Source organism: Streptomyces sp. NPDC018947 (genome assembly GCF_044390505.1).
GTDB lineage: Bacteria > Actinomycetota > Actinomycetes > Streptomycetales > Streptomycetaceae > Streptomyces.
Window position 1 is genome coordinate 113453 of sequence record NZ_JBIRZD010000010.1, and the last position, 46592, is coordinate 160044.

Here is a 46592-nt window from a genome sequence, read left to right on the forward strand (position 1 = left end):
GCAGGGCGCTCTTGTCGAACGGCGTCACCACGGCCATGCGCGGCTCGGGCACGGAGAACGAGGCGAGCTGGTTGATCGGCGTCAGCGCGCCGTAGTAGTCGGCCACGATCTTGTTGAACATCGCCGGGTGCGCACGGCCGGTGCGGATCGCGGCGAAGTCCTCCTTGGCGACCACGACGGCCTTCTCCATCTTCTCCTCGGCCTCGAGGAGGGTCTCTTCGATCACCACTTGCTCCTGCGTGTCTTGAGTAGGCCCGGCTGCGGATCCTGTCGGAGCTGCGGCCGGCTGCGTCGCGTCTTCTTCCTGCACGGTTCCCGACCGGCAGGACATTGTCCATCCCCCGGCCCGGCCCCGTCCCGTCCGTCCCCCGGACAGGTGGCGTCCGCGGGCAGGGGGTGTTCCGGTCAGTCCCGGCTTCCTTGGTCACCCACCAGCGTGCCGATCTTCTCACCCTTGACCGCGCGGGCGATATTGCCCTCCTTCAGCAGCTCGAAGACCACGATCGGAAGGTCGTTGTCGCGGCAGAGGGTGATGGCCGTGGCGTCGGCGACCTTCAGGTCGCGGGTGATGACCTCGCCGTAGCCGAGCGCGTCGAACTTCACGGCGTCCGGGTTGGCCTTCGGGTCGGAGTCGTAGACCCCGTCCACACCGTTCTTACCCATGAGCAGCGCCTCGGCGTCGATCTCGAGGGCGCGCTGGGCGGCGGTGGTGTCGGTGGAGAAGTACGGCATGCCCATACCGGCGCCGAAGATGACCACGCGGCCCTTCTCCAGGTGGCGCACGGCGCGCAGCGGGATGTAGGGCTCGGCGACCTGGCCCATGGTGATGGCGGTCTGCACGCGGCAGTCGACGCCCTCCTTCTCCAGGAAGTCCTGGAGGGCCAGGCAGTTCATCACGGTGCCGAGCATGCCCATGTAGTCGGAGCGGGCACGGTCCATGCCGCGCACCTGCAGCTCGGCGCCGCGGAAGAAGTTGCCGCCGCCGATGACGACGGCGATCTGCGCGCCGTCACGGACGACGGCGGCGATCTCACGGGCGATGGCGTGCACCACGTCGGGGTCGACGCCCAGGCCCCCACCGCCGGAGAAGGCCTCTCCGGACAGCTTCAGCATGAAGCGGCCGCGTACTTTGCCGTCGTCGCTCTTCTCGGCCTTGGTGGTCATGGAGATCTCGCCTCTTTTACGTGGTTCACACACACGAAGAAGGCCATTGCCGGTGGATGGTTCGCATCCCGTGCGCGGCAATGGCCTCCTCGTCAGTTCTGCTGTCGTCCGCCGCCACGCGCGTGTGCACGACGGCAGACGGCGACGGCACGGACGACTGCTGTCGACCCTACCCGGGTCGCGCGTCCGTCGCGGTACGGACTCAGATGCCGACCTTGATGCGCGTGAAGCGCTTCAGGGTGACACCGGCCTCGTCCAGCACCTTCTGGACGGACTTCTTGTTGTCGAGCGCGTAGGGCTGGCCCAGCAGCGTGGCGTCCTTGAAGAAGCCGTTGAGGCGACCCTCGACGATCTTCGGCAGGGCGGCCTCGGGCTTGCCCTCGGCGCGGGTGGTCTCCTCGGCGACGCGGCGCTCGGACTCGACGACCTCGGCCGGGACGTCCTCCTTGGAGAGGTACTTCGGCGCGAAGGCGGCGATGTGCTGGGCGACGCCCTTGGCGATCTCGGCGTTCGGCTTGTCCAGCTCGACGAGGACACCGATCTGCGGGGGCAGGTCGGGCATCGTGCGGTGCATGTACGCGGTCACGAAGCCGCCGGAGAACTGCGCGAAGCGGTCCAGGACGATCTTCTCGCCGAGGTTGGCGTTGGCCTCGTCCACGAACGCCTGGACGGTCTTGCCGGGCTCGATCTCGGAGGCGAGCAGGGCCTCGATGTCGGCCGGGGAGGCCTTGGCGACGTGCTCGGCGATGGCCTTGGCGACGTTCTGGAACTTCTCGCCCTTGGCGACGAAGTCCGTCTCGCACTTCAGCTCGACGAGGACGCCCGAGGTGTTGTCGTCGGAGATGATCGAGACGACGGCACCGTTCTCGGCCGAGCGGCCCTCGCGCTTGGCGACGCCCTTCTGGCCCTTGATGCGGAGCGCCTCGACGGCCTTCTCGACGTTGCCCTCGGCCTCGTCCAGCGCCTTCTTGCAGTCCATCATGCCGGCGCCGGTGAGCTCGCGAAGCTTCTTGACGTCGGCGGCGGTGTAGTTCGCCATGATTCCGGAATCTCTCTCGAAGTCTGAAGATCTACGGGCCGACGGCGGGGACTGTGTGGTCCCCGCCGTCCAGAACCCGAAGGGGGTGAGGGGTCAGGCCTGCTCGGCGTCCGCGGCAGGGGCCTCGGCGGCAGCCTCGGCAGCGGCCTCGGCCGGAGCCTCGGCAGCGGCCTCGGCCGGCTTCTCGGCCTCGTCGGCCTTCTTCTCGCCCTCGAGCAGGTCGCGCTCCCACGCGGCCAGCGGCTCGCCGGCGGCCTTGTCGCCCTTGCCCTCGGTGGCGGCACCGGACCGGGCGATGAGGCCCTCGGCCACGGCGTCGGCGATCACGCGGGTGAGCAGGGTGACGGAGCGGATCGCGTCGTCGTTGCCCGGGATCTTGTAGTCGACCTCGTCGGGGTCGCAGTTGGTGTCGAGGATGGCGACGACCGGGATGTTGAGCTTCCGGGCCTCGCCGACCGCGATGTGCTCCTTCTTGGTGTCCACGATCCAGACGGCGCTGGGCACCTTGGACATTTCGCGGATACCGCCGAGGGTCTTCTCCAGCTTGGCCTTCTCGCGGGAGAGGACCAGCAGCTCCTTCTTGGTGAGGCCGGAGGCGGCCACGTCCTCGAAGTCGATCTGCTCGAGCTCCTTCAGGCGCTGCAGGCGCTTGTAGACGGTCGAGAAGTTGGTGAGCATGCCGCCCAGCCAGCGCTGGTTGACGTAGGGCATGCCGACGCGGGTGGCCTGCTCGGCGATGGCCTCCTGCGCCTGCTTCTTCGTGCCGACGAACATGACCGTGCCGCCGTGGGCGACGGTCTCCTTGACGAACTCGTAGGCGCGGTCGATGTACGACAGCGACTGGAGCAGGTCGATGATGTAGATGCCGTTGCGCTCGGTGAAGATGAAGCGCTTCATCTTCGGGTTCCAGCGACGGGTCTGGTGACCGAAGTGGACGCCGCTCTCCAGCAGCTCCCGCATCGTGACGACGGCCATGGCCGTATCTCCTTGATTTCTCGGTTGTGCCGCGGAAACCGGACGGCTCCCGCGCCTGACGCCCGCGATGCGCCTGCCGCTAGGGACCGAGGGGCGCTGACAAGAGCCCGGTGAGGGCCTCGTGTCGGGGCGTGCGAAGTCGACCCGGTCACCCGGGTCGCCACCAGAAGTGTACGGGACCCACGGGGTGCCGGGTGACGCGGCTGTCCACAACCGGCGGTCGGTCCACAGGCCCGGACGGGGGCAGGGCCGGGTGCGGGACGGTTCCGTCATGCGAGCGACGCGATGTGCGAGTGCGTGTACGTGGGTGGCGGTGCTGCTGGCCGTCCTGGTCCCCGGCCCTTCGCGGCAGGAGCGGACGGCACCGGCGGCGACGGTGGGGACGGCGGACGCCGCTCGGGCGCCGGATCCGGCGGTGCCGGCCGTCGCCCGGTTCTGGCCGGTCGGTTCCGGGCCCGCCGTGCTGCGGGGCTGGGAACCCCCGGCCACCCCCTACGGCCCCGGGCACCGGGGGGTGGACCTCGCCGCCCCGGCCGGGGCCACGGTGCGGGCGGTGGCGGCCGGGCGGGTGGCCTTCGCGGGACGGGTCGCGGGGAGGGGCGTGGTCTCCCTCGAACTGGCGGGGACGGGCGAACCGCCCCTTCGGACGACGTACGAACCGGTGACCGCGGCGGTGGAGAAGGGCGAGGAGGTCGCGGCGGGCCGGGCACTGGGCACGGTCGAACCGGCGGGCTCGCACTGCGCGGGCTGCCTGCACTGGGGTCTGCTGCGCGGCGACGTCTACCTGGACCCGCTCTCCCTGCTCCCCCCGTGGCTGCTGGGTACGGGCCCCTCCAGGCTCCTGCCGGTCCTGGGCGTCCCCCTCCCCGGCTGACCGGGTGGGCCGGGGAGGCGGGATCAGCCCCGTACGCCTCGCAGGACCATGGAGACCGCCGCCCGCGTGACCACGGCCGGCTCCTCCGCGGCCCCGAGCTCGATGCGCCGCACGGCCGCGTCGACGACGCCCTGGAGCAGCATCGCGGCCAGCCGCGGCTCCTCGTGCCCCATCTCGCCGAGTGCCTCGACGATCATCGCCACGAGGCCGCCGTGCGCCGCCCGGATCTTCTCCCGCGCCCCGGCGTCCAGTTCACTCGCGGAGATGGCCACCACGGCCCGGTGCCGCCGGTCGCCGACCAGGTCGAGTTGCGTGCGCACATACGCCTCGACCTTGCCCTCGGGCGTGGTCTCGCGCTCCATCGCCGCCTCGACCTCCGCGGCCCAGACCGGGAAGTCGACGGCGCACAGTTCCTCGACGACCGCGGCGCGCGAGCGGAAGTACTCGTAGACGGAGGAACGGGCGAGGCCCGTCCGCTCGGCGAGGGCGGGGAAGGTCAGCGCCTCCGTCCCGCCGTCGGACAGCAGGGAGCGTGCCGCGTCCAGCAGGGCGGCACGCTGCATCGACCTGTGCTCGGCCACGGAGGCCGCTCGAATCCTTGGCACGGCACCACTTTACGGAGGCATCACCCCGTACGGGAGTCACCCACCCCGACCGGACGGGGGCCCGACCGGGCGCCGGCGCACTCGCCGGGCCGCCGCACGGTCGCCGTCGCCCCAGATCAGCGGCCGAATCCGGCCAGCTTCGCGCGCAGTTGCAGTACGGACTTGGTGTGAATCTGGCTGACCCGGCTCTCGGTCACACCCAGTACGTTGCCGATCTCGGCCAGGGTGAGGCCCTCGTAGTAGTACAGGGTGACGACGGTCTTCTCCCGCTCGGGCAGTGTGTTGATCGCCCGCGCCAGGAAGCGCCGCAGCTCCCGGTCCTCGGCGATCTCGACGGGGTCGTCGGCGGCGGTGTCCTCCAGGGTGTCCATGAGGCTGAGCCGGTCGCCGCCCTCGCCGCCCGCGTGCAGCAGCTCCTCCAGCGCCACCACGTTGGCCAGCGACAGCTGGCTGAAGACCGCGTGGAGGTCCTCCACCGCGATGCCCATCTCGCCGGCCACCTCGCCCTCCGACGGGGTCCGCCGCAGCCGCGCCTCCAGCGTCGCGTAGGCGCGCTCCACGCTGCGCGCCTTCTGCCGCACGGAGCGCGGGATCCAGTCCAGCGCCCGCAACTCGTCGATCATCGCGCCGCGGATCCGGGTGATCGCGTACGTCTCGAACTTGATCTCCCGGTCGACGTCGAACTTCTCGATCGCGTCGATCAGTCCGAACACCCCGGAGGAGACGAAGTCCGCCTGCTCGACGTTGGACGGGAGCCCCACGCTCACCCGGCCCGCCACGTACTTCACCAGGGGCGAGTAGTGCAGGATGAGCTGTTCCCGCAGCCGCTCGTCCCCCGTCGCCTTGTACGACCGCCACAGCTCGTCGAGCGTCGAGGGGGCGGACGGTCGCACGCTGCCACCGTCGCGGGCGGCTGGGGGGAGCGCCGCCCGGTCGGACCCGGAGGTGTGCTGGGGCATTCGTCGCCTTGTGCCGTTCTGCCGTGAAGGGGTGCCGGGGTGAGGCCGCCGGTCTGCTGTCTGGTTGCCGCCTGTCGTCGCCTGTCTGGGTGGGGGTCCTCGTGAGCGTAGCGTGACTGAGCTGTCGCGGTGCGCGAAGAACGGTGCCCGGGCGGTGCGCAGATACGTTCCGCTGAACGCTCAGCAGGGGGGACGATGATCGCGCAGCGTGATCATGGGAATACCCCAACTGCGGTAATTCCCAAGGGCGTCGGGGTTCCCCCGGACGGCCGAACACGCTCGGTCAGCATCCGCTCCGGCCCTGGCGATCCGGGATCACCGGCTGGCGTGTCAACTTCCAGCCGTCGCCGTGTCGTTCGACGTAACCGAGTGCTCGAAGCTCGTACAGTCGCGCGACGGCGTCGTCGGGCGTGGTCTGGGCGCGGCGCGCGACGTCGGCCGCCGACGCGGCACCGCGTGCCGGGAGCCCGGCGAGGACCTGCCGGGCCCGGGGTTCGAGGAGGTCGGTGGGGAGCACGGGACCACGCCGGTCGGGGGCCAGTTCGCCCATGTCGCCGACGAGTTCGACGATCTCCGCGGCGTCGGTGACGAGGACGGCGTCGCCGCGCAGCAGTTCGTGAACTCCCGCGGACAGTCCGCTGGTGGCCGGCCCCGGCACGCCCATGGTGTGCCGGCCCAGGCGCTGGGCGGCCCGTGCCGTGACCAGCGAGCCGCTGCGGAGGGCGGCCTCGACGACCACGGTGCCCCGGGTGAGCGCGGCGATCACCCGGTTGCGCAGGACGAATCTGCTCGGTGTCGGATGGTCCCCCGGCGGCAGCTCCCCGACGACCAGTCCCTGCTCCGCGATCCTGGTGATCAGCCCGGTGTGTCCGGGAGGGTAGGGACGGTCGACACCGCAGGCGAGGACGGCGGCGGTGGCCCCTCCGGCGCCGAGGGCACCCCTGTGGGCCGCGCCGTCGACGCCGTACGCTCCGCCGGACACCACGACCCAGCCGCGTTCGGCGAGGCCGGCGGCGAGGCCGGCCGCCATGTGGGCGCCGTACTCGGTGCAGGCGCGGGCGCCCACGACCGCCACCGACCGCAGCGCCCACATGCGCAGGCTCGGCCGGCCGCGCACCCACAGCCCCAGGGGCCGGGCGTCCCCCAGGTCGTCGAGCTGCCGGGGCCACTCGGTGTCCCCGGGGGCCACGAACCGCACCCCGGCGGCCCGCGCGGCGGCGAGGTCGCGGCCCGGTTGGGCCCGGTCGGCGCGGGCACGGAGCCCGGCCCACCGCTTCCCGCTCACCCCGGGCAGTCCTCGCCCGTCCCGCCGCAGTCGCCGCACCACCTCGCTCACGCCGTACTCCCTCACCCACCGCCCCGCGACCTCGTCACCGGGTTCGACGACCCGCGTGAGAAAGACCCGCCCGAGCAGTTCCGCCTCCGCGGACCCGGGGGCCACCCCGTCCCCGGCAGGGCCTTCGTCACCGGCGCTCCCGTCGGCGCACCCGCCTTCTCCCCGCTCGCCCCCGACCTGCCCGCCGTGTCCGACGACGGGGCCGCCGCCCGCGTCACGCGCCCCCTCGCCCGCCCCGCCTCCCCGGTCACCGCCGCGGCACCCCGGCCTCACCTCGTCCTCCCCGGTCACCTGAGCGCCCCCAGTTCCATCGGCACCCCGCGTGGCACCCCCGTGCGCAGTTGCAGGGCGAGGGCGACGTCCCCGGCGTCGGGGCGGTCGTGGCCGACCAGGTCGGCGACGGTCCAGGCGACGCGCAGGACGCGGTCGAGGCCCCGCGCGGTGAGCACGCCCCGTTCCAGGCTGCGCTCCGCGTCGTCCAGCGCGCCGGGCGCGGCGTGCCAGCGGCTGCGCAGCTCACGTCCGGGCACCTCGCTGTTGCAGCGCCACGGGGTGCCGGCGAGACGGAGCGCGGCCCGTTCGCGCGCCGCCCGCACCCGGTCGGCGACCGTCGCGGTGGAGTCGCCGCGGATGCCGCCGCCCGCCAGCTCCCTGCGGGTCACGCGGTCCACCTCGACGCGCAGGTCGACCCGGTCCAGCAGGGGGCCGGACAGCCTGGCCTGGTAGCGGCGGATCGACGAGGGCGGGCACTCGCACAGGTCCTCCTTCTGCGAGAAGCGCCCGCACGGACAGGGGTTGGCGGCGAGGACCATCAGGAAGCGCGCCGGGAAGCGCACCACGCCCGCGCTGCGCGCGATGACGACGTGCCCCGACTCCAGCGGCTGGCGCAGCGCGTCGAGGGCGTGGCCGCTGAACTCGGGTGTTTCGTCCAGGAACAACACGCCCCGGTGCGCGAGCGAGACGGCGCCGGGCCGCGCGATGCCCGGGCCGCCGCCGACGAGGGCCTGCATCGTCGCGGAGTGGTGCGGAGCGCAGTAGGGGGCCGTGTCGATCAGGGGTTTGCCCGGCGGCAGCAGGCCCGCCACGGAGTGCACCGCGGTGACCTCCAGCGACTCCGCCCGGTCCAGCCGGGGCATCACGGCGGGCAGCCGCTCGGCGAGCATGGTCTTGCCGGCGCCGGGCGGCCCCTCCAGGAACAGGTGGTGCCCGCCGGCCGCGGCGACCTCCACGGCGGTGCGGGCCGAGGTCTGACCGACGACGTCGGCGAGGTCGTGGCCGTGGTCGTAGGGGGCCGCGCCCATGCTGTGCATGCCCGTGGCGGCGCCGGTGCCGGGCAGGCGCAGGCCGGCCAGGAGCGGGTCGGGCCCGTCCGGGCGGTCCTGCTCCTCGTCCGGCACGGGTTCGTCGGCGAGGACGGCGATCAACTGGCGCAGGCTGCGGACCCCGAGCACCGAGACGCCCGGCACCAGGGACGCCTCGGCGGCGGCGCACTCGGGCACGACCACCTGCTCGTACCCCGCCTCGGCCGCGGCGAGCACCGCCGGGAGGATGCCGCGCACCGGGCGCACGCGTCCGTCCAGGCCCAGCTCGCCGATCATCAGGATGCCGGCCAGCACCCGCGGGTCGATCCGCTCGGAGGCGCCGAGCACGGCCGCCGCGACGGCGAGGTCGAACCCGCTGCCGCTCTTGGGCACCGACGCCGGGCTGAGCCCCACCGTCAGCTTCTTCTGCGGCCACTCCGCGCCCGAGTTCACCACCGCGGCCCGGACCCGGTCCCGGCTCTCGGTCAGGCTCTTGTCCGGCAGTCCCACCAGTGTGAACGCCGCGACGCCCGGTTCGAGGTCGGCCTGGACCTCCACGACCACGCCCTCGACGCCGACCAGCGCCACGGAGCAGGTGCGTGCGAACCCCATCACGCCACCCCCCGCGCGTGCTCGACGACGGGTGCGCCGCGCTGCGGCAGGAGCACGCCCACCAGGTCGATGCGGACGCCTCCCGGCGGGGCTCCCCCATGTGTCTGGATCCAGCGTTCGGCCAGACGCCGCAGCCGCTCGGCCTTCTCGGGCGTCACCGCGGCCATCGGGTGCTGGAACGAGCGGCCCCTGCGGGTCTTGACCTCGCAGACGACCAGGACGTCGCCGTCCCGGGCCACGATGTCGATCTCACCGCTCCGGCCGCAGCGCCAGTTGCGCTCCAGGACCGTGAGTCCGGCCTCACCCAGCCGGCGGGCGGCGAGCGTCTCGCCGTACTTGCCCAGTGCTCCTCGTGCGTTCATGTCGGCACCACCTCCGACACCCACGATCACGCAGGATTGGCGATCCCGTCACGCACGGTGAGCTACTCACCGGTTGTGGACAACTCCGTCACCCTCCGGGGAGCTCCAGGTCGCTCTTGTTCAGCTCCTCGATGTTCACGTCCTTGAACGTCAACACGCGCACCTGCTTCACGAACCGCGCCGGCCGGTACATGTCCCACACCCAGGCGTCGGCCATGGATACCTCGAAGAACACCTCGCCCTGGACCGAGTGCACCTGCATCTCGTAGTCGTTGGTGAGATAGAAGCGGCGTTCGGTCTCGATCACGTACTTGAACAGACCGACGACATCGCGGTACTCCCGGTAGAGCTTGAGCTCCATCTCGGTCTCGTACTTCTCGAGGTCCTCGGCGCTCATGGCATGTTCCCCTTCAGCCGTGCGATCCCCCCATTGTGCGCCAGTCCCGCGCGCCCCTAGACGATTTCGGTGTCCAGAGTCACCGGCCCGGCGGGGGGACCTTCGTCGAGCAGCGTGCGCAGCAGCTCGGCGAGTCTGGTCGGATACACCGTCTCACGTGCCCGGCTCAGTTCGGCACACGTCCACCAGCGCGCTCCGACGACGCTGCGCCGTTCCAGCTCGGTGAGGGCCACGGCCCCGGTCGCGGTCTGCGTGGTCCGGGCGAGGAAGTACCACTCGTCCTGGTCCCAGCGGCGTCCGGCGAAGGGGAAGGAGCACCGGCGGCGCCAGAGCACCGGGCCGAGTTCGACGTCGGTGATGCCGGTCTCCTCGGCGAGTTCCCGTCGGGCGGCCTCCTCCCGGGTCTCCTCGCCCTCCACACCGCCGCCGGGGGTGAACCACCAGTCGTCGGCCGGGTCGTCCGGTTCGTGCCCGTGCAGGAGCAGGATGCGGTCCTCGGCGTCGAGCAGGACCACGCGGGCGACCTTGCGCAGTCCGCCCGCGTAGGTGTCCGGTTCCGCCGGCTTCGGCTCAGCGGCCACCGGCGGCCTCCGTCCGGGAGCGGGCGGCACGACCGGCGACGGGCCCGTACGCGGCACCGCCGAGGATGAGCACGGCCCCGGCGATCACCAGGGCGACGACCGCGCGCAGCGGACCCGGGGAGGAGAGGCCGCCCAGCGTCTCGAAGCCGGTCGGCCGCTGGAGCATGCCGTTCATGGGCCAGACCACGGCGTCCACGCGGGCGTCCACGGCACCGCGCGACACGGTGCCGCCGGCCGCGTCGGTGAGGTGGGCGGTGGAGTCGACGGAGTTGTCGCGCTCGTCACCGAGCAGGAACAGGCGCCCCTCGGGGACGGTCACCGTCGGGAAGCCGGTGATCTCGGCAGGCGCGCCGGCGGGCAGGTAGGGCTCTTCGATCGCCTTGCCGTTGACCTTGAGCCCGCCCTCCTGGCAGCAGGCGACGGTGTCCCCGCCGACGGCGACGACGCGCTTGACCATGGGGGCGTTGGCCCAGGTCGCGTCCTTGAAGACGACGACGTCGCCACGGCGGACGTCCGTGCCGTCGATCCGCTGCGCGAGCACCCGGTCACCGGCGCCGATCGTCGGCGCCATGGAACTGGTCGGCACGGTGTACGGCCGGTAGACCACCGCTCCCCAGGCGAACCCGCCGAGGAACAGCACCAGGCCCAGCGCCACGGCGAGGTTGGACAGCCGCTGACCTGTCCTTCTGCCCGCCGGGGTCCTGCTCGCGCCGCCGCCGCGCGGGGCCGTACGTGTCGTGCTCTCGCCACCCATGGATCCGCACCTTACCCGGCAGTACCCGAAGGGGGCAGCCCTCTTCGGAGCCGGGGACCGGCCGCCCCGCCCGTGGGAACCGCGGTGGATCAGCGGGTCTCGACGGGGGCGGTCTTCCCGCGGCGCCACCACACGACCGGCAGGACACCGGCGACGGCGAGGCCCTGCGGCGCGACCGTCAGCGCCGCGGCGCCCGCGGACTGATTCTGCAGACCGTCCTGGTCGAAGGTCTCGGGGACCGGCAGGTTGTCCCAGTGGTTGATCGGCCAGGCGACCACGATGGCGCGGCCGACGACCTCCTTCACCGGCACCATGCCGCCGTGGCGGTCGGACTGGTTGTAGCGGGAGTCGGCCGAGTTCTGCCGGTGGTCTCCCATGACCCAGATCGAGCCCTCGGGGACCTTCACCTTGAACTGGCCGCCCCGGTCGTCGACGCTGCACGGCGTGTTGCCGGGGTAGACGTACGGCTCGTTCAGCGCCTTGCCGTTGACCTTGAGCGGGCCCGTGCCCCGGCACTCGACCGTGTCTCCGCCGACGCCGATGACGCGCTTGATCAGGTCCTTCTCATCCGCCGACGGCATCAGGCCGATCCAGCTCAGCACCGTCTGCACGGCGTTCGGCTCGGGCGTGGGCTCGCCCGCCAGCCACTGGTCGGGGTCGTGGAAGACGACGACCTCGCCGCGCTCGGGCTCGGAGCCGAACCACGGAGTCAGCTTGTCGACCAGGACCCGGTCGCCCTCCGTGAGGGTGTTCTGCATCGATGCGGACGGGATCGAGAACGCCTGCACCAGGAAGGTCTTGATCAGCAGAGCGAGCACCAGCGCGATCCCGATCAGGATCGGCAGTTCCTTCCAGAAGGAGCGCTGCTTCTTGGCCTCGCGCGCAGCCGCGGGCGGAGTGCCGCCCACTCCCTCGTCATCGGTCCCGTTCTGTTCCGTCACCCTGCCGCCCTCGGTCCCGGAGTCGTTCCCGGAGGCCGGGGCGCCGTCCGCGATCCGTCCGGCCCTGTCCACGGGACGTCCCCGGTGTTCCTCGCCGTCGTGACCGGACCGTGCGCCAACCGCCACATCCCCCACGCCAACTCCTTACTCTCTGCCGCCGCCTGCTGCCCCGTACACGGCGCAGGCCCACCACTCCCATAACGAGCGGGAGTTCCGCAGGGATCGGGAGTTGCATCATTGTGTTCGGATCGTAGGGGGCAACCCTATGCGACAGCGCCCCGGTGGCGGCCGACCCGGAGGCCGCGTCGGGCACGGACGCGTACGTTTCCGGCTCGTCCAGGGTGGTCCAGTGACCGAACGGCCAGGCGATCACCATGGCCCGTCCCACCACCTCGTCCTCGGAGACCGTGCCGTGGTCGGTCTCCTGGTGGGCACGGGAGTCGGCGGAGTTGGACCGGTGGTCGCCCATCACCCACAGCCGCCCCTCGGGGACGGTGACGTCGAACGGCGTGGTGGACGGGATGTCGCCGGGGTGGAGGTAGTCCTCGTTCAGGGGGACGCCGTTGACGGTGACCCGTCCCTGGGTGTCGCAGCACTTGACGTGGTCCCCGCCGACCCCGACGACCCGCTTGATGAGGTCCTTCTCGTCGTCGGACGGCAGCAGGCCGATGAAGGCGAGGCCCTCCTTGACCTGCTTGACGACGACGGGGTCGTCCTTCTTGGCGGTCTGCTCGCCCTGGAGCCAGCCGCCCGGGTCGCGGAAGACGACGACGTCCCCGCGCTGCGGCCGGGAGCCGAACCAGGGGGTGAGCTTGTCCACCAGGACGCGGTCGCCGATGCGGATCGTCTGCTCCATGGAGCCCGACGGGATGACGAAGGCCTGGACGAGGAAGGTCTTCAGGACCAGCGCGATGAGGACGGCGACGCCGAGGAGGAGCGGCACCTCCTTGACCGCCGAACGCCTCCGGCGCCGTTTGACCTTGCGCTGGAGCTTGCGCCGCTCGGCCCGGGTCCGGCCGCCGGACGGGGCGCCGGCGCGCCCGGCCCCCGCGGGCGGCAGGTCCTCGCCGGGGCTGCTCGGCGCCCCCCGCGGCTTGCCCCGGCTACCCATCGGCACCCTCGGCCGCGGGGGCCGGCACGCGCGTGTAGGCGTCGGGGCGGTCGAGGTGCGTGGCGTGGCCGAAGGGCCAGACGATCCAGTCGGCGCGGCCGATCACCGCGTCCACCGGGACCATGCCGCCGCCCGGCGAGCCCAGGTGGTCGCGGGAGTCGCTGGAGTCGGCGCGGTGGTCGCCGAGGACGAACAGGCTGCCGTCGGGCACGACGACGTCGAAGGGCACCGTCGACGGGCTGTCGCCGGGGTAGAGGAACGACGACTCGTCCACCGACCGGTCGTTCACCCGGATCCTCCCCTGCGTGTCGCAGCACACCACATGGTCGCCGCCCACACCGACAACGCGTTTGACGTAGTCGCCGTCCCCGAAGAGCTCTGTGCCGTCGAACACGACGACGTCCCCCCGCAGCGGCCGCTCGCCGAAGCTGTAGGCCAGCTTGTTCACGAGGATCCGGTCACCGATCCGCAGTCCCTGCTGCATGGATCCGCTGGGGATCTGGAACGGGCGCAGCACGAAGGTGCTGATCAGCAGGAGGAACAACAGCAGGACGAGCAGGGTGAGGGTGATCCGCCCGCCCGGCACCCAGTCGGCGATCCACGCCGAGAACGCGGAACGCGACCGTTCCTCCGGGCCCTGCGGGTCCGAGCGGTGCTCGGTGCCGGACGGGCGGGAGGAGCGGTCGCGCTCCGTGTGCTGTGCTTCGGTGTCCATCGGAGCCAGATGGTATCCGGCTCCGCCATGGACCTCGGAGTGCGCTCAGCTCTCGCGCTTCTCCTTGATCTTCGCGGCCTTGCCGCGCAGCTCGCGCAGGTAGTACAGCTTGGCGCGGCGGACGTCACCCTTGGTGACGAGCTCGATCTTCTCCACGATCGGGGTGTGCACCGGGAAGGTGCGCTCGACGCCGACGGAGAAGGAGACCTTGCGGACCGTGAAGGTCTCGCGCACGCCGGCACCCTGGCGGCGGATGACTACGCCCTTGAACTGCTGCACACGGGAGCGGTTGCCCTCGATGACGCGGACGTGGACGTTGACGGTGTCGCCGGGGCGGAAGGCCGGGACGTCGCTGCGCAGCGACGCGGCGTCGACGGAGTCGAGCAGGTGAGACATTTCGTCTGCTTTCTTCGCTGATGCCACAGGTCATCAACGGAAACTAGGTTTCTCGGAATCAGGGCCGTGCGGGTCGGGACGGGCGTCGTGTCCCCCTGTGGCAGGGGCGCGCTCCGGACGGACGCACAACAGCGCCCTATTGTTCCACGCCCGGCGTCCTGCGCCAAAATCGGCCGTACGGCTCCCCCTCGGGGTCGGGTTCCCAGCCCAGGATGGAGAGCATCTCGCGGTCCTTCTTGTCGAAGGCGGCGGGCTCGCACCGTTCGATCAGGTCGGGCCGGTTGGCCGTCGTGCGCCGCAGGGCCTCGTCGCGGCGCCAGCGGGCGATCTTCCCGTGGTGGCCGCTGAGGAGGACGTCGGGGATGCCGCGCCCGCGCCACACGGGCGGCTTGGTGTGGACGGGGCCCTCCAGGAGGGCGGCCATGGCGCCGGGGGCGAACGAGTCGTCGCGGTGGGACTCGGCGTTGCCGAGGACGCCCGGCAGCAGCCGTGCGACGGCCTCGGTGATGACGAGGACGGCCGCCTCGCCGCCGGCGAGGACGTAGTCGCCGATGGACACCTCGTAGACGGGCATCCGGGTCGCGTACTCGTCGATCACGCGGCGGTCGATGCCCTCGTAGCGGGCCGGCGTGAAGATCAGCCAGGGCCGCTCGGAGAGGTGGACGGCGAGTTCCTGGGTGAAGGGCCGGCCGCTGGGCGTGGGGACGATGAGGGCGGGCTCCCCGTGGCCCGTCTCGTAGCCGTCGGCCAGCACGGAGTCCAGCGCGTCGCCCCACGGCCCGGTCTTCATCACCATGCCGGGACCGCCGCCGTAGGGGGTGTCGTCGACGGTGTTGTGCCGGTCGTACGTCCAGTCGCGCAGGTCGTGCACCTGGACGTCGAGCTGTCCGCGCGCGCGTGCCTTGCCGACCAGGGAGACGTTCAGCGGGTCCAGGTACTCGGGGAAGATCGTGACGATGTCGAGCCTCATGCGCCGGCGTCCTCGTCGCGGGAGGAGGCGATCTCCGCGCGGTCGTCGATCAGGCCCGGCGGCGGGTCGATGACGGCCCGCTGCTCCTCCAGGTCGATCTCGGTGACGATCTCGGAGACGAACGGCACGTAGACCTCGCTGCCGTCGGGGCGCTCCACGACGAACAGGTCCTGCGTGGGCAGGTGGGAGATCTCGGTGATCCGGCCGACCTCGGTGCCGTCCTCGGTCACCACGTCCAGGTCGATGAGCTGGTGGTCGTAGTACTCGTCCTCGTCCTCCGGCCGCTCGTCGGGGTCGACGTCGGCGATCAGGAGGGTGTTGCGCAGCGCCTCGGCGCCGTTGCGGTCGTGGACGCCCTCGAAGCGCAGCAGGAGGCGCCCGCTGTGCACGCGGCCGGTCTCGATGGTGAGCGGCCCGACGCCGGCGGGGTCGGTGGCCAGGACGGCACCGGGACCCAGCCTGAGCTCCGGTTCGTCGGTGCGGACCTCCACGGTGACCTCGCCCTTGATGCCGTGGGCGCGGCCGATGCGAGCGACTACGAGCTGCACGGTGCTTGGTTCTCCTGTCGGGACTGCGACTCGGACGTACGGCGAGCCGAGGGGGCGGCTCATACGACTGCGGGCCGGGGACGGCCGTGAGGCCCTCCCCGGCCCGAGCCGGTGCTGCGTTGCGAAGCGTCAGCGGACGTGGTCCACGTCGACGAGGTCGACACGGACACCGCGGCCGCCGATGGCGCCCACGACGGTACGCAGAGCGCGCGCGGTGCGGCCGTTGCGGCCGATCACCTTGCCGAGGTCGTCCGGGTGGACCCGGACCTCGAGCACGCGCCCGCGGCGCAGGTTGCGCGAGGCGACCTGCACATCGTCAGGGTTGTCGACGATGCCCTTCACGAGGTGCTCGAGAGCCTCCTCGAGCATGCTCAGGCCTCGGTCGACTCGGACTCGGCGGGGGCCTCGTCCTTCTTCTCGGCCTTCTTCTTCTGGGTGATGGCCTCACCCTTGCCCTCGTCGTCGCCACCGAGCGCCTCGAAGGACGGACGGGCCGACTTCTCGGCCGGCTGCAGCAGCGGCGCCGGGGCGGGCTCGCCCTTGAACTTCTGCCAGTCGCCGGTCTTCTTCAGGATGGCGAGCACGGGCTCGGTCGGCTGGGCGCCGACACCGAGCCAGTACGCCACGCGCTCGGCGTCGACCTCCATCACCGACGGGTTGTACGTCGGGTGGTACTTGCCGATCTCCTCGATGGCCCGGCCGTCACGGCGGGTACGGGAGTCGGCGACGACGATGCGGTAGTGAGGCGAACGGATCTTGCCCAGACGCTTCAGCTTGATCTTGACTGCCACGGGAGTGGATTCTCCTGGATTGACGTGGTTGGGCACGGCGAGGAAGCCGCGTGGGGTTGCGGTACCCGAGTGCCCGATGGACGCGTCAGCCGGAGGAGAGAGGGGTCCTGTGCGGCTGTCGAGTACAGCTGACCATTCTGCCACACGCGGCCGGCCCTCCCGACCGAGGGTTGCGCACGTCCGGCTGCCACGAGCAGCCGGAACGTCATCTCGCTCCGGCGCCGACCACCTCCGGGATGCGGAACGGCTTCCCGCAGCCGCCGCACATGATCGGCGCCTGGGCCAGCACCGACGGGACGACGCGCACGTTGCGGCCGCAGTCGCAGACCGCCTTCACGCGCACTCCGCCGCCGGAGGAGCCGTGGCGGGCGGCCGGACCGCGGAAGCTGCGGGCCGAGTCGGTCGCGGTCGCGGCGGTGTGGGCCTTCAGCGCGCGCTGGAGTCGCTCGATCGTCGGGCGGTAGCGCCGCTTCGCCTCGGGGGTGAGCGTGACCAGCGAGAAGCCGCTGCTGGGATGCGGCTCCTCGGGGTGGTCCAGGCCCAGCTCCTCGGCGATCGCGAGGAATCGTCGGTTGTGGTAGCGGCCGGCGCGGGAGGTGTCACGCACTCCGCGCGCGGCGGCGATGCCGTGGACTGCCTCGTGAAGCAGTCGTTCGAAGGAGAGTTCGTGACCGCACGCGGACGACGACTCTCCGATCAGGGATTCGGGCGCGGCAAGATCCGGCAGCTCGGGGTGGTGCCGCTGAATGTCGGCCCACGCCTGCGCCAGCTCTGCGGCGAGAACAGGTGGTGTCGTGCTCACGTAATGACAACGAGCCGGGGTGCCGCTGTGTTCCTATTCCGGGGCATCCCAAATAATTTGCACGTACCCGTCAGTTGCCGCTGATGCGTCCCGACGAGGGCGGGTGCGCTGATCTGCGGAGAAGCCTCACAGCTCGTACCAAGCTGGTGCGTAGTCCGACGTACGCGCCGGCGCGTACGCCCTGTCCGCGCGCCGGGGCGCGGGAGGCTCGCGGGTACGCAAGAAGCGTTTCGGCCGTGTCGGGGCGGGAGGACGTCACCCGGTCGGGCGCATCGCCGGACACTCGACGCGTGTGACGTTACCGGGTCCGCCCCGGACGCCCCGCACCGCCCCGCCCCTGCCCGCTTCCGGGCGTCGCCGGGCCCGCGCGCGGCGTACCGGACCTGGCCGGAACCGCCCGCCGGGCACGCGCCGGCGCGGCCGCCACCCTGGGTCATCGCCGGCCGTCACGATCAGGCCAACCGCGGAACGGGCCGCTGTGGGGCCTCGGGGCGCACCACGGGGCGGGCGCACATTGCCGGGAAGTGAAATCTCGCCACTCGGGCGGGCACCGGGCAACCGGCTCCCCGCTACCACTGGACGCCGCGGCGAGCCCGGAGTTACCTGGCATACGGGGGGAGTGCGAGCGCACTGCACGGGGGCCACGGAATCGGGCAGATCCGCAACAGTCGGCGATTGGGGCGCTTTCCTATGACACCTACGCTCGTGCGGCAGCACTCACCCCACGCGAGCGCGACGCCCGGCGTGGACCCGGACGCACGCGCGCGTGACTGGTCCGAGATACAGGAGCGCATGCTCGTACCGCTCTACGAGGCCGTGTACGAGCGACTGGACGTGGACGGCGGCACACGGCTGCTGGGTCTGGACTGCGGTTCCGGGCTGGCCCTGCTGATGGCCGCCTCGCGGGGTGCCGCGGTGACCGGCGTCGACTCCGCGTACCCGGAGCGGGTGGCCCTCGCGCGCCGCCGGCTGCTGCCCGAGGCGCCCGGCGGGCCGGACGGGCACGCGCCCGCCGGTGCCCGGATCGTCGAGGGCGGCCCGGAGGAGGCCCGCGACCCGTCGGCGCCCGCGTTCACCCTGGTGACCGCCTTCGAGCCCATCGGGTGCCTCGCGGGCGACTCGGAGGGCCTCGGCGAGCTGCTGGCGCGGGCGACGCCGCTGGCCGTGCGGGGAGCGGCCGTGGTGCTGGCCGGCTGGGGCCCGCCGGAGCGCTGCGCCACGACGTCCGTGCTGCGGGTGGCCACCAAGCTCGCGGATCCGATGCGCAGCGCCGGCAGTTGGCGCCCGGCCGCGCGGGACGACCTGGAGGAGGTCGCCCACCGGGCCGGGCTCGCTCCGGACGGCTCGGGGCGCGTGGCGTGCCCGTTCGGGTACGCGGACGCCGACAGCGCGCGGCGGGGACTGCTGTCGACCGGTCTGTTCGACGCGGCGATCGGCGCCGCCGGCCAGGAGCAGGTGGACAAGGAACTCACCGAGGCCCTGCATCCGCACCGGCGCGCGGACGGCACGGTGTGGATGCCGAACGTGTTCCGCTACCTCGTCGCCCGCACCCGCTGACGGCGGCTCACTCCCCGGATTCCTCGGAGAGGTCCTTGGTGAGCCGGGTGACCCCGGCGATGCGGTAGGCGTCGGCCTCGTCCAGCGTCTCGTTGGCGAGCAGCGCCTCGGCCAGGGCGTCGAGCTGTGCGCGGTGGTCGCGCAGTTTGCGGACGGCCTCGTCGTAGCACTCGTCGACGACCCGGCGCATCTCGTCGTCGATGGCGTCGAGAGTGCCGGGCGCGGCGGCCAGTCCGTAGGCCTGCTGGGCGTCGCCGGGCAGGGCGGAGAGCCTGCCGACCTGCTCGCTCATGCCCCAGCGGCCGACCATGCCGCGCGCGATCCGGGTGACCTGTTCGAGGTCGCTCTCCGAGCCGGTGGTGATCACGTCGTAGACGACGTGCTCGGCCGCCATGCCGCCGAGCGCGCCGATGATGCGGCCGCGCAGGTACTCCTCCGTGTACGCGTACTTGTCCGCGTCCGGCGTCGACAGCGTCACGCCCAGTGCCCGGCCGCGCGGCACGATGGTGATCTTGCGGACGGGGTCGGCGCCCGGCTGGAGCATGCCGAGCAGGGCGTGGCCGCTCTCGTGGTAGGCGGTGCGCCGGCGCTCCTCCTCGGGCATCACCAGCGCGCGTTCGGCCCCGAGCTGGACCTTCTCCAGCGCCTCGGACAGGTTGGTCTGTGTCACCCGGTCCTGCCCCCGTTTGACGGCGATGAGGGCGGCCTCGTTGGCGAGGTTGGCCAGTTCGGCGCCGGTCATCCCCGGGGTGGTGCGGGCGACCTGGGCGAGGTCGACGTCCGGGGCGAGCGGGATGTCGCGGGTGTGGATCTCCAGGATGGCCTTCCGGCCGCCACGGTCGGGGGGCGAGACGCTGACCACCCGGTCGAAACGGCCGGGGCGGGTCAGGGCCGGGTCGAGGATGTCGGCGCGGTTGGTCGCGGCGATGACGACGACGCCCTCGGAGCCGGAGAAGCCGTCCATCTCCGTGAGGATCTGGTTCAGGGTCTGCTCGCGCTCGTCGTGGCCGCCCATCGCGGCGCCGCCGCCGCGGGCCCGGCCGATGGTGTCGATCTCGTCGATGAAGATGATCGACGGGGCGACCTTGCGCGCCTCGGCGAACAGCTCCCGCACGCGGGAGGCGCCCACTCCCACGATCATCTCGATGAACTCGGAGGCGGACGCCGAGAAGAACGGCACCCCCGCCTCCCCGGCCACCGCGCGGGCCAGCAGGGTCTTTCCGGTGCCGGGCGGGCCGGTCAGCAGGACACCGCGGGGCATCTTGGCCCCCATCCGGCGGTAGGCGTCGGGGTTCCTCAGGAAGTCGACGACGTCGCTGAGCTCGCCCGCCACCTCGTCGATGCCCGCCACGTCCGCGAACGTGGTGCGCGGCTCGCCCGCCTCCAGCTCGACGGGCCTGGGCGGCGCCTTGCGGCCGAGGATGCCGCCCGGGCCGCCCATCGCCCCGCGCATCCGCCGCGCGATGAGGACCCACAGGACCACCAGGAGCAGCATCGGCGCCAGCGCGATCAGCAGGTTGGCGAGGAAACTGCGGTGCTGGACGACCGGTTCGGCCGTGACGGTGACGTGGTGCTCGGTCAGGGCTGCCCAGAGCCGGTCGTCCGCGAAGGTCGGCCGCTCGGTCGTGAACTTGGTGTACGTCCCGCCGCCGTCGGGGTTGTCCCGGGCCTTCTTGAGCTGGCCCTGGATGGCGTCGCCCTTGGCGTAGATCTTGCTGACGTTGCCCTCGTCGACCTGCTTGCTGAACTCGGTGTACGAGATGGTCGGCCCGTCGCCCTCGTTGAAGAACGACAGCACGAGGTTGGCGATCAGATAGACGACGAGCGCGGCGAGGACCAGGCCCCACCAGCCGCCGCGCATCCTCCTGCCACCCGACGGCGGCTTGCGGGGCCCCTCGGGCGTGCCCTCGGTGCGCCAGGGCGGCTCGGGGGCCTTGCGCGGCGGGGAGGGGTTGGTCATATCCGGACATTACGACAGGAAAGCCGCGCGGGCATGTGGGTGTACGGCGCCGGGGGCGCCCCCTCCGGCAAGAGGGGGCGCCCCCGGTGACGTACGGCTCGGCGGGCGTCAGCCCATGAACTTCTTGAACTCCTCGGGCAGCTCGAAGTCCTGCCCGCCCTGCTGCGGCAGCCCCAGGGCGTTGCCGCCCTGAGCGGCGGCGGCGCGCCGGGCGGCCTCCTCCTGCTCCTGCTGCTTGCGCTTCATCGGGTTCCCGGAGCGCTGCTTGCCCTTGGCCTTCTTCTGCTGCTTCTTCTGCCGGCCGGGTCCGCCACCCATGCCGGGCATCCCCGGCATACCGGGCATCCCGCCGCCCTGGGCCATGCGGGACATCATCTTGCGAGCCTCGAAGAACCGCTCGACCAGGCCCTTCACCGCGCTGACGTCGACGCCGGAACCCTTGGCGATACGGGCGCGGCGCGAGCCGTTGATGATCGTCGGGTCCTGGCGCTCGCCCGGGGTCATCGACTTGATGATGGCGGCCGTGCGGTCGACGTCCCGCTCGTCGAGGTTGTTGATCTGGTCCTTGATCTGGCCCATGCCGGGCAGCATGCCGAGCAGCTTGGAGATGCTGCCCATCTTCCTGACCTGCTCCATCTGGGCCAGGAAGTCGTCCAGGGTGAAGTCCTGGCCCTTCTTGGACGCCAGCTTGGAGGCCATCTTCTCGGCCTCTTCCTGGCTGAACGTCTTCTCCGCCTGCTCGATCAGGGTGAGCAGGTCACCCATGTCGAGGATGCGGGAGGCCATCCGGTCCGGGTGGAAGGCGTCGAAGTCCTCGAGCTTCTCGCCGTTGGAGGCGAACATGATCGGCTTGCCGGTCACCGAGGCGATCGACAGGGCCGCACCACCGCGGGCGTCGCCGTCGAGCTTGGAGAGCACCACGCCGTCGAAGCCGACACCGTCGCGGAAGGCCTCGGCGGTGTTGACGGCGTCCTGGCCGATCATGGCGTCGACGACGAACAGGATCTCGTCGGGCGAGACGGCGTCGCGGATGTCCGCGGCCTGCTGCATCAGCTCCTGGTCGATGCCGAGGCGGCCGGCGGTGTCGACGATGACCAGGTCGTGGACCTTGGCCTTGGCGAACTCGATGGAGTCCTTGGCGACCTTGACCGGGTCGCCGACGCCGTTGCCCGGCTCGGGCGCGTAGACCGCGACGCCCGCGCGCTCGGCGACGACGCCGAGCTGGTTGACGGCGTTGGGGCGCTGGAGGTCGGCGGCGACCAGGAGGGGCGAGTGGCCCTGCTCCTTGAGCCACTTGCCGAGCTTGCCGGCGAGGGTGGTCTTACCGGCACCCTGCAGACCCGCGAGCATGATCACGGTCGGCGGCTGCTTGGCGAACCGCAGCCGGCGGGTCTCGCCGCCCAGGATCGTGACCAGCTCTTCGTTGACGATCTTGAGGACCTGCTGGGCGGGGTTCAGCGCCTTGGAGACCTCGGCGCCGAGCGAGCGCTCCTTGACGCGCTTGATGAACGCGCGCACCACGGGCAGGGCCACGTCGGCCTCGAGGAGCGCGATGCGGATCTCGCGTGCCGTGGCGTCGATGTCCGCCTCGCTCAAGCGCCCCTTGCCGCGCAGGTTCTTGAAGGTCGCTGAGAGGCGATCGGAGAGAGTGTCGAACACGGCGGCGTCGGTCCTCGGAGTCGGGGGCGGTCTGAGCGTCTTCCAGGGTATCCGGCCGCGCAAGGCATTCGTCCCCGCCCGACGCATTCGGCGCGCGGGAAGGGCGGGCGCGGCGTGCGGGAAGGGTGCGCCGGGGACCTGTGACCGCGTCACCCCCGCAGCGCGTCCTCCAGCACCCGTACCACCTCGCCCGCCTCCTCCCCGGGCAGCCGCGCCCCCTCCGCGCCGGTGACGTAGAACGCGTCGACGGCGTTCGCCCCCAGGGTCGACACATGGGCGCTGCGCACCCGTACGCCCGCGCCCTCCAGTGCCCGTCCGATGCGGTACAGCAGGCCGGGCGCGTCCTGGGCGCGGACCTCGATCACCGTGGCGTGACGGGACGCGGCCGGTTCGACGCTCACCCGGGGCGGGGGCGGCGGCACGCCGCGGCGGCGCGGGCAGGCGGCGTCCCGCTCGGCGAGGCGGCCCGCGACGTCCAGGGTGCCGTCGAGGGCACGGACCAGGTCGGAGCGCAGACGGGCGGCCTGGGGCAGGGACCCGTACTCGGCGGCGACCCGCCAGGCCAGCAGCAGGACGGAGCCCTCGACGCCGTCCGGCAGCGGAAGGGAGCGCAGCTCGGCCGTGCGGACGGTCAGGCGGTGCAGGGCCAGCACGCCGGCGACGGCGGGGAGCACGCCCGGCCGGTCGGGCACGGCGATGAGCAGCTCCACCCCGAGGGGCTCCCGCTCCGCGGCCGGCGACTCGGCCCGCGCCCGCAGGGACAGCACCGGCCCGCCCGTGCGGAACGCCTCCAGGGCGAGCCGTTCCTGCTGGGCGGTGGGCGCGGGGGCCTCGGGTTCCGCCGGCGGGTCCCCGGCGAGGACCGCCGAGACGCGTTCGACGAGGTCGGCGACGAGCGAGGCGCGCCAGGCCGACCAGGCGGCCGGGCCGGTGGCCAGCGCGTCCGCCTCGGTCAGGGCGTGCAGCAGCTCCAGGACGCCCTGGCTGCCGACCGCCTCGGCGACCGCGCGGACGGTGGCCGGGTCGTCCAGGTCACGCCGGGTGGCCGTCTCGACGAGCAGCAGGTGGTGGCGTACGAGGGTGGCGAGGACGGCGGTGTCCACGCGGTCGAAGCCGACGCGTTCGGCCACGTCCCGGGCGATGGTCTCGCCGGCCGTCGAGTGGTCGCCGGGCCAGCCCTTGCCGATGTCGTGCAGCAGCGCGGCGACCAGCAGCAGGTCGGGGCGGTGCACGCGGCGGGTGAACGCGGAGGCGCGGACGACGGTCTCGACGAGGTGCCGGTCGACGGTCCACAGGTGCACGGCGTTGCGCTGAGGGCGGCAGCGGACCCGCTCCCAGTCGGGCAGCAGCCGGGTGACCATGCCTTCGGCCTCCAGCGCCTCCCAGACCTCCACGGTGGGCCGGCCCGAGCCGAGCAGGGTCACGAGCTGTTCGCGCGCCTCGGCGGGCCAGGGCGCGGGCAGGGGGGGCGCGGTGGCCGCCAGGCGCCGTACGGCGTGCGGGGAGAGCGGGAGTCCGGCCTGTGCGGCGGCGGCCGCGGCGCGCAGCGGGAGCACGGGGTCGCGTTCGGGGCGTGCGGTGCGGGCCAGCACCACCTCGCCGTCCTGCTCGACGACGCCCTCGGCGAGCGGGGAGCGCTCGGCGACCTTCTTGGCGCCGCCCAGCATCGCGCGCAGCCTCGGCCGCACGGCGCGCGACCGCAGCACGCGCCCCACCTCGCGCCAGGTCACGTCCCCGGCGTACGCGACGACGCGTGCCGCCTCGTACACCCGCCGCAGCAGCGCGTCGGCGTCCAGGAGGCCCAGCTCGGCCGCGACCTGGTCCTGTTCCTGGAGGGCCAGGCGGTCGGTCGCCCGGCCCGTCGTCAGGTGGAGCGCGTCGCGTACGTCGAGCAGCCGGCGCCGGGCCTCGGCGAGCCCCTCGCGCGGGGCGTCGGCCAGCCAGGAGGCGGCGACGGCGCGCAGGGCGGTGGCGTCGCGCAGGCCGCCGCGGGCCTCCTTGAGGTCGGGTTCGAGCAGGTACTGCAGCTCACCCCGGCGTTCGGCGCGCTCGGCGCACAGTTCCCGGAGTTCGGGCAGGCGCCCGGGGGCCTGGTCGCGCCAGTCGGCGAGGACGGCGGTGCGAAGGGAGGCGGTCAGTCCCGGGTCGCCCGCGAGATGGCGGGCGTCCAGCAGGCCCAGGTGGACCTTCAGGTCCTCGCCGGCCGTCTTCCGCGCCTGTTGGGGCGTGCGCACGGAGTGGTCGAGGGCCAGGCCCAGGTCCCACACGGGGTACCAGAGGCGGTCGGCGAGGGCGGCGACCGCCTTGTCGTCTCCGCCGTCGTGCAGCAGGAGCAGGTCGAGGTCGCTGCGCGGGGACAGCTCGCCGCGTCCGTAGCCGCCGACGGCGACCAGCGACACTCCCCCGTGCACCTCGGTGCCGGCGCCGAACAGGCCCGCCAGCCAGTCGTCGGTCAGCCGGGCGAGGGCGGCACGGCGCGGCGGCCCGGACCGCGCCCCCTCGGTGAGGAGGCGCAGCCGGGCCGCCGCGTAGCCGCCGGGTCCCGAGTCCTCCGCTTCGTGCGTCACGTCCGTACTCGTCACGGCGGCTCCTGTTCCGTTTCCCGGCTCAGAGGGCGTCGGGGCCGCGCTCGCCGGTGCGGACGCGTACGGCCGTGTCGACGGGGACCGACCAGACCTTGCCGTCGCCGATCTTGCCGGTGCGGGCGGCCTTGACCAGGACCTCGATCAGGTCCTCGGCGTCGTCGTCCTCGGCCAGCACCTCGATGCGGATCTTGGGCACCAGGTCGACGGTGTACTCGGCACCGCGGTAGACCTCGGTGTGTCCGCGCTGGCGGCCGTAGCCGCTGGCCTCGGTGACGGTCAGGCCGTGGACCCCGAAGGCCTGCAGGGCCTCCTTGATCTCGTCGAGCCGGTGCGGCTTGACCACGGCGGTGATGAGCTTCATGCGTCCACCTTCTTGCTCGGGGCCTGCGTGGCCGCGGGGGCGGCCGGTGCGGCGGTCGTCCGGACGGCACCGCCGCCGGCGCCGCTGAAGTCGTACGCGGTCTCGGCGTGCTGGGCCTGGTCGATGCCGGCCACCTCCTCGTCCTCGGACACCCGCATGCCGATCGTCCTGTCGAGCAGGAGGGCGAGGACCGCGGAGGCGACCAGGGAGTAGGCGAGGACGCCGAAGACGCCGGCGCACTGCTTCCAGAGCTGGTCGAGGCCGCCGCCGTAGAAGAGACCGGCGACGTCGGACTGGCCCTTGCCGGTGGCGAAGAAGCCGATGAGCAGGGAGCCGAGAATGCCGCCGACCATGTGGACGCCGACGACGTCGAGGGAGTCGTCGTAGCCGAACCGGTACTTCAGGCCGATGGCCATGGCGCACAGCACGCCCGCCGTGAGACCTATGGCGATGGCGCCGAGCGGGGAGACCGCGCCGCCGGCGGGGGTGATGGCGACCAGGCCGGAGACGGCGCCGGAGGCCGCGCCCAGCGTGGTGAAGGCGCCGTGCCGGATCTTCTCGTAGGCGAGCCAGCCGAGGACGGCCGCGCCGGTGGCGACCTGGGTGTTGACGAACATCAGCGCGCCGACCCCGTCGTCGTTGCCGAGCCACGAGCCCGCGTTGAAGCCGAACCAGCCGAACCACAGCAGCCCCGCGCCGAGCATGACCAGCGGCAGGCTGTGCGGGCGCATCGGGTCCTTGCGGAAGCCGACCCGCTTGCCGGTCACGAGGATCACGCCCAGGGCGGCGGCACCGGCGTTGATGTGCACGGCCGTGCCGCCGGCGAAGTCGATCACCCCGAGTTCGAAGGCCCAGCCGCCGGCGCCCCAGACCCAGTGGGCGACCGGGAAGTAGACGACCGTGGCCCACAGGGCGATGAACAGCGCCCACGCCGTGAACTTCACGCGGTCCGCGAGGGCGCCGCTGATCAGGGCGGGGGTGAGGACGGCGAACATGAGCTGGAAGACCAGGAAGACGAAGACGGGGATGGTGTAGCCGTCCCACAGTTCGGTCAGGCCGATGTGGCTCAGGCCGAGCCAGTCGGAGTTCCAGCCGATGAGGCCGCCGGTGTCCGTGCCGAAGGCCATGGAGAAGCCGTACAGCACCCACAGGACGGTGACGATGCCGAGGCTGATGAAGCTCATCATCAGCATGTTCAGGGTGCTTTTGACCCGGACCATGCCTCCGTAGAAGAAGGCCAGGCCCGGGGTCATGAGCATCACCAGGGCGGAGCAGATGAGCATGAAGCCCGTGTTGGCGGCGGAGAGCTGTGTCTCCGCGGCGAGCGTGATGGCTGGAGCCATCGGCGTCTCCTCGTCGTTGTACGGCCCCGTGCGGGCGAAGCCTGGGCGGCCAGTGAGGGGTGTGGGCCGGTCGTGCGCCTCGAGACTCGCGCGGTGCCGTTTCGCCGGGGGCCCCTCGCTGTTTCGCCGCGGTGACGAAGGAGCGGTGCGTGTTACGCGTGGATGAACTGCCGGACACGGGCCGGGGAGGCGTTCCTCACGGCACGCGGACACGGGCCGGCCGCGGCGGCCTTCCGAGTGACCTGGCATGGGGGAGCCGAGTCGGGCAGTTCGGGAGGGCCGGCCGCGGCCGGGGTATGGGGGCGGGTCAGACCGCTTCGGCGGTCTCGGGCAGCTCGGCGGCGAGCCGTGCGGTGAGGTCGGTGACCTCGGCCAGGTCGCCGAAGTCGCGTACGGCGGTGTCGACGGTCTTGCGGATGCGGGTGTTGACGCGTTCGGAGCGGACCTTCTTCGCTATCCGCATGGCCTGGGTGGCGAGGACGCTGCCCTGTTCGGGTTCGCGGCGCAGCAGGTGCACGGTGGCCATGCCGATGAGGTTCAGCGCGTAGGAGCGCTGGTGCTCCTCGTCCCGGGCGAACAGTTCGACGGCCCGCTGCATCAGCGGCTCGGCCAGGGAGGCGTAGGCGGGGCTGCGGCCGGCGACGTAGGCGAGGTCGCGGAAGGAGTGGCTGTTCTCGCCGTACAGCTCCGCCTCGGAGAAGAAGCGGATCCAGTCGGGGTCCGGCTCGTCCCAGTCGTCGACCTCGGCGAAGGTGTCCTCGGCCATGCGCACGGCACGCTTGCAGCGGCCGGGCTGGCCCATGTTGGCGTAGGCGCGGGCCTCCATCGCGTACAGCATGGACTGGGTGCGCGGGCTCGCGCAGTCGCGGCTGCCGTACTGCGCGAGGTGGATGAGTTCCAGGGCGTCCTCGGGGCGGCCGAGGTGGATCATCTGGCGGCTCATGCTGGAGAGGATGTAGGAGCCGAGCGGCCGGTCGCCGGCCTCCTTGGCGGCGTGCAGGGCGAGGACGAAGTACTTCTGCGCGGTGGGCTGGAGCCCGACGTCGTACGACATCCAGCCGGCCAGTTCGGCGAGTTCGGCGGCGACCTTGAAGAGCTTGGCGCGGGTGGCCTCCGGCTGGGGTTCCTGGAGGAGGTCGGTCACCTCGTGGAGCTGGCCGACGACCGCCTTGCGGCGCAGGCCGCCGCCGCACTGGGCGTCCCAGCGGCGGAACATCACGGCGGTGGACTCCAGCAGGTCCAGCTCCGGCTTGGACAGACGGCCGCGGGCGCGCGAGGCGGGGACCGGCTGCTGCTCGGCCGGGGAGGGCGAGGGCGAGGGGACGAGCCAGCGCTGCATGGGCTCGATGAGGGACGGGCCCGCGGAGAGGGCCAGCGAGCTCCCGAGGAAGCCGCGCCGCGCCAGCATCAGGTCGCTGCGCGAGAACTCGCTGAGCAGGGCCACGGTCTGCGGGCCCGTCCAGGGCAGGTCGACGCCGGTGGCGGAGGGCGACGGGCGGGTGCTGCGCAGGCCGAGGTCCTCGACGGAGACGACGACGCCGAAGCGTTCGGAGAACAGCTCGGACAGGATCCTCGGGATCGGCTCGCGCGGGTTCTCGCCGTCGAGCCAGCGGCGGACGCGCGAGGTGTCCGTGGAGATGTGGTTGGCGCCGAGCCGGCGGGCCCTGCGGTTGACCTGCCGGGCCAGCTCGCCCTTGGACCAGCCGCTGCGCGCGAACCACGAGGTGAGCAGGTCGTTGGGGCGTTTCTCAGCGGGGGCCGCGCTTCCCGCGCCCGTACCGCTTCCGCCGTTGCCGCTCACTGGAACGCCCCCATCCCTGAGACCACCTGTCGCCGAGTGCGCCAAGCCTTATCAGAATGCCGCCACCCCCTGCCCTCCGTCCGGCCCACACCACCCTGCGAACGGAAAGCCGGGTTGCCTCCGGCATACCCACAAGTGCATGTGCCCCAAGGCTCCATGCACACAACGTAATCCTACGATCACGCGCCCAGCCATGGCGATTGAGGAATCGCCACCATTCGCCACCCCTTCGAATGAACTCCCACTGGTCTGCACACGATTCACTTGACACAGGCCAACCCGGCATCGGCGCAGCGATGCGCACCGGGGCGTGCACCGCCGGACACACCACCCCGCGCGCTTCCGGACGCTGTCTGAACCGCGCGGAACCGGGGAGTTGGAAACAGAGAGTCACGCGATACGTTCGCTGCGTAACCGCCGCTGCGTCGGACCCGTTGGAGGGGGCATGGGCTTCACGATCGGCATCGGCACCAGTCGGGGTACGCGCGACGTCCGGTCCGGCACGCGCCGCCGCGGCCGCGCCCCGGAGGCCACCGCGGTGGCGGAGTTCACGGGACTGTGGGGCTGGGACGTGGTGCCGGGGGCGCGGGCCACGGCGGGTGGCTGCTCCTGCGGCCGGCGCGGCTGCCCGGCACCGGGCGCACATCCCCTGGACTTCACCACCGAGCTGCCGGCCGGCTCGACGCTGGACGAGGCGAGCGCGGCGTGGGCCGAGTTCCCGGGCGCCCCGGTGCTGCTGCCGGTGGGCCGAAGGTTCGACGTGATCGAGGTGGCCGAGGCCGCCGGGCGCCGGGCGCTGGCGCGGCTGGAGCGCATGGGGCTGCCCCTCGGCCCGGTGACGGCGACGCCCGAGGGCCGCGCACACTTCTTCGTCGCCCCCGGGGCCGCCGCCGAGCTGCCCCGGCTGCTGTACCGCATGGGCTGGGACGACCCGTCCGCCCTCGATCTGCGCGGCCTGGGCTCCGGTGCGTACATCACGGCGCCCCCCTCGGACCAGGGCGGCCTCGGCCCGGTGCGCTGGCTGCGTCCGCCGGCCCTGGACTCGGCGACGCGGCCCCCGGCGGCGCGCCTGCTGCTGGGAACCCTGGCCTTCGTGGCCCACCGGTCCCGGGCGTAGGCCCGCCGGTCACCGACCGGCACCCCGCCCGGCACGGCGAAGCGCCCGTCCCCCGACTGCACCTCGGGGGCGGGCGCTTCTTCGCGTGCGCGCCGGCGCGGGGCCGGCGGGTGTCACTCGCCGATGAGCGCGTCCACGAACGCCTCCGGCTCGAACGGCGCCAGGTCGTCGGGGCCCTCGCCGAGCCCGATCAACTTGACCGGGACGCCCAGCTCGCGCTGCACCGCGATCACGATGCCGCCCTTGGCCGTGCCGTCCAGCTTGGTCAGGACGATGCCGGTGATGTTGACCACCTCGGCGAAGACGCGGGCCTGGATCAGGCCGTTCTGGCCGGTGGTGGCGTCGAGCACCAGCAGCACCTCGTCCAGCGGGGCCTGCTTCTCCACCACGCGCTTGACCTTGCCGAGCTCGTCCATGAGGCCGGTCTTGGTGTGCAGGCGGCCGGCGGTGTCGATGAGGACGACGTCCGAGCCGATGTCCTTGCCCTCCTTGACCGCGTCGAAGGCGACGGAGGCGGGGTCGCCCGCCTCCGGGCCGCGCACGGTGTGGGCACCGACGCGCTCGCCCCAGGTCTGGAGCTGGTCGGCGGCGGCGGCGCGGAAGGTGTCGGCGGCGCCGAGGACGACGCTGCGGCCGTCGGCGACCAGCACCCGGGCGAGCTTGCCGGTGGTGGTGGTCTTGCCGGTGCCGTTGACACCGACGACCATCACGACGCCGGGCTTGCCGGTGGCGGGCTCGGTCTTGACCTCGCGGTCCATGTCGGGGCCGACCAGGGTGATCAGCTCCTCGCGCAGCAGGGTGCGCAGCTCCCCGGGCGTGCGGGTGCCGAGCACCTTCACCCGCTCGCGCAGCCGGTCGACCAGCTCCTGGGTGGGCTGCACTCCGACGTCGGCGGTGAGGAGGGTGTCCTCGATCTCCTCCCAGGTGTCCTCGTCGAGGTGCTCGCGGGAGAGCAGGGTCAGCAGGCCCTTGCCGAGGGCGTTCTGCGAGCGGGACAGGCGGGCACGGAGCCGGACCAGGCGGCCGGCGGTGGGCTCGGGAACCTCGATCTGCGGGATCTCGAGCTCTTCGACGACGGGCGGTTCCTCGACACCGACGGGAGCGGTGCCGCCGTCCGGGAGGTCGACCTCCTCTATCGTCCGGCGCGGTTCGTCGCGGGGCGTCTCGGCCTCTTCGCCGACGTGCGGCTCGGCCGGAGGGGCGGTGATGTCGGGCGTGCTGGGCGGCGGCGGAGGCAGCCGCTTCTTGCGGCGGGAGCCCACGACCAGCCCGCCGAGCGCGCCGATCACGACCACGGCGATGACTACAGCAAGGATGAGGATTTCCATAACCCGTCCAGTATCAGCCATGGGTCCCGGGGACACCCCGCTTGTGGCTTCCACCAAGGGACAAAGGCCCCTGGAGGGAATCAGTCGGATCAAAGTACGATGGAAGAGGCGCCGTCAACGCGCGTAGAGTCCCGACCGCATCCTCTTCCCCACGATCGAGGCACGGACCCCCCACATGAGCAAGACCGCCGAGACAGAAGGCGCCCTGGAAACACGCGGCATCGAGCAGGTGCCCGACCACGAGCGCACCGCCCGGACCCGCGGACTCTTCCCGACCTGGGTCGGCGCCAACATCAGCGTGCTGCTGCTCACGATGGGCGCGAGCCTCGTCGTGGCGTACCACCTCAATTTCTGGCAGGCCCTCGTCGTCGCGGGCGCCGCGCCGGTCGTGTCGTTCGGCCTGGTCGGGCTGATCGGCATCGCCGGCAAGCGCGGCGCCGCCCCCGGCATGGCCCTGTCCCGCGCGGTCTTCGGTCAGCGGGGCAATCTGCTGCCCGGCTCGCTGATCTGGGTCGCCCGCTGGGGCTGGGAGACGATCAACGCCGTGACCGGCGCCTACGCGGTGCTGTCCGTGCTGGACATCGTCTTCGGCATCCGGTCCAACAGCGTGCTGGACATGGTGACGCTGCTCGCCTTCGTCGTGGCGACCTTCGCGATCTCCGGGCTCGGCATCAACGCCGTGCAGAAGTGCAACAAGTACGCGGCCTATCTCTTCGCCGTCTTCTCGGTGCTGGTCCTCGGCTACCTGATCGTCGACACGGACTGGTCCGCGGTCTTCGACCGGCCCGCCGGTACGGTGGCCGCGATGATCACCGGCGTGGGACTGATCGCGGCGGGCGGCGTGAGCTGGATCCCGTCCGCGCCGGACTTCACGCGCTATCTGCCGCGCACCGCCTCCGCGAAGGGGATCGTGGGGGTGACGGTCGGCGGCGCCGGCATCGTCGTCCTGCCCATGGTGCTGATGGGGATGGTCATGGCGGTCTCCACGCCGGACCTGGCCTCCGCCGCCGACCCGGTCTCCTTCCTCGGCGAGATCCTGCCGACCTGGCTCGCGGTGCCGTACCTGCTGATCGCGCTGATCGGCATGCTGCTGATCAACTCCATGTCGATGTACTCGGCCGGCTTCACCGCGCAGACCCTGGGCTTCCGGATCCCGCGGCACTGGGCGGTCTCGGTGAACGCCGTGATCTCGCTGGTCTTCGGCGGAGTGCTGATGCTGGCGGCGACGAGCTTCATGGGGTCGTTCATCGCCTTCCTGTCGCTGCTCGCCGTCGCCTTCTCCGCATGGGTCGGCGTCTTCGGCGCGGACATGCTGCGCCGCCGCGAGTACGACGGCGAGGCCCTGGCCGACACCGGCCGCACCAGCGCCTACTGGTACCGGGGCGGCTTCTCCCCCGCCGCCGTCACCGCCTGGGCGGTGGGCCTGGCCGCGGGTCTGATGTTCACCACGTCCGACTGGTTCACCGGCCCGCTCGCCACGAACAACGTCATCGGCGAGTACGGCCTCGGCTGGGTCGCCACGGTGATCATCTCGGGCCTGCTGTACATGGTCCTGCCCAAGCCGGCCGTGACCGTCCCGGCGAAGGCCCCGGCGGACGGGGCCGAGCACCCCGAGACCGTCACCGTCTGACGCACACCCCCCGACGCCCCCGCTCCCGGCACACCACGGAGCGGGGGCGTCGCGCGTGTCCGCTCCCCGCCCTGGCGTGCGGTGCCCGCTGGGAAGGGGCTCGCCGGCGGATGCCGTCGCCGCGAGCCGACGGTTCGACGCGCTTCCCGGCCGAGAACACCCGAGGCGGTTGCGAGTCGTGGCGCACACCCGCGTGGGGCTCGCACCTCGCGCGCTCCGGTCCCGCCGGCCGCCGGTTCCGAGGGGACACGATCCGGTGGTGGGGTACGAGCATGCGCCGGGCCTGTTGCGCGAGACGCCCCACCGCGGTTCGTCGGACCGGACAGCGGCGTGCGCGGGCCGGTTCCGGAGCGGCGGGGCCGCCGAGGACCGCCTGCTCGCCGTCGAGGAGTGCGCCCGCCGGACCCCGTGGACGGCGGCGCAGTCGTGGCACGGTGCGACGGCCGCCGGGTCGGGAGGCGCGAGAACCGCCGCCCCCGGTCCGGGTGACGACCCGGGCCGGGGGCGGCGGACGGTACGAGGAGAGGGACAGCGGGGATGTGGCCCCTCTCCCCGAGATCGGGGGGGCGGGGCGGTCAGCCCATCTCCTCCAGCGCCTTGCCCTTCGTCTCCTTCACGAACTTCAGCACGAACGGGATGGAGAGCGCGGCGAAGACCGTGTAGATCACGTAGGTGCCGGAGAGGTTCCAGTCGGCCAGCGAGGGGAAGCTCGCCGTGATGGCCCAGTTGGCGATCCACTGCGCGGCCGCGGCCACGCCCAGGGCGGCGGCGCGGATCCGGTTGGGGAACATCTCGCCGAGGAAGACCCAGACGACCACGCCCCAGGACAGGGCGAAGAACAGGACGAACACGTGGGCGGCGATCAGGGCGACCCAGCCCTGGGTGGCCGGGAGCTTGCCGTCGACCAGGTTGAAGGAGAACGCCCAGGCCTCCAGCGCCAGGCCGATCACCATGCCGACCGAGCCGATGACGGCGAGCGGCTTGCGGCCGATGCGGTCCACGAAGATCATGGCGATCACGGTGCCGACGATGTTGATGATCGACGTCGTGAACGAGTAGAAGAACGAGTCCGTCGGGTCGACGCCGACCGACTGCCACAGCGTCGAGGAGTAGTAGAACGCGACGTTGATGCCGACGAACTGCTGGAAGACGGACAGGCCGATGCCGATCCAGACGATCGGCTTGAAGAAGAAGCTGCTGCCCAGCAGGTCCTTGAAGGAGGACTTCTCCTCGCTCCGCATGGCGTGCTCGATCTCGGCGACGCGGGCGTCGAAGTCCACGTTCTTGCCCTCGACCTCTTCGAGGATCTTCTTGGCGCGCTCGCGCTTGCCGACGGAGACCAGGAAGCGGGGGGACTCCGGGATGGCGAAGGACAGCAGGCCGTAGAGGACGGCCGGGACGACCATGACGCCGAGCATGACCTGCCAGGCCTCCAGGCCCATCAGCTCACCGCGCTGGTCACCGCCGGCGGCGTTCAGCAGCCCCCAGTTGACGAGCTGCGACACCGCGATGCCGACGACGATCGCGGCCTGCTGGAAGGAGCCGAGCCGGCCGCGGTAGGCGGGCGGGGAGACCTCGGCGATGTAGGCGGGGCCGATCACCGAGGCCATGCCGATGGCGAAGCCGCCGATGATGCGCCACATGGCGAGGTCCCACAGCGCGAAGGGCAGTGCGGAGCCGATGGCGCTGACGGTGAACAGGACGGAGGCGATCTGCATGCAGCGGATGCGGCCGATGCGGTCGGCGATCCGGCCGGCGGTCGCGGCGCCGATCGCGCAGCCGATCAGCGCGATGGCGATGACCTGGGCCAGCAACGCGGAACCGACGTCGTAGCGGTCCCGGATGGCCTCGACCGCGCCGTTGATCACGGAGCTGTCGTAGCCGAAGAGGAAACCGCCCATCGCGGCCGCCGCCGCGATGAAGATGACGTGCCCGAGATGGTCGGGGTGAGCCGTCCTGGCTCCTGAATTGGGTGCCTGCGCTGTGCTGGCCACGTGTACTCCTCGGGCTTCCGGCAACGCTGCCGGGGTGGTTCGCCCTTCGAGGTCCACTGATAGGTACCTGAAGGTAAAAGCAACGTTGCAGAGACTATGCCTTCAAGTGTCTAAGTCAATAGGGCAGAAAGCTGTGAGTTGTATCGAGGACTCGGCGGGCCTTGAGTTCAAAAGTTGAAGAGATGCGCGTCTGCCCGTCCGCGCCCACGTGCCCGCACCGGGACGTCCTACGCCGGGTCGCGCAGACGCTGGCCGATGACCTTCGACACACCGTCGCCCTGCATGGACACGCCGTACAGCGCGTCCGCCACCTCCATCGTCCGCTTCTGGTGCGTGATGACGATGAGCTGCGAGGCCTCCTGCAGCTCCTGCATGATCCGGATCAGCCGTTGCAGGTTGGTGTCGTCGAGCGCCGCCTCGACCTCATCCATCACGTAGAAGGGACTGGGCCGCGCCTTGAAGATCGACACCAGCAGCGCCACGGCGGTCAGCGAACGCTCCCCGCCCGAGAGCAGCGAGAGCCGCTTGACCTTCTTGCCCGGCGGCCGCGCCTCGACGTCCACACCCGTGGTGAGCATGTTGTCGGGGTCGGTCAGCACCAGGCGGCCCTCCCCGCCGGGGAACAGCCGGCTGAACACGCCCTCGAACTCCCGGGCGGTGTCCCGGTAGGCCTCGGTGAAGACCTGTTCGACGCGTTCGTCGACCTCCTTGACGACCCGGAGCAGGTCGGCGCGGGTCTTCTTCAGGTCCTCGAGCTGCTCGCTGAGGAACTGGTGCCGCTCCTCCAGCGCCGCGAACTCCTCCAGGGCCAGCGGATTGACCTTGCCGAGCTGCTGGTACGCCCGTTCGGCCGCCTTCAGCCGCTTCTCCTGCTCGGCCCGTACGAAGGGCCGGGGCCGGTTGCGCGGGTGCTCCGGATCCTCCGGGAGCTGCTCGCCCTCGGCGGGGGGCGAGGGCGGCACCAGATGATGCGGCCCGTACTCGGCCTCGAGCCCCGCCGGTTCCACACCGAGTTCCTCCAGCGCCTTGGTCTCAAGCTGCTCGATGCGCAGCCGCTTCTCGGCGCCGAGTACCTCGCCCCGGTGGACTGAATCCGTCAGCTTGTCGAGCTCGGCCTTGAGGTCGCGTCCGGCGGTGCGCGCGGCGGCCAGTTCCTCCTCGCGCCGGGCCTTGGCGGCCTCGGCGGCGGTGCGCTCCTCGTCGGCGCGGACCAGGGAGACCTCGACGTGCGCCAGCAGTTGCCGCGCGCCCTCGGCGACGGCCTCGGCGACGGCCGCCTCGTGCCGCAGCCGGGCCCGCCGCTGTTCGGCACGCGCGCGTGCCTCGCGTTCGGCGCGGGCGGCCCGCTCCAGGGAGTCGGCGCGGCCGGCGAGACCCTTGACCCGCTCCTCGTGTGTACGGGCCTGGAGGCGGGCCTCCATCTCGGTCTGGCGGGCGTTGGCCCCGTCGGCGGCGAGCCGGTCGCGGACCGAGGTGTCCGGTTCCTCCGCCCCGTCCCCGTAGGGGGCGCTCTCCTCGGCGACGGCGAGCCGCTCGGCCAGCTCCTCGACGTCCGTCAGCGCCTTCTCCAGCGCCTCCTGGGCCCGGTCCGCCGCGGCGGCGGACCGTTCGGCCTCCCCCGCTGCGCCCCGCGCCTGCCCGGCGAGCCGCCCGAGCTGCTGGGCGACGGACGACTTCTCCCGGTCGGCGGCCCGCCGCCGCTCCCCCAGCTCCTCGACGAGCGCCGCGCATTCCCGGCGCCGCTCGACGGCCGCCTCCTGCGCCTCGGCCAGCTCCGCGCAGCGCACCGACAGCTCGGCCAGCTCGGCGGCGGCCTCGTCCACGGACGCCTGCACCTCCAGCAGGCTGGGCGCGCCGGCGGACCCGCCCTGCGCGAAGTGGGCGCCCAGCAGATCGCCCTCGGCGGTGACAGCGGTCAGGTCGGGCCGGGCGTAGACCAGTTCCTCGGCGTCCTCCAGGGTGGCGACGACGACGATCCCCCGCAGCAGCCGCCGTACGGCGGGCATCAGCTCGGCGGGTCCACGCACCAGGTCGGCGGCGTACGGAGGCCCCTCGCGCCGGGACTCGTCCGCTACGTCGTCGGGGGCGCCGGCGAGCAGCAGCGCGGCACGTCCGGCGTCCTGCTTGCGCAGATGGCGCAGGGCGTCGGCGGCGGCCGCGGGGGAGGTCACGGCGAGGGCGTCGGCGGCGGCCGAGAAGGCGGCGGCCAGGGCGGTCTCGTGGCCCGGCGCCACGGTCAGCAGCCCGGCGGCCGGGCCCAGCAGCCCGCCGAGGGTGTCCCGGGCGGCGAGCAGCGCGCCGGTGCCGTCCTTGCGGCGCAGGCCGAGGGCGAGGGCGTCGTGGCGGGCCCGGGTCGCCGCGCGCTCGCGCTCCGCCGCGGTGGCGGCCTCGCGGGCCGCTCCGAGGGCCGACTCCGCCTCGGCCAGCCGGCGCTTGGCGGCCTCGTGCCGCTCGGCCAGTTCCCGGTCGCCGGCGTCGAGGCCGTCGACCTCGGCCCGCAGCGCCTCGTACTCCTCCTGGGCGGCGGCGGCCCGCTGCCGGGACTCGTCCCGGGCGGCGGCCAGCCGTTCGATCTCCGCCTGGGCGGAGGCGGCGCGCGAGCGGGCGGCGCCGACCTGGCCGCTGAGCCGGGCCAGCTCCTCGCGGCGGTCGGCGATGGCGCGGGCGGCGTCCTTCAGGCGGCGCTCCTCCTGGGCGAGTTCGCGTTCCAGTTCGGCGCGGTGGGCGACCGTGTCCTCCAGGGCGCGCTCGGCCGCTTCGAGCGCCGCCTCCAGTTCGGCCTCCTGCTCGCGCACGCGGGCGGCCTCGCGCTCCAGGTCCTCGGGGTCGCGGCCGCGGCGTTCCTCGGGGGGCGCGGAGGTGGCGCTCTTCACCCGGGCGTCGGCGAGGGAGATCGTGCCGCGGACCCGTTCGGCCAACTGGGAGAGCTCGTACCAGGTCTGCTGGGCCCGCTTCAGGCGCGGGGTGAGGCGGCGCACCTCTTCCTCCAGCTCCGCCTCGCGGCGCAGCGCCGTGCCGAGTTCGCGCTCGGCGGCCTCCTTGCGCTCCTTGAGGGCGGCTTCGTCGGCGATCTCGGCCTGGAGCGCCTCGCGCAGCCGTACGAGGTCGTCGGCGAGGAGCCTGAGCCGGGCGTCGCGCAGGTCGGCCTGGATGACGGCCGCCCTGCGGGCCACCGCCGCCTGCCGGCCCAGCGGCTTGAGCTGGCGCCGCAACTCGTCGGTGAGGTCCTGCACGCGCGCCAGGTTGGCCTGCATCGCGTCCAGCTTCCTGAGCGCCTTCTCCTTGCGCTTGCGGTGCTTGAGGACGCCGGCGGCCTCCTCAATGAAGGCGCGGCGGCCCGTGGGGTCGGCGTGCAGGACCGAGTCGAGCCGGCCCTGGCCGACGATCACGTGCATCTCGCGGCCGATGCCGGAGTCGGAGAGCAGTTCCTGGATGTCGAGCAGGCGGCAGGTGTCGCCGTTGATCTGGTACTCGCTGCCGCCGTTGCGGAACATGATCCGCGTGATGGTGACCTCGGCGTACTCGATGGGCAGGGCCCCGTCGGAGTTGTCGATGGTCAGGGACACCTCGGCCCGGCCGAGCGGCGGGCGGCCGGTGGTGCCGGCGAAGATGACGTCCTCCATCTTGCCGCCGCGCAGCGACTTGGCGCCCTGTTCGCCCATGACCCAGCTCAGGGCGTCCACGACATTGGACTTGCCCGAGCCGTTGGGGCCGACGACGCAGGTGATGCCGGGCTCGAAGCGGAGCGTGGTCGCCGAGGCGAACGACTTGAACCCGCGCAGGGTCAGGGCCTTCAGGTGCACGCCGCCGGACTCTACCTTTCACGGTGTCTCACTGCGTGAACCGGTGAACCCGCGCGGTTTCACCGCTGAACATGCAGGGCACATCAGACGTTGAAGAGGGTGAAAAGATGCACGGGGGAAGGGTCGGGCGGGGCAGCAGTCGCAGACGAGACGGATGGGGCGGGAAAGAAAGAAGGGACGCCGAAGCGTCCCTTGCAACTCAGACAACCGAGCGGTTGATGCGGGCGGGCCCAACCACTGCTGTGCCGTCGTGGAGCGATGCAGTGATCAGGTGAGCGCAGGCTCCGCCTGGTGTGCGTCAACGCTCTCCATGCTCTCCATGATCCTGTCGTGAGAAGCGGCAGCCGCCAGCGCGTCCTTCTCCGCCTGGATTCGTCCGAGCTCGGATTCCAGGTCCTGGACACGCTGCTGGAGCCGTCGCATCTCGGCGAGGAGTCGAGGGTCGGAGCCGCCGACGTAACCGAGAAGCGCCTTTGCCATGATGGATGGTCCTCCACAATGAGTGACCGACCGAAGCGGTGTGGGTCGTGAGGGATTTGCACCCGCGGTGCTTGGCACTCTTGAGTTTTTACTGCCGTTCAACCATGCCAAACAGCTAAGGTGCGCGGGGCTTTCAGCGTCTCACCAAAAAGTTTGACGGTCAACACGATCACGCCCCGTATTGGCGGGCTCCCGGGGCGCGCGGCCGGGAAACGGCGGCGCTGCGACTCCTGCGAGCCCCTGGGGGCGTGGCGATCATTCTGGGTGCGGAGCCTGTCACGGAGCCGCCCTTCTTGGCAACCACCTGCTCGTTTTCGTTCCGGCGGTCCTTCACGGGCGTCGCGGGCCGTTGGGCCGGACGGGTGCCGCCGGGGCCGGATCAGCGGATGGCGAAGCCGTCGTAGCCGCCGCGGGGTGTGTCCCAGATCTCGGTGACGCCGTCCACGCGTCCGGGCGTGTCGTCACCCTGGAGCCAGCCGAGGAGAGCCTCGCAGCGCTCCCGCGGGCCTTCCGCGACCACCTGGACGCGCCCGTCGGCCAGATTGAGAGCAAAGCCACTCATGTCGCCGAGCTCCAGCGCCCTGGCCCTCGTGAACCAGCGGAAACCCACGCCCTGGACCTGACCGCGCACCCACGCGACCAGCCGTACATCCTCGCTCATGGGTGCAACCTAACCAGTCGATGTCTCTCCGGACACTTCACCCCCTTGCGTCATGCGGTACCGTCCCCAACCGATGAATCTCACCTGAAACTCACCCGATCGTGTGAGTTCGTGCTGATTGTCGAGGACACGTCGACCGCGAGGACGAGGAAGGCCAGGACATGGGACGCCACCGACGCTCCGCCGCCGGCCGCGCCGCCACGGGCCGCGCCGCGGAGGACCACCGAGCGGACGGATCCGCTCAGCCGGGCAGCGACCCGCCGGCCCCGGGCGACCGCCCCTCCATGGGCGTCGCGCCCCACCTGAACCCCGAGGCGTACGCCGAGGTCCGCGCGAAGAGCGACGCCTACCTGTTCGCGTCCGACGACCCCGCCGGCGACGGCACGCCCGAGGCCGGCCGCACCGTCCCCTTCACCGGCGAGGGCTTCACGCCCGACGCGGGTACACGGCGCGCGGGCGGACGGCGCCGCCGCAAGAAGCGGGCCGCGCCGGTCCGCGCGGGCCTGCTCGGCGTCTCCGTCGCCGTCGCCCTCGGCACGGTCGTCGTGGCCACCGGTGCGGTGCCCGGCCTCGACAACTACCGGATCGGCGGCGCCGCCGGCGGTGACCGGGTGCGGTCCGCGGACGCCCCGACCAACACCCCGGCCCAGCAGGGCGGAACCTCCGGCAGCGCGGAGACCGGCCAGGACGGCGGCACGTCCGCCAACCGCGGCAGCGGCCGCGCCTCCACGCCCTCCTCCCTCGCCCCGTCGTCCCCGTCCGCCTCCGCGTCCTCCCCGTCGCCGTCGGCCCCGGCGTCCTCGTCGGCCGCCCCGACCCGGACCCCGTCGAAGACGAAGGAGCCCGAGGCGTCCGCCCCGGCCCAGCAGCACAAGCCCACGCCGTCGCGCACGGCCACCAGGGTCCCGGAGCAGAGCCGCAGCGCCCCCGCCGCCACGTCCCGGCAGGCCGTCGCCGAGGCGCAGGTGCTCTCGCTGGTCAACGACGAGCGGGCCAGGGCGGGCTGCCGCCCGGTGGCCGCGAACAGCGCGCTGCGCGAACTGGCCGAGAACTTCAGCGAGGCCATGGCGGCACAGGGCTTCTTCGACCACACCGACCCGAGCGGCGCCACCCCCTGGGACCGGGCCGAGGCGGCCGGCATAACCGGCCTCGGCGGCGAGAACATAGCCCGCGGCCAGGCCGACGCCCAGGCCGTGATGGACGCCTGGATGAACAGCCCCGGCCACCGGGCCAACATCCTGAACTGCGACTTCCAGACCCTCGGAGTAGGCGTCCACTTCGGCCCGGGCGGCCCTTGGTGGACCCAGGACTTCGGCTACTGACGGGATCCCGGCCCCGCTCCCCCGCGGGCCGCGTGCTCTGCGGCGGCGGGTCGGGCTCACGTACGCTGGGGGCATGTCGACGACGCACGAGCGGACGGGGGAGCAGGAGCTTCCGTACGACGTGTTCTCCCGGGTCTGTCCCTCGCGCGGCACCCTGGAACACGTGACGGGGCGCTGGGGTGCGCTGACGCTCGGGGCCCTGCACGAGGGGTCGTTCCGGTTCAACGAGTTGCGCAGGCGCGTCGACGGCGTGAGCGAGAAGATGCTCTCCCAGACCCTGCACGCGCTGGAGCGCGACGGCCTGGTGCACCGCGAGGCCCAGCCCACCAATCCGCCCCGCGTCGACTACGAACTGACGCCGCTGGGACGCGAGGTGGCGGGACGGCTGGTCGCGCTCATCCAGTGCCTGGAGGGGCACATGGACGAGGTCCTCGCGTCACGCGAGCGCTACGACGCCCGGCGTTAGGCCACGGCGCGCGGCGGACGCTGACACTTCGGGCAGTAGTAGCTGGAGCGGTTCATCCACGGACGGCGGCGCATCGGCGTGGCACAGCGCCGGCAGGGCAGGCCCTCGCGGCCGTACGCGTCGAGCGAGCGGTCGAAGTAGCCCGACTCCCCGTTGACGTTGACGTACAGGCTGTCGAAGCTGGTGCCGCCGACGGCGAGGGCCGCGTTCATCACGTCCCGGACGTGGCCGAGCAGTTCGGCGGTGCGGGGCCGGGTGAAGGTGGCGGTGGGGCGTTCGTAGTGCAGGCGGGAGCGCCACAGGGCCTCGTCCGCGTAGATGTTGCCGACGCCGCTGATCAGCGACTGGTCGAGCAGGGCCCGCTTGATCGTGGTGCGCTTGCGGCGCAGCGCGGCGTGGAAGGCCTCGTCGTCGAAGAGCGGGTCGAGCGGGTCCCGGGCGATGTGCGCGATGACGTCGGGCAGTCCGTCGGGGGTGGTGTCGTGCAGCGACAGCCCGCCGAAGGTGCGCTGGTCGACGAAGCGGAGTTCCGTCGACCGCGTGTCGGCGAAGCGGACGCGCACGCGCAGGTGCTTCTCGGCCGGCGCCTCGTGCGGCTGGACCAGGAGCTGCCCGCTCATGCCGAGGTGTGCGAGGACCGCCTGGTCGGTGTCCTCCAGGGGCAGCCAAAGGTACTTGCCGCGGCGGCTGGGTATGCCGATGCGGTGCCCCTCGAGGCGCTGGACGAAGTCGACGGGTCCGGCGAGGTGGCGCCGTACCGCGCGGGGGTGCAGTACCTCGGCGTCGGCGACGGTCCGGTGGGCGACCCAGCGTTCGAGGCCGCGTCGTACGACCTCGACCTCGGGCAACTCGGGCATGGCTCCCCCTCGGGCGGTACGGCGCACGAGCCGAGCGCCCGCCCCGGACTGGGGCGGGCGCTCGGTCCGTACGGTGCTGTGCGGTGGATCAGGCGGAGGCCGGCGGGGCGTCGGTGTCCGCCGGCGCGTCGGCCGCGACCACGGCTTCGGCGACCGGCTCGGCCGCCGCCGCCTTGGCCCGCTCGTCCGCCGCGGCGCGGATGGAGCGCCACGCGGATTCCGCGGCCTGCTGCTCCGCTTCCTTCTTGCTGCGGCCGGTGCCGGTGCCGTACGAGACGCCTCCGACGCGGGCGGCAGCAGTGAAGGTCTTCTCGTGGTCGGGGCCGGTCTCCGTGACCAGGTACTCGGGGACACCGAGTCCTTCGGTCGCGGTGAGCTCCTGGAGGCTGGTCTTCCAGTCCAGGCCGGCACCGAGGTTGGAGGACTTCTCGATCAGCGGGTCGAACAGGCGGTGCACCAGTTCGGAGGCCGCGTCGAGGCCCTGGTCGAGATAGACCGCGCCGATCACCGCTTCGAGGGTGTCGGCGAGGATGGACGCCTTGTCCCGGCCGCCCGTGCCCTCTTCACCGCGGCCGAGCCGGATGAAGGAGCCGAGGTCGAGGCCGCGGCCCACCTCCGCCAGCGCACGCGAGTTGACCACCGCGGCCCGCAGCTTGGCCAACTGGCCTTCAGGCAGATCGGGGTGGGTGCGGTACAGCGTGTCCGTGACGACGAGGCCGAGGACGGAGTCACCGAGGAACTCCAGCCGCTCGTTCGTCGGCAGGCCGCCGTTCTCGTACGCGTACGAACGATGGGTCAGCGCACGCACCAGAAGGGCGGACTCGAGCTGATAGCCGAGCCGCCCTTCCAGAAGCGTGTGGGACGAGGCCTGGTTGTCCGCCTTCTTCTTGGCGGCCGAGTCCGCCTTGGCGTCATCCGCCTTCTTGGGGACTGACACAGTGCCTCTCACCAGCCGCTCAGACCTCGAGGACCTGGCGCTTGTTGTAAGTGCCGCAAGACGGGCACGCGATGTGCTGCTGCTTGGGCTCGTGGCAGCGCTCGCACGCAACCAGGGTGGGGACCGCAGCCTTCCACTGCGACCGGCGGTGGCGCGTGTTGCTGCGCGACATCTTCCGCTTCGGAACAGCCACGGCTACTTCTCCTGCTTCTCGTCGACGCCCGGTTCGGCGCCGCTCATCTCGTCCTTCTCGCCGTCTTCGAGTGAACCGGCGAGTCCCTGCAATGCCGCCCAACGGATGTCGACGGCGTCGTGGTGGTGGTCCGGGTCGTCCGACAGGCGTACTCCGCACTCGGAGCACAGACCCTGGCAGTCTTCCTGGCACACCGGCTGCATCGGCAGTGCGAGCACCACCGCATCACGCAGCACGGGTTCGAGGTCGATCAGACCGTCCTCGACGAAGAGCCTGTCCTCGTCTTCCTCGGCGTCGTCGGCCGGCTCCGCCTTCACGCGGCCCCGGTCGTCGGCGTCAGGGTACGAGAACATCTCCTGGAAGTCCGCTTCGAGCTGCTGCTCCAGCGGCTCCAGACACCTTACGCACTCCCCCTCGGCCTTGGCACGGGCGGTGCCTGTGACGAGCACCCCTTCCATGACCGATTCGAGCCGGAGCTCGAGCTCCACCGGAGAGCCTTCCGGCACTCCGACGACTCCCGCGACACCGAGGTCCCGGGGAGCGTCGATCGTACGGTTCAGGCGCTGCAGCGCACCTGGACGCCGCCCCAGCTCGTGCGTGTCGAACACGAGAGGGTTGCGGTGGTCGAGGCGGGCGTTCAGAGCCATTCCTGCTTTCGATCTTCCAAGCTGGGGGAACGCCGCCCTGCGGTGTCCCCGGGCAGCGTTGATCGCGGACGTACGCGCGACCGAAGAGCCAGGATACTGGACCATGCGCTCTCGGCCCAATCCGGCCCCGGGTCCGGTGCGCGGCCCCGGTCCGGGCTAGAGCCCGCGGCCCTGTTCGTAGGCCCTGAGCTGCTCGGCGCTGATCATGCTGGTGTCGAAGAGGCTGGTCTCGTCGAGGGTCTGTGGCTGGGCCGGCGGCTGCTGCGGGGGCTGGGGGTAGCCCTGGGCGTCGTAGGCCTGCTGCTGGGCGTCGTAGCCCTGGAGGGACGCGTCCTGACCGTAGCCGGAGGCATAGGCGTCGCCCTGCTGGTAGCCGTACGCGTCCTGCTGGGCGCCGTAGGGCTGCTGGTAGCCGGCGTATGGGTCGGGCTGCTGCTGCGCGTAGCCGTACGCGGGCTGCTGCGAGGGCATCTCCGGCACGGCCGGTGCCTGGGCCGCCGCGGGCCGCTGCTCGGCGTACTCCCGCTGCCGGGGCTGCTCCGCGGGAGTGTCCGAGAGGGCCGCCAGGTCGGCGAGGTAGTCGGCGTCGCTGGAGTGCTGGACGGTGGTCAGGTCGTCCGCGAGGGCGCCGAGGTCGTCGGTGGCGATCCGGCCGTGCAGCTTCTGACGGCCCCGGCCGACGGCCTCCAGGGTCTTGGCGAGGACCGCCTCGAAGGCGCCGAGCTTGGTGTCGACGTAGGCGTCCGCGTCGCGGCGCAGGGTCTCGGGGTCGTGGCTGCGCTCGGGGGCGTCCTCGTCCGCGTAGCCGTTCTCGTCGAGGCCGGGTCCGGTGCCGAGCAGCTTCTCGCGGCCCCGGCCGACGGAGCCGAGCGTCTTGGTGAGGACGACCTCGAAGTTGGCGAGCTTGGAGTCGACGTAGTCGTCCGCCTCCGCGCGGACCTCCTCCGCCTCCTTGCGGGCCTCGGCGAGGATCCGGTCGGCCTCGGCCTGGGAGCGGCGGGCGACCTCGGTCTCGGCGATCAGGGAGCCGCGCTCGGCGTGCGCGTTCTCGATGATCCGCTCGGCCTCCTGGCGGGCCTGCGCGACCATGTGCTCGCGGTCGCCGATCAGTTCCTGGGCCTGGGCGAGGGAGCCGGGCAGCTCGGCGCGCAGCTCCTCCAGCAGGGCGAGCAGTTCGGCGCGGTTGACCACGCACGAGGCCGACATGGGCATGGCGCGGGCGCCGGAGACCATCGCGGTGATCTCGTCGAGCTTCTTCTGCACGTCCACCGTGTGCTCGCCACTCTCTACAGCTTGTTGGAGACGGACGGGACGACTGTACGACCCTGGGGTCTCGCGGGGACACCGGGTGACGGAATGTCCGTCTCGGGGGCTGTTCTGAGCGCGGGCGGGGCTGGTGTCAGTCCTTCCTCAGGCGCTGCGAGAGGGCTTCGAGGACCAGTGGCGGCACCAGGTGGGAGACGTCGCCGCCCCAGGTGGCGACCTCCTTGACCAGGGAGGACGACAGGAAGCTGTAGGTGGGGTTGGTGGGGATGAAGAGGGTCTCCACGCCCGAGAGGCCGTTGTTCATCTGGGCCATCTGCAGCTCGTAGTCGAAGTCGCTGACCGCGCGCAGGCCCTTGACGATGGCCGGGATCTCGCGCTGCTTGCAGAAGTCGACGAGGAGGCCGTGGAAGGACTCCACGCGCACGTTCCCGTACTCGGCGGTGACCTGGCGGATGAGCTCGATCCGCTCCTCGATCTCGAACAGGCCCTTCTTGGCCTGGTTGATCATCACCGCGACGTAGACCTCGTCGTAGAGACTGGAGGCACGGGCGATGATGTCGAGATGTCCGTTGGTGATCGGGTCGAACGACCCGGGACAGACGGCGCGGCGCACTTGAGTTCCCTCGCTCTCCGGTCCGGTCATCGTGCGTCTTCGCACGTAGAGGCGGCGCGACCGTACCAAAACGTTCCCTCGCCGTAGCGACGGGCCCGGATGGCCTCGAAGCCGTCGGGCCAGCCGAATTCGCCCCCTCTGGTGCTGCGCTCCACGGTGACGAGCGCTTCCTCCGCGAGCCACCCCTGAGTGCGGAGTGTGAGCAGGATCTCCCGGAGATCGTCATCTGAGACGGCGTACGGCGGGTCGAGGAAGACGATGTCGTACGGCTCGGCCGGCGCCGGGGTGCGGACGATCTGCTCCGCCTTGCCGGCCCTGACCTCGGCGCCGGGCAGGGCGAGGGAGCGGGCGTTGTCCCGGACGACCCGGGCGGCCCGGGCGTCGGCCTCGACGAGCAGGACGTGGCCCGCGCCGCGGGAGAGCGCCTCCAGGCCGACGGCGCCGGAACCGGCGTACAGGTCGAGGACGCGCTCGCCTTCGAGGGGGCCGCCGAGCAGGGACTGCCAGGTGGAGAAGAGGCCCTCGCGTGCGCGGTCGGAGGTGGGGCGGGTGCCGGTGCCCGGCGGGACGGTGAGGCGGCGTCCGCCGGCTTTTCCGGCGATCACGCGGGTCATCTGTGGTCCTTGGTCGTGGGGCTCTGTGGGTTCAGTCTGGCAGGCGCGGGCCCGGGGCGCCTCGGTCCGGGGGCCGGGGGGGGGGGGGCGGCGGGGGGGGGGGGGGGCGCCCCCCGCCCCCCCCCCCCCCCCCCCCCCGCGCCACCACCCCCCCCACCCCCCCAG

General features: G+C 72.2%; 45 protein-coding genes (1 of these 45 cut by a window edge). 6 read left to right on the top strand and 39 right to left on the bottom strand.

Annotated features, from left to right (window positions below; genetic code table 11):
* The 4 genes from frr to rpsB form a co-directional block, all read right to left on the bottom strand.
* Nucleotides 1-226, bottom strand: the start of a protein-coding gene (frr, locus tag ACH499_RS20190) for a ribosome recycling factor (protein ID WP_356200805.1). It extends 332 nt beyond the left edge of the window; only the first 226 of its 558 coding nucleotides appear in the window; it begins with the start codon at nt 224-226; the stop codon falls past the left edge of the window.
* Between the two features lie 179 nt (nt 227-405).
* A complete protein-coding gene (gene pyrH, locus ACH499_RS20195) occupies nt 406-1164 on the bottom strand; it encodes a UMP kinase (RefSeq protein WP_356200803.1) in 759 nt (252 codons plus the stop codon).
* A 202-nt stretch (nt 1165-1366) separates the two neighbouring features.
* Complete coding sequence (tsf, locus tag ACH499_RS20200) at nt 1367-2203, bottom strand: translation elongation factor Ts (RefSeq protein WP_356200801.1); 837 nt, start codon at nt 2201-2203, stop codon at nt 1367-1369.
* A gap of 93 nt (nt 2204-2296) precedes the next feature.
* Nucleotides 2297-3178, bottom strand: coding sequence for a 30S ribosomal protein S2 (gene rpsB / locus ACH499_RS20205; protein ID WP_399017334.1), 882 nt, complete (start codon nt 3176-3178; stop codon nt 2297-2299).
* Nucleotides 3179-3449: 271 nt separating this feature from the next.
* Here rpsB and ACH499_RS20210 point away from each other — a divergent pair, with 271 nt between their 5' ends.
* Nucleotides 3450-4052 (top strand): peptidoglycan DD-metalloendopeptidase family protein, encoded by a 603-nt coding sequence (locus ACH499_RS20210; protein ID WP_399017336.1) that lies wholly within the window; start codon nt 3450-3452, stop codon nt 4050-4052.
* Nucleotides 4053-4075: 23 nt separating this feature from the next.
* Here the strand turns inward: ACH499_RS20210 and ACH499_RS20215 are convergent, their stop codons facing one another.
* The 17 genes from ACH499_RS20215 to ACH499_RS20295 all read right to left on the bottom strand — a co-directional run bounded on the left by ACH499_RS20215 (nt 4076) and on the right by ACH499_RS20295 (nt 17233).
* Nucleotides 4076-4633 (bottom strand): helix-turn-helix domain-containing protein, encoded by a 558-nt coding sequence (locus tag ACH499_RS20215; protein WP_356200797.1) that lies wholly within the window; start codon nt 4631-4633, stop codon nt 4076-4078.
* 140 nt (nt 4634-4773) lie between these two features.
* The gene (whiG, locus tag ACH499_RS20220; protein ID WP_356200795.1) at nt 4774-5616 is read right to left on the bottom strand and encodes an RNA polymerase sigma factor WhiG; all 843 of its coding nucleotides are present in this window, start codon (nt 5614-5616) and stop codon (nt 4774-4776) included.
* A 283-nt stretch (nt 5617-5899) separates the two neighbouring features.
* A complete protein-coding gene (gene dprA / locus ACH499_RS20225) occupies nt 5900-7057 on the bottom strand; it encodes a DNA-processing protein DprA (RefSeq protein ID WP_399017338.1) in 1158 nt (385 codons plus the stop codon).
* A gap of 182 nt (nt 7058-7239) precedes the next feature.
* The gene (locus tag ACH499_RS20230; protein ID WP_399017340.1) at nt 7240-8865 is read right to left on the bottom strand and encodes a YifB family Mg chelatase-like AAA ATPase; all 1626 of its coding nucleotides are present in this window, start codon (nt 8863-8865) and stop codon (nt 7240-7242) included.
* Nucleotides 8865-9227, bottom strand: coding sequence for a YraN family protein (locus ACH499_RS20235; RefSeq protein ID WP_399017342.1), 363 nt, complete (start codon nt 9225-9227; stop codon nt 8865-8867). Before ACH499_RS20235 ends, ACH499_RS20230 begins: the two co-directional genes overlap by 1 nt.
* 88 nt (nt 9228-9315) lie before the next feature.
* Nucleotides 9316-9624: a DUF2469 domain-containing protein gene (locus ACH499_RS20240; RefSeq protein WP_003965949.1), complete on the bottom strand. Its 309-nt coding sequence runs from the start codon at nt 9622-9624 to the stop codon at nt 9316-9318.
* A gap of 56 nt (nt 9625-9680) precedes the next feature.
* Complete coding sequence (locus tag ACH499_RS20245; protein ID WP_356200788.1) at nt 9681-10205, bottom strand: NUDIX hydrolase; 525 nt, start codon at nt 10203-10205, stop codon at nt 9681-9683.
* On the bottom strand, nt 10195-10959 hold the full coding sequence (gene lepB / locus ACH499_RS20250; protein WP_399017344.1) for a signal peptidase I: 765 nt from the start codon (nt 10957-10959) through the stop codon (nt 10195-10197). The genes ACH499_RS20245 and lepB (ACH499_RS20250) overlap by 11 nt, the downstream gene beginning before the upstream one ends.
* Before the next feature lie 89 nt (nt 10960-11048).
* Nucleotides 11049-11900: a signal peptidase I gene (gene lepB, locus ACH499_RS20255; RefSeq protein WP_399017346.1), complete on the bottom strand. Its 852-nt coding sequence runs from the start codon at nt 11898-11900 to the stop codon at nt 11049-11051.
* The gene (gene lepB, locus ACH499_RS20260) at nt 11875-13011 is read right to left on the bottom strand and encodes a signal peptidase I (protein WP_399017348.1); all 1137 of its coding nucleotides are present in this window, start codon (nt 13009-13011) and stop codon (nt 11875-11877) included. The genes lepB (ACH499_RS20255) and lepB (ACH499_RS20260) overlap by 26 nt, the downstream gene beginning before the upstream one ends.
* Entirely contained in the window at nt 13004-13726 is a 723-nt protein-coding gene (gene lepB, locus ACH499_RS20265; RefSeq protein WP_356200781.1) for a signal peptidase I, read from the bottom strand. The genes lepB (ACH499_RS20260) and lepB (ACH499_RS20265) overlap by 8 nt, the downstream gene beginning before the upstream one ends.
* Before the next feature lie 45 nt (nt 13727-13771).
* Nucleotides 13772-14122 carry a 50S ribosomal protein L19 gene (gene rplS / locus ACH499_RS20270; RefSeq protein ID WP_007444857.1) on the bottom strand — a complete coding sequence of 117 codons (351 nt, stop codon included), beginning with the start codon at nt 14120-14122 and terminating at the stop codon, nt 13772-13774.
* Between the two features lie 136 nt (nt 14123-14258).
* Nucleotides 14259-15092: a tRNA (guanosine(37)-N1)-methyltransferase TrmD gene (gene trmD, locus ACH499_RS20275; RefSeq protein ID WP_356200779.1), complete on the bottom strand. Its 834-nt coding sequence runs from the start codon at nt 15090-15092 to the stop codon at nt 14259-14261.
* The gene (rimM, locus tag ACH499_RS20280; protein WP_399017351.1) at nt 15089-15640 is read right to left on the bottom strand and encodes a ribosome maturation factor RimM; all 552 of its coding nucleotides are present in this window, start codon (nt 15638-15640) and stop codon (nt 15089-15091) included. The genes trmD and rimM overlap by 4 nt, the downstream gene beginning before the upstream one ends.
* 129 nt (nt 15641-15769) lie before the next feature.
* Nucleotides 15770-16009, bottom strand: coding sequence for an RNA-binding protein (locus ACH499_RS20285; RefSeq protein ID WP_003973401.1), 240 nt, complete (start codon nt 16007-16009; stop codon nt 15770-15772).
* 2 nt (nt 16010-16011) lie between these two features.
* Nucleotides 16012-16431: a 30S ribosomal protein S16 gene (rpsP, locus tag ACH499_RS20290; RefSeq protein ID WP_399017353.1), complete on the bottom strand. Its 420-nt coding sequence runs from the start codon at nt 16429-16431 to the stop codon at nt 16012-16014.
* Between the two features lie 205 nt (nt 16432-16636).
* On the bottom strand, nt 16637-17233 hold the full coding sequence (locus ACH499_RS20295) for a hypothetical protein (RefSeq protein ID WP_356200774.1): 597 nt from the start codon (nt 17231-17233) through the stop codon (nt 16637-16639).
* A gap of 690 nt (nt 17234-17923) precedes the next feature.
* Between ACH499_RS20295 and ACH499_RS20300 the strand changes: the two genes are divergently transcribed.
* Nucleotides 17924-18790 (top strand): SAM-dependent methyltransferase, encoded by an 867-nt coding sequence (locus ACH499_RS20300; RefSeq protein WP_356200773.1) that lies wholly within the window; start codon nt 17924-17926, stop codon nt 18788-18790.
* A 7-nt stretch (nt 18791-18797) separates the two neighbouring features.
* Here the strand turns inward: ACH499_RS20300 and ftsH are convergent, their stop codons facing one another.
* The 6 genes from ftsH to ACH499_RS20330 form a co-directional block, all read right to left on the bottom strand.
* On the bottom strand, nt 18798-20750 hold the full coding sequence (ftsH, locus tag ACH499_RS20305) for an ATP-dependent zinc metalloprotease FtsH (protein WP_399017356.1): 1953 nt from the start codon (nt 20748-20750) through the stop codon (nt 18798-18800).
* A 108-nt stretch (nt 20751-20858) separates the two neighbouring features.
* Nucleotides 20859-22409 carry a signal recognition particle protein gene (gene ffh / locus ACH499_RS20310; protein ID WP_356200769.1) on the bottom strand — a complete coding sequence of 517 codons (1551 nt, stop codon included), beginning with the start codon at nt 22407-22409 and terminating at the stop codon, nt 20859-20861.
* A 149-nt stretch (nt 22410-22558) separates the two neighbouring features.
* Nucleotides 22559-24991 carry a [protein-PII] uridylyltransferase gene (locus tag ACH499_RS20315; RefSeq protein WP_399017359.1) on the bottom strand — a complete coding sequence of 811 codons (2433 nt, stop codon included), beginning with the start codon at nt 24989-24991 and terminating at the stop codon, nt 22559-22561.
* Between the two features lie 25 nt (nt 24992-25016).
* A complete protein-coding gene (locus ACH499_RS20320) occupies nt 25017-25355 on the bottom strand; it encodes a P-II family nitrogen regulator (protein ID WP_356200766.1) in 339 nt (112 codons plus the stop codon).
* Nucleotides 25352-26698, bottom strand: coding sequence for an ammonium transporter (locus tag ACH499_RS20325; protein ID WP_356200764.1), 1347 nt, complete (start codon nt 26696-26698; stop codon nt 25352-25354). The genes ACH499_RS20320 and ACH499_RS20325 overlap by 4 nt, the downstream gene beginning before the upstream one ends.
* 307 nt (nt 26699-27005) lie before the next feature.
* A complete protein-coding gene (locus tag ACH499_RS20330) occupies nt 27006-28499 on the bottom strand; it encodes a hypothetical protein (RefSeq protein WP_399017362.1) in 1494 nt (497 codons plus the stop codon).
* Between the two features lie 445 nt (nt 28500-28944).
* Here ACH499_RS20330 and ACH499_RS20335 point away from each other — a divergent pair, with 445 nt between their 5' ends.
* Complete coding sequence (locus ACH499_RS20335) at nt 28945-29616, top strand: bifunctional DNA primase/polymerase (RefSeq protein ID WP_399017364.1); 672 nt, start codon at nt 28945-28947, stop codon at nt 29614-29616.
* A gap of 113 nt (nt 29617-29729) precedes the next feature.
* Here the strand turns inward: ACH499_RS20335 and ftsY are convergent, their stop codons facing one another.
* A complete protein-coding gene (gene ftsY, locus ACH499_RS20340; RefSeq protein WP_399017366.1) occupies nt 29730-30944 on the bottom strand; it encodes a signal recognition particle-docking protein FtsY in 1215 nt (404 codons plus the stop codon).
* A 175-nt stretch (nt 30945-31119) separates the two neighbouring features.
* On the opposite strand from ftsY, the gene ACH499_RS20345 reads away from it, so the two are divergent.
* The gene (locus ACH499_RS20345; protein WP_399017368.1) at nt 31120-32574 is read left to right on the top strand and encodes a cytosine permease; all 1455 of its coding nucleotides are present in this window, start codon (nt 31120-31122) and stop codon (nt 32572-32574) included.
* 575 nt (nt 32575-33149) lie between these two features.
* Here ACH499_RS20345 and ACH499_RS20350 read toward each other — a convergent pair.
* The 4 genes from ACH499_RS20350 to ACH499_RS20365 all read right to left on the bottom strand — a co-directional run bounded on the left by ACH499_RS20350 (nt 33150) and on the right by ACH499_RS20365 (nt 39512).
* Nucleotides 33150-34568: a sugar porter family MFS transporter gene (locus ACH499_RS20350; protein ID WP_399017370.1), complete on the bottom strand. Its 1419-nt coding sequence runs from the start codon at nt 34566-34568 to the stop codon at nt 33150-33152.
* Between the two features lie 227 nt (nt 34569-34795).
* A complete protein-coding gene (gene smc, locus ACH499_RS20355; protein ID WP_399017372.1) occupies nt 34796-38371 on the bottom strand; it encodes a chromosome segregation protein SMC in 3576 nt (1191 codons plus the stop codon).
* Nucleotides 38372-38638: 267 nt separating this feature from the next.
* Nucleotides 38639-38851, bottom strand: coding sequence for a hypothetical protein (locus tag ACH499_RS20360; protein ID WP_030188592.1), 213 nt, complete (start codon nt 38849-38851; stop codon nt 38639-38641).
* A 379-nt stretch (nt 38852-39230) separates the two neighbouring features.
* Nucleotides 39231-39512: an acylphosphatase gene (locus ACH499_RS20365; RefSeq protein WP_356200753.1), complete on the bottom strand. Its 282-nt coding sequence runs from the start codon at nt 39510-39512 to the stop codon at nt 39231-39233.
* 161 nt (nt 39513-39673) lie between these two features.
* On the opposite strand from ACH499_RS20365, the gene ACH499_RS20370 reads away from it, so the two are divergent.
* Together ACH499_RS20370 and ACH499_RS20375 are read left to right on the top strand one after the other, a co-directional pair.
* The gene (locus ACH499_RS20370; RefSeq protein ID WP_399017375.1) at nt 39674-40834 is read left to right on the top strand and encodes a CAP domain-containing protein; all 1161 of its coding nucleotides are present in this window, start codon (nt 39674-39676) and stop codon (nt 40832-40834) included.
* 73 nt (nt 40835-40907) lie between these two features.
* On the top strand, nt 40908-41300 hold the full coding sequence (locus tag ACH499_RS20375) for a helix-turn-helix domain-containing protein (protein ID WP_356200749.1): 393 nt from the start codon (nt 40908-40910) through the stop codon (nt 41298-41300).
* Here ACH499_RS20375 and mutM read toward each other — a convergent pair.
* The 7 genes from mutM to rsmD form a co-directional block, all read right to left on the bottom strand.
* The gene (gene mutM / locus ACH499_RS20380; RefSeq protein WP_356200748.1) at nt 41297-42157 is read right to left on the bottom strand and encodes a bifunctional DNA-formamidopyrimidine glycosylase/DNA-(apurinic or apyrimidinic site) lyase; all 861 of its coding nucleotides are present in this window, start codon (nt 42155-42157) and stop codon (nt 41297-41299) included. The genes ACH499_RS20375 and mutM overlap by 4 nt on opposite strands.
* A gap of 88 nt (nt 42158-42245) precedes the next feature.
* Nucleotides 42246-43106: a ribonuclease III gene (gene rnc, locus ACH499_RS20385; RefSeq protein WP_356200746.1), complete on the bottom strand. Its 861-nt coding sequence runs from the start codon at nt 43104-43106 to the stop codon at nt 42246-42248.
* A 7-nt stretch (nt 43107-43113) separates the two neighbouring features.
* A complete protein-coding gene (gene rpmF / locus ACH499_RS20390; RefSeq protein WP_003951102.1) occupies nt 43114-43287 on the bottom strand; it encodes a 50S ribosomal protein L32 in 174 nt (57 codons plus the stop codon).
* 2 nt (nt 43288-43289) lie between these two features.
* Complete coding sequence (locus ACH499_RS20395) at nt 43290-43934, bottom strand: DUF177 domain-containing protein (RefSeq protein WP_356200744.1); 645 nt, start codon at nt 43932-43934, stop codon at nt 43290-43292.
* A 156-nt stretch (nt 43935-44090) separates the two neighbouring features.
* Nucleotides 44091-45203, bottom strand: coding sequence for a cell division initiation protein (locus ACH499_RS20400; RefSeq protein WP_399017378.1), 1113 nt, complete (start codon nt 45201-45203; stop codon nt 44091-44093).
* Nucleotides 45204-45333: 130 nt separating this feature from the next.
* Nucleotides 45334-45813 (bottom strand): pantetheine-phosphate adenylyltransferase, encoded by a 480-nt coding sequence (gene coaD, locus ACH499_RS20405; RefSeq protein ID WP_356200946.1) that lies wholly within the window; start codon nt 45811-45813, stop codon nt 45334-45336.
* A gap of 26 nt (nt 45814-45839) precedes the next feature.
* The gene (rsmD, locus tag ACH499_RS20410) at nt 45840-46427 is read right to left on the bottom strand and encodes a 16S rRNA (guanine(966)-N(2))-methyltransferase RsmD (RefSeq protein ID WP_399017380.1); all 588 of its coding nucleotides are present in this window, start codon (nt 46425-46427) and stop codon (nt 45840-45842) included.
* Nucleotides 46428-46592: the final 165 nt, after the last annotated feature.

What these genes read in the sequence shown, in the direction of transcription:
- trmD (WP_356200779.1), bottom strand. Translation starts at nt 15,092, where the DNA reads ATGAGGCTCGACATCGTCACGATCTTCCCCGAGTACCTGGACCCGCTG.
- ACH499_RS20230 (WP_399017340.1), bottom strand. Translation starts at nt 8,865, where the DNA reads ATGGGGTTCGCACGCACCTGCTCCGTGGCGCTGGTCGGCGTCGAGGGC.
- ACH499_RS20375 (WP_356200749.1), top strand. Translation starts at nt 40,908, where the DNA reads ATGTCGACGACGCACGAGCGGACGGGGGAGCAGGAGCTTCCGTACGAC.
- ACH499_RS20240 (WP_003965949.1), bottom strand. Translation starts at nt 9,624, where the DNA reads ATGAGCGCCGAGGACCTCGAGAAGTACGAGACCGAGATGGAGCTCAAG.
- ACH499_RS20360 (WP_030188592.1), bottom strand. Translation starts at nt 38,851, where the DNA reads ATGGCAAAGGCGCTTCTCGGTTACGTCGGCGGCTCCGACCCTCGACTC.
- ACH499_RS20335 (WP_399017364.1), top strand. Translation starts at nt 28,945, where the DNA reads ATGGGCTTCACGATCGGCATCGGCACCAGTCGGGGTACGCGCGACGTC.
- ACH499_RS20365 (WP_356200753.1), bottom strand. Translation starts at nt 39,512, where the DNA reads ATGAGCGAGGATGTACGGCTGGTCGCGTGGGTGCGCGGTCAGGTCCAG.
- ACH499_RS20320 (WP_356200766.1), bottom strand. Translation starts at nt 25,355, where the DNA reads ATGAAGCTCATCACCGCCGTGGTCAAGCCGCACCGGCTCGACGAGATC.
- ACH499_RS20300 (WP_356200773.1), top strand. Translation starts at nt 17,924, where the DNA reads ATGACACCTACGCTCGTGCGGCAGCACTCACCCCACGCGAGCGCGACG.
- whiG (WP_356200795.1), bottom strand. Translation starts at nt 5,616, where the DNA reads ATGCCCCAGCACACCTCCGGGTCCGACCGGGCGGCGCTCCCCCCAGCC.
- ACH499_RS20210 (WP_399017336.1), top strand. Translation starts at nt 3,450, where the DNA reads ATGCGAGCGACGCGATGTGCGAGTGCGTGTACGTGGGTGGCGGTGCTG.
- ftsY (WP_399017366.1), bottom strand. Translation starts at nt 30,944, where the DNA reads ATGGAAATCCTCATCCTTGCTGTAGTCATCGCCGTGGTCGTGATCGGC.
- tsf (WP_356200801.1), bottom strand. Translation starts at nt 2,203, where the DNA reads ATGGCGAACTACACCGCCGCCGACGTCAAGAAGCTTCGCGAGCTCACC.
- ftsH (WP_399017356.1), bottom strand. Translation starts at nt 20,750, where the DNA reads ATGACCAACCCCTCCCCGCCGCGCAAGGCCCCCGAGCCGCCCTGGCGC.
- pyrH (WP_356200803.1), bottom strand. Translation starts at nt 1,164, where the DNA reads ATGACCACCAAGGCCGAGAAGAGCGACGACGGCAAAGTACGCGGCCGC.
- ACH499_RS20370 (WP_399017375.1), top strand. Translation starts at nt 39,674, where the DNA reads ATGGGACGCCACCGACGCTCCGCCGCCGGCCGCGCCGCCACGGGCCGC.
- ACH499_RS20395 (WP_356200744.1), bottom strand. Translation starts at nt 43,934, where the DNA reads ATGGCTCTGAACGCCCGCCTCGACCACCGCAACCCTCTCGTGTTCGAC.
- mutM (WP_356200748.1), bottom strand. Translation starts at nt 42,157, where the DNA reads ATGCCCGAGTTGCCCGAGGTCGAGGTCGTACGACGCGGCCTCGAACGC.
- lepB (WP_399017344.1), bottom strand. Translation starts at nt 10,959, where the DNA reads ATGGGTGGCGAGAGCACGACACGTACGGCCCCGCGCGGCGGCGGCGCG.
- lepB (WP_399017348.1), bottom strand. Translation starts at nt 13,011, where the DNA reads ATGGGTAGCCGGGGCAAGCCGCGGGGGGCGCCGAGCAGCCCCGGCGAG.
- lepB (WP_356200781.1), bottom strand. Translation starts at nt 13,726, where the DNA reads ATGGACACCGAAGCACAGCACACGGAGCGCGACCGCTCCTCCCGCCCG.
- rsmD (WP_399017380.1), bottom strand. Translation starts at nt 46,427, where the DNA reads ATGACCCGCGTGATCGCCGGAAAAGCCGGCGGACGCCGCCTCACCGTC.
- rplS (WP_007444857.1), bottom strand. Translation starts at nt 14,122, where the DNA reads ATGTCTCACCTGCTCGACTCCGTCGACGCCGCGTCGCTGCGCAGCGAC.
- ACH499_RS20345 (WP_399017368.1), top strand. Translation starts at nt 31,120, where the DNA reads ATGAGCAAGACCGCCGAGACAGAAGGCGCCCTGGAAACACGCGGCATC.
- ACH499_RS20325 (WP_356200764.1), bottom strand. Translation starts at nt 26,698, where the DNA reads ATGGCTCCAGCCATCACGCTCGCCGCGGAGACACAGCTCTCCGCCGCC.
- ACH499_RS20285 (WP_003973401.1), bottom strand. Translation starts at nt 16,009, where the DNA reads ATGCTCGAGGAGGCTCTCGAGCACCTCGTGAAGGGCATCGTCGACAAC.
- ACH499_RS20235 (WP_399017342.1), bottom strand. Translation starts at nt 9,227, where the DNA reads ATGAACGCACGAGGAGCACTGGGCAAGTACGGCGAGACGCTCGCCGCC.
- rpsB (WP_399017334.1), bottom strand. Translation starts at nt 3,178, where the DNA reads ATGGCCGTCGTCACGATGCGGGAGCTGCTGGAGAGCGGCGTCCACTTC.